Raw genomic sequence first — 57,671 nt, forward strand, 5'->3', positions numbered from 1 at the left:
ATTGCACAGCACCTCGGCGATGCCGCTCATGCCGATGCCGCCGATCCCGACGAAGTGGATGGGTCCAATCTCGCGCGGCAGTCTCATGGGGCGTCTCGTCTCAAGGGGGCTCCGCCGCGCCCTTCGGAGGGCGAGCGGCCGCGAATCACTGGCCCTTCTTGCAAGACATGGCTGACCGGGACAAGCCCGCTTCGACCGCAAAAATTGCCGAATTCAGGGTCAATCGCCTGACTTTGGGCGATTTTCCCGTTCCGATCACCAAAACCCTGGGAACTCCGGCCCCCGCCTTCCGACCTTTCACGGTTCCTTAAGTGCAACCTCAGCTCGGACCCGCGCAGTCTGATACCTGCAGTTTTTGCGCGTTCACTCCGCGCACAGCCGTGGCATGGCGGTATCCAGCCGCGGCCACACGCGCCGCGTGCAATGCCGATGGAGTGACCTCACGATGTGCGCGCTGTGTGAAACCGAATCTCCCCTCCTGTCCCGTCGCCGGCTGCTCGGCAGGGGCGCCGGCTTGCTGGCCGCAGCCACGCTCGGGCTCGGCACCGGCACCGCCTGGGCCAAGGATAAGAAAGAGACCGCGCCTGCGCCCAACGCCATCTCGGCCGACGAGGCGTTGAAGCGGATCATGGACGGCAATGCGCGCTACGCCGCCGGCAATCTGGACAACAAGGATTTCTCGGCCGGACGCGCCGCGCGCGCCACCGCGCAATATCCGATCGCGGCGATCGTGAGCTGCGCGGATTCCCGCGTCGCGCCTGAGCTGGTGTTCGATCAGGCTCCGGGCGAGCTGTTCGTGGTCCGCGTCGCCGGCAATTTCGTCAATGACGACGGTCTGGCCAGCCTCGAATATGGCGTGAAGTTCCTCGGCATTCCGCTCGTGCTCGTTCTCGGCCATAGCGGCTGCGGCGCCGTCGACGCCACCATCAAGGTGTTGAAGGACGGCACCAAGCTGCCGGGCCATCTGCCGGAGCTGGTGAACGCGCTGAAGCCGGGCGTGGAGGCCGCGATCGCCAAGAAGCCGCAGGATCTGCTGGCGGAAGCGACGAAGGAGAACGTCCGCCACAACGTCCAGCGCCTGGCGAAGGCCAAGCCGATCGTCAGCAAGATGGTTGGCGACGGCAGGGTGAAGATCCTCGGCGGCGTCTACGATATCGAGTCCGGCCGCGTCGTCACGCTCTGACGCTGGCAGACGACAGCGCGCGGTCGGCACGCTCGCCGGCCGCAGCGAGCCAGCAGATCTGATGACAGAACCAGGCCTCGACGGACTCCACGAACCCCGGCGTCAGCGACAATCGCTGGCGCCGCTCGTCGAAGCGCAGCAGACGTCGCTGTTCCATCGCCGCGAGCAGGTTGCGGATATGCGAGCGTGACACACCGAGCGAGGCTGCGAGCTCCGCGGTGGACACATCGACTGCGGTCCGGCCAGCAGCCGAGTGGGCGACGAGCGTCAGCGCCAGATGAATGCCGCTGTCGTGCTCGTCCGTCCAGGCGAGATCCGGAAAGCTCGTCAGCGGCCGGTTGGCGCGGCACAGCCAGGTCGCGCATTGCCGGATCATCTCGGAGAAGAAGGTATCGTCGCCGTGCAGGCGCCGGCTCAACTGCTCGCCCCGCGTCAGCTGGGCGTGGCAGTCGAGGTGAAGGGCGAGCCAGCCCCGGAGGCCATCGAGGATGACAGGCCCGGGTATCAAATAGCGGATGCGGGCATCGTCGGGATCGCGCTCCACCTTCACCAGCGACAGACCGCGCAGCATCGCCACGAAAACCGCCGTCTGCCGCGGCCCGGGCAGCCGGGCCTGCAACCGAGTCAAGGTCGGACGCTCGGTGGCGTCGCGGGCCGACACATGCATCATGACGATATGCGCCGCGATCTCGGTCGGGGCGCGCTGTCCGAACAGCTTGATCATTAGGCGCTGGCCGCGCAGCGGCGCGACCATCTGGTCGCAGAAGCTGACGAAGACCGGGACGAAGCACGGATGATCCCGCAGGCGCATCGGGTCGTGCTGCGGCTGCGCAAGTCCGCTCATGCCCGGCCTGCGCGCGCCCCGCTCACGGCGTAGCTGTCTTGATGACGAGATCGGCGAGACGCTCGGCGGCATCGAGCCGCCCGACGCCGCGCGCCGCCGCCGCCATCGCCGCCAGCCGGGCGGGCTCGGCGGCGAGCGCCGATATCTCCGAGGCCAGCCGGTCGGACGTGAAGTCGGTCTGCACGATCCGGATCGCGGCGTTGGCGTTCGACAGCACGCCGGCATTGGCGAACTGGTCCTGGTCGATGGCGCCGGGCAGCGGCACCAGGATCGAGGGCCGGCCGATCGCGGCGAGCTCGGCGACGGTGCCGGCGCCGGAGCGCGAGATCACGAGATGATTGGCGGCGAGCCGCGCCGGCAAGTCGGTGAAGAACGGCTGCAATTCGGCATTGATCTTGAGCCGGTCGTAGACCGCGCGCACCCGCGCCATGTCTTCCTGGCGGACCTGCTGGGTCAACACGAGCCGACTCCATAAAGCGGGCTCGAGCCGCTTGATCGCGCCGGGCACGACATCACTCATGACGCGCGCGCCCTGGCTGCCGCCGACCACGAGCAGCCGCAGCGGACCGGTGGTCTCTGGCGCGACATAGGGCACAGCCGCCGCCTCGAGGATGGCGGGTCGCATCGGCGTGCCGACCGTCGTGGTCTTGGCGGCAAGTGCCGGATCGCGGTCGAGCACGCCGGGCAGCGAGGTCGCGATCGCCTTCACATGCGAGGACAGGAAGCGGTTCGCGCGGCCGAGCACAGCGTTTGCGTCATGAATCAGGCTCGGCACGCCGGCGAGCCGTGCAGCCAAGAGCGGCGGCACGGTGGGATAGCCGCCGAAGCCGATCACCGCGGCGGGCTTCAACCGCCGCATCAGATTGAATGCAGCCAGGGTGCCGCTGCCGAGCAGCAGCGCGGTGCGTGCCAGCGCCACCGGCGAACGGCTGCGCACCGTCTCGCTCGGCACCACGTCGATCATGTCCTTGGTGAACAGGCCGCTGTAGCGCAACGCGCGGGCGTCGGTGACGAGGCGGACGCGATAGCCGCGCTTGATCAGCTCGACACCGAGTGCTTCGGCAGGAAACAGATGGCCGCCGGTGCCGCCGGCGGCCAGCAGAATGAGGGGCGCAGTTGATGTCATGCGGGCTTGTTTACAGGCAATGTGTCGTCATTGCGAGCCGGCCCGGCGTTCAGGCGTAGGTGCGCAGCGTTCCGGCCGCATCGGTGACCTCGGCCTCGATCCGCGGCCGCTGCCGCGTCAGCGCCAGCATCATGCCGACGCCATAGGCGAGCGACACGATCGAGGAGCCGCCATAGGAGATGAACGGCAGGGTCATGCCCTTGGCGGGGATCAGCTGCAAATTGACCGAGATGTTGATGGCCGCCTGGATGCCGAACAGGATCGCGAGCCCCGACGCCGCGAACCGCGAGAAGCCGTCCTCGCTGGCATAGGCGCGCGACAGGGTGCGGATGACGATGAAGCCGAACAGCGCGACCAGTGCCAGGCAGAGAATAATGCCGAACTCCTCGGCGGCGACCGCGAACACGAAGTCGGTGTGGCTATCCGGGAGACTGCGCTTGGCGATGCCCTCGCCCGGCCCGAGGCCGAACCAGCCGCCGTTGGAGAACGCTTCCATCGCGGTGTCGACCTGGAAGGTGTCGCCGGAAGCCGGATTCATGAAGCGCTTGATGCGCCCGGCGACGTGCGGGACCAGCAGATAGGCGCCGAACAGGCCGGCCGCCGCGGCGCCGGCGAGGCCCGCGACCCAGATCATGCGCATGCCGGCGATGAAGAACAGCGAGCCCCATACCATCAGGATCAGCATGGTCTGGCCGAAATCCGGCTCCATCACCAGGAGCGACACCAGCATCAACAGCAGCACCAGCGCCATCGTGGTCGCCGGCATGTCGGGACGCCGCGCCGACTCCGAGAACAGCCAGGCGGAGACGACGACGAAAGCCGGCTTGGCCGCTTCCGAGGCCTGGATGTTGACGCCGACGAGCGTGATCCAGCGACGCGAGCCCTTGACCTCGGGGCCGATCGCCAATGTCAGCACGATCAGCACGATGGCGATCGCGAACACCACCAGCGCGCTGCGCCGGATCTGCCGCGGCGACAGGAACGACACGCCGATCAGCACGATGAAGGACGGCAGCAGGAACAGGACGTGGCGGTTGAAGAAATGGAACGGGTCGAGCCCGATGCGTGTGGCGACCGGCGGACTGGCGGCCAGCGACAGGATCACCCCGCAGAGCATCAACGCCAGGATCGAGCCCAGCAACGGCTTGTCGACCGTCCACCACCAGTCGGACAGCGGATTGCGTTCTTCACGGGAGAGCATCGGGCCACCACCTGAGCCGAGGAATCAGCCCATTGGCGCCTAGGATGGTTATCGAAGGGTTAAGGTAGTCCCATCAATTGGAGCAGCCGGCTAATCCAGCAAACACTCGTCATTCCCCGCGAAAGCGGGGGATCCAGTACGCCGAGACAGCGCGGTGAAAGCACATCGGCCTCTGGAATACTGGGTCACCCGCTTTCGCGGGTGACGACAGGGGAGATTGGCGGGAGAGCGATCACACCACCGGCGTCACGCCCGGCAGCGCCTGCACGAGCTCGCGAAAACGCGTGCCGCGGATTTCGAAATTGCGGAACTGGTCGAACGAGGCGCAGGCCGGCGACAACAGGACGACCGCCTCTTTCAATCCCGACGCCTCCGCGTCCGCAGCGGCCTTAGCGACGGCGACTTCCAGCGTCCCGGACGTTTCGTGCAGCACCTTCTCCCCGAGCGTGCCGGCGAACTCCGCGGCCGCCTCGCCGATCAGATAGGCCTTGCGGATGCGCGGAAAGAAGCCGGTCAGGCTGGTGATGCCGCCCGCCTTCGGCTTGCCGCCGGCGATCCAGAAGATGTCGGCGAAGGACGACAGCGCATGCGCTGTCGCGTCCGCGTTGGTGCCCTTGGAGTCGTTGACGAACAGCACGTTGGCGCGCCGGCCGACCTGCTCCATGCGATGGGCGAGGCCGGGGAAGCTGCGCAGGCCCTGCTGCAGCACGTCCTGCTTCACGCCGATCGCAAGCGCGGCGGCCGCGGCGCAGCCCGCGTTCTGCGCGTTGTGCTGCCCGCGCAACGAGCCGATGCCGCCGAGCCGCGCGACCTCGCTGCGCGCGCCGCCGGCGCTGCGCACGATCGTCTCATGCTCGGTGTACAAGCCATCGGCCAGCGGGTTCTTCACCGAGATGCGCACGACGCGCTTGCCGGCCTGATCGAGGCGGTCGGCAATCGCCCGGCAAAAGCCGTCGTCGACGCCGACGATGGCCGTGCCCTGCGACTGCACTCCCGCCACCAGCCGCTCCTTCACCGCCGCGTAGTTCTCGATCGTCCCGTGGCGGTCGATATGGTCCTCGCTCACATTGATCAGGATGCCCACGCTCGGATCGAGCGAAGGCGTCAGGTCGATCTGGTAGGACGACATCTCGATCACATGCACGCGGCCCATCCGCGGCGGCTCCAACGACAGGATTGCGGTGCCGATATTGCCGCCCATCTGGGTGTCGTAGCCGGCCACCCGCATCAGATGCGCGATCAGCGCGGTCGTGGTGGACTTGCCGTTGGTCCCGGTGATCGCGACGAACGGCGCATCCGGCGCGTGGCGCCTGCGCTCGCGGCAGAACAGCTCGATATCGCCGATCACCTCGACGCCCGCCTCGCGCGCCCTCAGCACGCTCCAATGCGGCACGGGATGAGTCAGCGGCACGCCCGGCGCCAGCACAAGGGCGGCGAAGTTAGCCCAGGACACCGTGCGCAGATCGGCAGTGATGAACCCGGCTTTCGCCGCTTCGGTCATCCGGTCGGCGCCGTCATCGGCCGCGATCACTTCGGCGCCGCCCGCGCGCAGCGCGTGGCACGACGCCAACCCCGAGCCGCCGAGCCCGAACACGGCGACGGTCTTGCCGGCGAAAGAGGTGACGGGGATCATGTCAGCGCAGCTTCAGCGTCGAGAGGCCGACCAGGGCCAGCATCACCGAGATGATCCAGAACCGGATCACGATCTGCGGCTCGGTCCAGCCGAGCTGCTCGAAGTGATGATGAATCGGCGCCATCTTGAAGATGCGCTTTCCCGTCAGCTTGAACGAAGCCACCTGCACGATGACCGACACCGCTTCGAGCACGAACAGGCCGCCGATGACAGCCAGCACGATCTCGTGCTTCACCGCGACCGCGATCGAGCCGAGCATGCCGCCGAGCGCCAGCGAGCCGGTGTCACCCATGAAGATCGAGGCCGGCGGCGCGTTGAACCAAAGAAAACCTAAGCCTGCGCCGAGCACCGCGCCGCACAGCACCGCGAGCTCGCCGGTGCCGGCAACGTAGTGGATCTGCAGATAGTCGGAGAACACGGCGTTGCCGGCGAGATAGGCGATCAAGCCGAAGCTTGCGGACGCGATCATCACCGGAACGATCGCGAGGCCGTCGAGGCCGTCGGTCAGGTTGACGGCGTTGCCGGCGCCGACGATGACGAAGGCGCCGAAAATGACGTACATCCAGCCGAACTTGAAGACGAGGTCCTTGAAGAACGGAATCGCGAGCCCGGTGGAGGACGGATCGCGTCCGAGCCGCACCAGCGCATAGCAGGCGACCAGCGCGATCGCCGCCTCGATCAGGAGCCGCGCGCGTCCTGCAAAGCCGGAATGCGACTGCTTGGTCACCTTGAGATAATCGTCATAGAAGCCGACGAAGCCGAAGCCGAGCGTCACGGCCAGCACGATCCAGACGTAAGGGTTGAGCGGATTGGCCCACAGCACGGTGGAGACGACGAGGCCCGAGAGGATCATCAGGCCGCCCATCGTCGGCGTGCCCTTCTTGCTGATGATGTGCGATTGCGGTCCGTCGGTGCGGATCGGCTGGCCCTTGCCTTGGCGCAGGCGAAGATGATCGATGATCCAGGGACCGAACAGGAACACGAACAGCGCGCCCGTGACCACGGCGCCGCCAGTGCGGAAGGTGATGTAACGGAAGACGTTCAGCACCCCGCGAAATACCGACAGGCTCGGAAACGTATTCGTCAGCTCGATCAACCAGTAGAACATCCAACCCGCCTATGCCGTCTCACCGGGACCGGGCGTGCGACAGGACGTCCCGCGCACGAATCCAGCCTGCCTCTTTTAACCATGATCGGGGCCGGGTGCGAATCGTGGCCCGGCGGAACGATCCGTCCGGCATGACTGCTTCGACCACCAGTGGAAAAACATCGTTCTGCCGCGCCGCGATATCGCCCGATTGTTACGCGCGGCTCTGCAGGGCGGCGGCGAGCTTCGACACGAACTTGTTGACCCAGAAGATCTTCTTGCTGCCCTTGATGACGACGGCGTCGCCGGGCACCAGCAGCGCCGCGAGCGCTCCGGCATCCAGCGTCACCGGATCCTCATGCCAGCCGAGCCGCTTCGCCTCAGGCAGGTTGTCGAACAAATGACGCATCAACGGGCCGACGCAGTACACACCGTCGATTCCGGCAAGATGGCCGGCCATCTGGGCATGGTAGGCCGGCGCGTCGTCGCCGAGTTCGAGCATGTCGCCGATGATCGCGATCCGCCGCCCGCGCACCGGGCGCGCCTGCAGGCTGTCGAGCGCAGCGGCCATGCTCGCCGGGTTGCCGTTGAAGCTGTCGTCGATCAGCACGATGTCGCCGACGCTCTGCTCGACGCCGCGGCCGGTCATGATGCCGACATGGCCGAGCGCCGGCGCCAGCTGCGCTGGGTCGAGTCCGGCCGCGGCAACCGACGCGAGCGCCGCCAGCGCATTGTGCAGGCGATGCGGCGCGCCGGGCGTCAGCGCAAACGTGACCTGGCGACCGGCGATGTCGGCCGTCACGTCCCAGCTCTCGCCGCGCGAACTGTGCGACAGCTCGCGAACCTCGGCACCGCCGCCGAAGCGGATCGCCTTGCCGGTCCATTCGGGTGCCGCGAGATCAGCGGGAAGGACAAGGATGCCATCCGCGGGCAAGCCAATTGCGATCGAGACCTTCTCCTGCCGGATGGCTTCGAGGCTGCCGAGCTTCTCCAGATGCACCGGCTGCACGTTGACGACGAGTGCGACCGTCGGCTGGGACAGCTCGGTCAGCCGCGCGATCTCCCCCTTCTGGTTCATGCCCATCTCGACCACCCAGACCGAGGCCGAGGGATCGGCATTGCACAAGGTCAGCGGCACGCCCCAGAAATTGTTGAAGCTCGACGGACTGGCGGAGGCTCCGGGATAGGCGGCGATGAACTCCTTGGTGGAGGTCTTGCCGGCGCTGCCGGTGAGCCCGATCACCGGTCCATGAAAACGCGCCCGTGCCGCGCGGGCGAGCGCCCACAAGCCGTCGATCAAGGTATCCGGCACGACGAGCTGCGGAGCGGTGATGCCGTCGATCCTGTGCGGCACGATCATCGCGACGGCGCCAGCCTGCTCGGCATTCGCCGCAAACTCCCAGCCGTCGCGGCTCGACGCAAAGCTCGACACGAAGCCGCCGCTCGGCGTGCCGCTGAGCGCGACGAACAGACTGCCCGGCTTCACGGCGCGGCTGTCCTGCGTGACGAAATCGATCGGAGTGTCCGGATAGTCGCCGGTGAGGCCGAGCGCGCGCGCCGCCTCGGCCACGGTCCACAGCACCTTCGTCATCATGTCCTCGCTGCCAATGCGGCCGCGACCGCTTCATGATCGCTGAAATGCAGGGTGGTGCTGCCGATGATCTGGCCGACCTCATGTCCCTTGCCGGCGATGATCAGAGCATCGCCCGGCTGCAGCTCGCCGATCGCGACCCGGATCGCCTCGGCGCGGTCGCCGATCTCGCGCGCGCCGGGTGTGGCGGCCAGGATCGCGGCACGGATAGCGGCCGGGTCCTCGCTGCGCGGATTGTCGTCAGTGACGATGACGCTGTCAGCCCCGGCGGCGGCGATCTCGCCCATCAGCGGCCGCTTGCCGGTGTCACGGTCGCCGCCGGCGCCGAACACCACGACGAGCTTGCGCGGGGCATAGGGCCGCAACGCATGCAGCGCCTTGGCGAGCGCATCCGGCTTGTGGGCGTAGTCGATGAAGATGGGCGCGCCATTGTGCTCTCCGACCAGCTCGAGCCGCCCCTTGGCGCCTTCGAGCGTCTCCAGCGCCTCGAACACGGCTTGCGGATCGCACCCGGTCCCGATCGCGAGGCCAGCCGCGACCAATGCGTTCTCGATCTGGAAGGCGCCGACCAGCGGCAGCCGGACGAAATACATCCGTCCGCAATGCTGAATCTCGAGCTGCTGCGCAAAGCCGTCGATCGCGGCCGCCACGAGCCGGATGCCCGGCCCTGCGCCGTCGCCGCTCGTCCCCACGGTCATCAAGCGAAGGCCGCGCGCCTCCGCCGCAGCGATGACCTCCGGCGAGCAGTCATGATCGGCCGAGATCACTGCAGCCCCTCCGGGCGGCACGAGGTCGCGAAACAGCCGCAGCTTGGCGTTGAGGTAATGCGCGATGTCGGGGTGGTAGTCCATGTGGTCGCGCGACAGGTTGGTGAACCCGCCGGCCGAGACCTTCACGCCATCCAGCCTGAACTGATCGAGCCCGTGCGATGAGGCTTCGAACGCCAGATGCGTGACGCCATCCCCGGTGATCTCGTCGAGCTGCCGATGCAACGCGATCGGATCCGGCGTGGTCAGCGAGCCGTAGACGGTGCGCTTGTCCGACACCAGGCCGACCGTACCGATGCTGGCCGAACTGTGGCCGAGCCGCTGCCAGATCTGGCGGGTGAAGGCGGCGACCGAGGTCTTGCCGCTGGTGCCGGTGACCGCGGCAATCGTCGCCGGCTGCCTGGGGAACATACGCGACGCGGCCAGCGCCAAGGCGCGGCGCGGATTCGGCAGCACGACGAAGGGAACCGAGAGCCCCCCCTCCGGTGCCGAAGCACCGGCCACCGCGGCTGCGCCGGCTGCGATTGCGGCCGCGATAAAGCGGGCACCATCCGTCTTGGTTCCCGACAGCGCGAAGAACAGATCGCCTGGCCGGACGACGCGACTGTCCACGGCCAGTCCGGAGACTTCGACGGCGGCGATCTGCGGGTCGAGCCGCGCCATATCGCCGAGGAGATCGTGAAGTTTCATCCCGGTCCCGTACCAGTCCTGGCTCCCGCCCGGGCGGCGGCAGCTCCATAGCCTTGCGATTCGCGGACGGCTTACTGCGTCAACCGCGATGCCGCAAGAATTTGGCGGTCGGACGGCGGCAGGTCGAAACGGGGCTCGATCCCGAGCAACGGCCCGATCCGGGAGATCACATTGCCCGCGGTCGGCACCGCGTTCCAGCCGGAGGTGATGAAGCCGTAGGTCTCCTTCAGAGCCTGCGGCTCATCCAGCATGATCAGGAGCTGGTATTTCGGCTTGTCGGCCGGAATCACGGCCGTGAACAGGGTCAGCACCTTCTTCTTGGCGTAGCGGCCGTTGATCACCTTCTCGGCGGTGCCGGTCTTGCCGCCGATGTAATAGCCCTTGACGTCGGCCTTGCGCGCGGTGCCGATCTCGGCGTTCAGACGCATCAGGTACCGCATCTTCTCCGAAGTCTCCGGCTTGATCACGCGCTTGGCGACCTGCATCGCCTCGGCCTCGGTACGCTTCATGAAGGTCGGCGGAATCAGGTAGCCGCCATTGACCAGCGCGCTGACGCCCATCACGCCTTGCAGCGGCGCCACCGCCATGCCGTGACCGAACGCGATCGTGACCGTGTTCAACTCGGCCCAGCGCTTGGGCAGGATCGGCGAGGCACTCTCCGGCAACTCGGTGCGCAGCCGGTCGAACTGTCCCATCTTGCGCAGGAACGCCTTGTGCCCTTCCACACCCTGCGTCAGCGCGATCCTGGCGGCGCCGACGTTGGAGGAGAAGGTGAACACCTCTTTCATCGTGAGGAAGCGGCCCTTCGGCTCGTCGTCATGGATCGCGAACTTGCCGTAGTGCAGCGGTCCGCGCGCATCCCACAGCGAGTTCAGATCATATTTCCCGGTATCGAGCGCCATCGCCAGGGTGAACGCCTTGAAGGTCGATCCCATCTCGTACACGCCGGTGGTCAGGCGGTTGATCCGGTCCGGATCGTGCGCTTCCTTCGGGTTGTTGGGATCGAAATCAGGCAGCGACACCATCGCGATGATCTCGCCGGTCCGGACGTTGACGACCAGACCGGAGGCCGCCTTGGTCTTGAACTTCTCCTTGGCCTTGAGCAGTTCGTCGCGCAGCGCGTGCTCGACGCGCAAATCGACCGAGAGCTCGACCGGCTTCTGCAGGCGGTCGGTGGCGAAGCCGGCGCGATGCAGGTCGGCGAGGCCCTGATTGTCGAGCCACTTCTCCATGCCGGCGATGCCCTGGTTGTCGATGTTCACCAGACCGATCAGGTGGGCCACCTCGTTGCCCGTGGGATACACGCGCTTGTTCTCGCGCAGGAAGCCGACGCCCGGCAGGCCGAGGCGATGGATGTCCTGCTGCTGCTTCGGCGTCATTTCGCGCTTGAGCCAGACGAAGCCCTTGCGCGACATCATGCGCTCGCGCACCTCGTTCGTATCGAGATCGGGCAAGGTCGCGGTGAGCAGCTCGATCGCCTCGTCCTTGTCGATGAGGCGGCGCGGCTCGGCGAACAGGCTCGGCGTCTTGACGTCGGTCGCCAGCACGGCGCCGTTGCGGTCGACGATATCGGGCCGCGCGGTCGCAATGGCGTCCTGCTGCGCGGACCGCCGTGCGCTCGGCCCGTCTGAGCCCGCCGCGAACATCACGAGCCGGCCGCCGATGATGGCATAGACGGCGGCGAAGGCGATGATCGCAAGGCCGATGCGCGCCCGCGCCTTGGCGGTACGATCGACGTCGCGCCCGTACAGCAGCGTACGCACGAGGCGCTGTCGCCACGGCTCCTGCGGCTTCACATGCGGCCGAGGCTGGTCGGTCATTGCTGATCCTCCGGACGAGAGACCGATCCGGTCACGGGGGGTTCTTCGTTGATGGCATCGATCGTATCGATCATCGAGCCGATCGGATCCGGATTGTCCGGACGCGCGAAGCGCGGCGGCCGCTCCGGGAGATTCTTCAGGGTGTCGTACTGCGTGGCATTGAGCGGCTTCAGCGGCAGATGCCGCTCGACAAGCCCCTGCAGCCGCAGCGGCGCATCGAGCTTGGCCCATTCCGAGCGCAGGATCGCGATCGCCTCGCGCTGCTCGCGGATCTCGGCACGCAATTGCAGCACGCGCTCGACGCGCGCGGTCGACTCCATCTTGATGCGATAGACATAGGCGGCCGCAAAGATCAGCGAGCAGATCACCACGAGATGCAGGAGGCGCATTGGTCAGCCTCCCCGCAGGACGTCGGCCAGGCGCGGCCAGGGCGATGACGAGGACGGCGCATGCGCCGGCGCTGTCGTGCGCTCGGCACCGCGCAGCTTCGCGGACCGCGCACGTGGATTGGACTCGGTTTCGGCCTCTCCGGCCACCACCGGCTTGCGGTTCAGCGGTTTGAAGCTCGGCGTCTCCTGCGCGATCTCCGGCAGATGACGCGAGCCGCCGCCAGTCTTGCTGCGCTCGGCGAGGAAGGTCTTGACGATGCGGTCCTCGAGCGAATGGAACGAGACGACGGCGAGACGGCCGCCCGGGGCGAGGATGCGCTCGGCCGCCGACAACGCCTCTTCGAGCTCGTCCAGCTCCTCGTTCACGAGAATACGCAGCGCCTGGAACGTGCGCGTCGCCGGATGGATGTCGCCCGGCTTGGATCTCACCACGCGTGCCACGATATCGGCGAGCTGCCGTGTCGTCGTGATCGCCTGCTCCTTGCGCGCCGCCACGATGGCACGAGCCACCCCGCGGGAGTGACGTTCTTCGCCCAGGATGTAGATGACATCAGCCAGATCACGCTCGGTGGCCTGCGCAATGACGTCGGCGGCGGTCGGTCCCGTCGCGCCCATGCGCATGTCGAGCGGACCGTCGAAGCGGAACGAGAAGCCGCGCGCGGCGGAGTCGAGCTGCATCGACGACACGCCGACATCCATCACGATGCCGTCGACGTGGTCGAGCCCCTGCGCGGCGCAGATGTCGGAGAGGGCAGAGAAGCGATTCTCGACCAATGTGAGCCGGCCGCCTGCTTCGGCGACGAGGTCGGCACCGCCCGCAATCGCAGTGCTGTCGCGGTCGATCGCGATGACCCGCGTTCCCGGTGTTGCCAGGATCAGACGTGTGTAGCCGCCGGCGCCGAAAGTCGCATCGACATAGGTTCCGCCATCGCGCGGCGCCAGCATCTCGACCGCCTCAGGGCCGAGCACCGGGATATGGCGCTGGTCAGCCGTGCTCACGCGGCCGCTCCACGCGGATGCCGCCGACCCGGACTGACTATGCTCGGCTGCGAGCCCATCGCGCCTTCGATCCTCGCGCCTCGTCACTTTGCCAAGCCATCGCCCGGAACGGTCGACAGCCAGCCGCTCCAATACCCGAGCCCCGGCACGCGAACTCCGCGCCGGGGCGAGCGCCGGGCCGTCAACGATCGCGCGCTGCCGGATGCCCCCGACAGCGCTCGATACGGTGATATCCCGTGCAGGACCTTGCATATGGCGGCTTGCCGTCCCGAAAGCCGGCTTGGCTCTTCACCACTTAGTAACGGCCTTTAGCGTTAATAAATCGTTGACGGTCTGTGGCGGATCTTGGGCACTCGCTGGAAAGGCGAGTCGTGGAGCGAGAGCGGCTGGCTGCTCCTCGACACCCCCGCCGCCTTCGCGCAACGGTCTGATCAATACGAGGGGCTCGCATGCGATTTCGATTGCGGCTGGGACATGTAAAAGAGTAGTGCCTGCCCATATTCAATTTGATTCATTGCCGTCGCCGCCTCCGCTTCGAGTGCTTCATGACCGATTCAACCGACAAGTCCGAATCGAAGCGGCCACGCGCAGTGCCGATTCCCAAGGGCGTCTCAGACCTGCCGGTTTTCACGCCGGATTCGTCGATCGCGTCCGACGTGATCCCGTCTGCAAATTTTGGTGAGCGCAAGGGTGGCCGCCAACCGGACATGGTCATCCTCCACTACACCGGCATGCCGGACGTCGAGGGCGCGATCACCAAGCTGTGCACCGCCGGCACCGAGGTCTCGGCGCACTACATCGTGCTCGAGGATGGCCGCATCGTCCAATGCGTGCCGGAGGCGCTGCGTGCCTGGCATGCGGGACTGTCCTCCTGGGGCGGCGAGGAGGACATCAATTCCTGCTCGATCGGCATCGAGATCGTCAACCGCGGTCACGACTGGGGTTATCCGGACTTTCCGCCGCGGCAGATCGCAGCGGTCATCGCGCTGTGCCGCGGCATCATGCTCCGCCGCAATGTGCCGGCGCATCGCGTGCTCGGCCATTCCGACGTCGCGCCGTCGCGCAAGAAGGATCCGGGCGAGAAGTTTCCGTGGCACTCCCTGGCCAATTCCGGCGTCGGCCATTGGGTGCAGCCCGCGGCGATCACCAAGGGTGAGACCCTGAAGCTCGGCAGCATCGGCGACGACGTCAAGGGCCTGCAGAAGGCGCTCGCCAGATACGGCTATGGCGTGCCGATCACCGGCAAGTTCGACGGCCTCACGATGGAGGTGGTCACGGCCTTCCAGCGGCACTTCCGTCCCGAGAAGGTCGACGGCATCGCCGACCGCTCCACGCTTTGGACGCTGCATGCGCTGCTGACGAGCCTACCGGCGGAAGAGCCTGCGCCGCGCGCCTGATCCATCAAGACGGCGCATCGAGTTCCCCGAGCCGGCGCGCGTAGAGCCGCTTGAGCGGGACGAGTTGTGTTGCGTCGCTCGCCTCGCGATACGCTGCGCGAGCTTCATTGCGCCGGTCGAGCCGCCGCAATAGATCCGCGCGGACCGCGGGCAACAAGTCGTATTGCTTCAATCCTCCACGCGCCACCAGCGAATCGACCAGCGCAAGCGCTCGCGCCGGGCCATCGACCATCGACACCGCAGCCGCGTGATTGAGCTCGATCACTGGCGATGGCGCGATCCGCAGCAGCACCTCGTACAGGCCGACGATCTGGCGCCAGTCCGTGTGCTCATAGCTCGGCGCCTGCGCATGGAGCGCGGCGATCGCCGCCTGCACCGTATGGGGCTGCGGCCGGCCTTTGACGCTCAAGGCCTGTTCGACCAGCGCCAGCCCTTCGGCAATCTGCGCGCGATTCCAGGTTGAGCGGTCCTGCTCCTCGAGCAGAACGATGTCGCCCGCGGCATCGGTTCGCCCGGCGCGGCGCGCATCGTGCAGCAGCATCAAGGCGAGCAGGCCCTTGATGTCGCGCGCCTCCGGCATCAGGTCGAGCAAGAGACGGCCAAGCCGGATCGCCTCGCAGGCGAGATCATGTCGGATCAACTCTGCGCCGGAGGTCGCGAGATAGCCCTCGGTGAAGACGAGATAGATGACCGTCAACACGTCGCGCAGGCGCTCATCCAGAGCATCGCGTCCGGGCACCTCGTAGGGGATGCCGGCGAGACGGATCTTCTGCTTGGCGCGCACGAGACGCTGCGCCATCGCATCCTCGCTGATCAGAAAGGCGCGGGCGACCTCGGCCGTGGTCAGCCCGCAGACCGTGCGCAGCGTCAGCGCCACCTGCACCTCCGGCGCGAACGCCGGATGGCAGCAGGTGAACATCAGCCGCAGCATATCGTCGTCGAGAGCGGCCAACGGCTCGGCGTCATCGCTGGCCGCGTCGCGCTCGATGGCATGGACGATCTCGGCTTCCTTGTCGCGGAAGTTGCGCCGGCGCCTGATGCGGTCGATCGCCTTGTTGCGCGCGACATTGACCAGCCACGCCCGCGGATTGGCGGGGATCTCGGATCCCCGCCAGGCAAGAAGCGCCGCCGCGAACGCGTCCTGCAGCGCGTCCTCGGCCAGATCGAAATCGCCGACGAGCCTGATCAGGGTCGCGAGCGCCCGACCGGACTCGTCGCGGAACACTTGTTCGATCGCATCGGGCGTCATCGCATCGGCCGCAGCGCTGGGCTCAATGATTGTACTGCCACACCGGACGCACCTCGATCGAGCCGAAGCGGGCGCCGGGAATCCGGGCGGCGATGCCGATCGCCTCGTCGATGTTCTGCGCCTCGATCATGTAGTAGCCGCCGAGCTGCTCGCGTGTTTCAGCGAACGGACCGTCCGTGGTCAGGATCTTGCCGTCCCGCACCCGGACCGTCGTCGACGTCGTGGTCGGCTGCAGCCGGTCACCGCCCTTGAAATTGCCGCTGGCGATGATCGACTGGGTGAAGGTCTGGTATTCGGCCAGCATCTTGCCTTCCGCCTCCTTCTCGATCTTCGCGTAATCGGCCTCGTTCTGATAGATCATCAGCAGATATTGCATCGGACTTGCTCCTCGGTTGCGGCTGTTGCGCCAACATCCAGTCGAACGGTGCGCGGGCGGGACGACACTCCCGACATAATATTTTGCGCCGGCGCGGCGAGGCTTGACGCGCTGGTCGATAAGCCCCATTCAGGCCACGTCAGTCGGCCGGACGGCCGCTCCGGCAGGTGCCGAAAGGCCGCCGGGGAGGAAAGTCCGGGCTCCATCGACATGCGGTGCCGGATAACGTCCGGCGGGGGCGACCCCAGGGACAGTGCCACAGAGAACGAACCGCTTCCTCCTGCAAGGGAGGCAGCAAGGGTGAAAAGGTGCGGTAAGAGCGCACCGCGGGGCCGGCAACGGAACCGGCATGGTAAACCCCACCGGGAGCAAAACCGAATAGGGACGGCCACGCGGAGACAATCGCGTCAGCGATGACGTCCGCGGGAGCGATGTCAGGCTCGCCGTCCGGGTAGGTTGCCCGAGGTCTCGCGCAAGCGCGATCCCAGAGGAATGGCCGTCACGTATCGTCATGCGCAAGCATACGGTGCCCTACAGAACCCGGCTTACAGGCCGGCTGATATGTTCATGAGGGGCTCGACGCTCAAGCGTCGGGCCCCTCACCATTTTGATCATCCTGCGGCCGAGAGCTGGCCGAACTCGGTGGCCTGGCGCTCGAACAGGCTGCGATAGAGCCCGCCGGGCTTGCCGACGAGCATGGCATGGCTGCCCTGCTCGACGATGCGACCGCGGTCGAACACCAGGATGCGGTCGAGGCTGCGCACGGTCGCCAGCCGATGCGCGATCACGATCGCCGTCCTGCCCTTCATCAGCCGTTCCATCGCCTCCTGGATCAGTGCCTCCGATTCCGAATCGAGGCTCGACGTCGCCTCGTCCAGGATCAGCACGCGCGCATCCGCCAGGAACGCGCGCGCCAGCGCGACCCGCTGCCGCTCGCCGCCCGACAGTTTCACGCCGCGCTCGCCGACCAAGGTGCCGTAGCCCTTGGGCAGGCGCGTGATGAACTCGTGCGCATTGGCGAGCCGCGCCGCCTGCTCGATCTCCGCCTGGCTGGCGCCGGGGCGGCCATAGGCGATGTTCTCGGCGAGCGAGCGGTGGAACAGGATCGGCTCCTGCTGCACGATCGCGATCTGGCTGCGCAGCGAGTCCTGCTTCGCATGGGCGATGTCCTGCCCGTCGATCAGAATTCTCCCGCCGCTGACGTCGTAGAGCCGCTGCACCAGCTTGACGAACGTCGTCTTGCCGGAGCCGGAGCGCCCGACGAGGCCAATCCGCTCGCCCGGCCGGATGTCCACCGACAGCCGGTCGTAGAGCGGAACGCGATGGCCGCCATAGTGGAAGGTGACGCCATCGAACACGATGTGCCCGCCGCTCACCGTCATCGCCTTGGCATCGGCGGCATCGACGATGCCGATCGGCTCGCCATGGATCGCGACCAGCTCGTCCATGTCGTTGACCGCGCGCTGCAGGTTGTTGATGTGCATGCCGACGTCACGCAGATAGGCATGGATCACGTAGTAGCTCGTCAGCACGTAGGTGACGTCGCCGGGCGATGCCCGGCCCGCCATCCACAGCAGCACGGCGCCGCCGATCACCGACGAGCGCAGGCACAGCAGCACGCCGAGCTGCACGGCAGCGGTCGTGTTGTAGCGCAGCCAGGTACGGTTGACGCGCCGGGACCAGCGGCTGACGACGCGCATCAGCCGGCCGTCCTCGCGGGCCTCCGCCCCGAACGACTTCACCACCGCGTTGCAGCTCAGTGCATCCGCGAGCGTCCCGCCGACCTTGGTGTCCCAGGCATTGGAAATCCGCGCGGCCGGCGCGATGTAGCGGGTCGAGAACACGACCGTCATCGCGACGTACAGCAACGCACCGACAGCGATGACGCCGCCAAGCACGCCCCAATGCAGGCCGAGCAGCACCATCGAGCCGAGCAGCACCGACAGTGACGGCAGCAAGGCCAGCAGGATGGTGTCGTTGTAGAGATCGAGCGCCCACATGCCCCGGGTGATCTTGCGCACCGTGGAGCCGGCGAAGCTGTTGGCGTGCCAGTCGGTGGAGAAGCGCTGCACGCGCACGAAGGCGTCGCGCGCGACGTCCGACATGATGCGGAGCGTGAACGGCACGATCAGTTGCAGGCCCGACAGCCGCAGCACGATCGATGCGAAGCCGAGCGCGACGATGGCGGCGAACGCCACCAGCGCGCTATGCCGGGCGTCGGCATTGGCAGGACCGAGCGTCAGCGCATCGACGAGTTTGCCGGAGAACAGCGGCATGAACAGATCGGCGGCGGTGGCGCCGAGCAGGCACACCGCGATGCCGAGGGTCATGCGCGGCTGCTTCCGCCAATGGCGGGTCACGAACGGGATCACGACGCGAATCGCGGCGGGTCGCTTGTCGGCCTTCAGGCCGGAGACGTCGAGGGTCATGGCATCATCCGGTCGCGCTCGCGGGCGCAGGACCGGCTCCAAATGAAGCAGACGCGACGCGGCGCGGTCTGCGAATGAAGTATCAGGCGTTGGGAAGTGAGACGGTGGCGCTCAATACGAGCGACGGAACACCAGAACCGGCATCGACCGCGCGGATGTCGAGAGAATAGCGGTCGGCAATGCAGAGATCGGGAGCGCGAGCATCGACCGGGTGCATGCGGTCTGCAGATGCGATGTCGTCATGCAGATCTCCCCGGTTCGAGCGACAATTCGTGTTCCATACCATCGACGGTACGATTTGGCAACCCGCGGTCGTCCCGCGGGCGTCTCACGTCAATGTGCGTCGCCGCCGCCGGCCATCGGCGAGCTCGGCTTGTTGAGCAGCAGCACCATGAAACTGAGCGCGATGTAGAAGCAAGTCAGCATGAAGAACGCATCGCCATAGCCCATCACCACCGCCTGGCGGTGTACGATCTGCGACAGCTGCTTCATCGCCATCAGCGCCGAGTCGCCCATGCCCTGCAGCTTCTGCTGCAGCATGTTGAGCGTCTCGACCGCGGTGGCGTTACCCCAGGTGACGCGCTCATGCAGGCGGGAGATGTGCAGGTCGGTGCGGTCGTTCAGCACTTGGTTGATGATCGCAAGCCCCACCGCGCCGCCGAGATTGCGCATCAGGTTGAACAGGCCGGAGGCGTTCTTGACCCGGTCGGGCGCGAGCGTGCCGAGCGCGATGTTGTTGGTCGGAACCATCGCGCACATCATGCCCACGCCGCGCATCACCTGCGGCAGGAACAGCTCCCAGAAGTCGTAGTCGCGGGTAATGCCGGTCATCTGGTAGGAGCCGATCGCGAAGATGACGAGGCCGAAGGCGATGATCAGCCGCATGTCGATCTTCACCATCAGGCGGCCGACCACCGGCGCCATCAGGAACATCACCACGCCGGAGACGAACATGGTCTCGCCGATCATCAGCGCGCTGTAGCCGCGCACTTCGGCGAGGTAGCGCGGATAGATGTAGGTCAGGCCGTAGAGGCCGATGCCGATGCAGAATTGCAGGAGGCATCCCACGGCGAAATTGCGGTTGCCGAAGGCGAACAGATCGACGATCGGCTCGTCCGCCGTCAGCACGCGCCAGAAGAAGCCGATCGCGGACACCGCGCACACCGCGGCGAAGATCGCCACCGACGTGTCCTGCAGCCACTCATATTGCGGCCCCTCCTCCAGCACATATTCGAGCGAGCCGAGGAAGCCGGCCATGAACAACAGGCCCCACCAGTCGAAGCGCTCGAGCAGCTCGAAATGCGGCTCGTCGAAATCGACCAGCGCCAGCACGCCGATGGTGATCAGGATGCCCGGCGGGATGTTGACGAAGAACAGCCAGTGCCAGGACATCGCGTCGGTGATGTAGCCGCCGACGGTCGGGCCCACGGTCGGCGCGAGCGTGGCGACGAGGCCGATGATGGGACCGACGATGTGGAATTTGCTGCGCGGGAACACCGTATAGGCCGAGGCGAACACGGTCGGGATCATGCCTGCGCCGAGGAAGCCCTGCAGCGCGCGCCACAGGATCATCTGCTCGATCGACGAGGCGAAGCCGCACAGGAAGCTGGAGATGGTGAAGCCGGCGGCCGATATCGCGAACAACAGCCGCGTGCCGAGCGCGCGCGACAGGAAGCCGGACAGCGGGATCGCGATCACCTCGGCGATCAGGTAGGCGGTCTGCACCCACGACACTTCGCTGGAGCTCGCCGACAGTCCGGCCTGGATCTCGGTCAGCGAGGCCGACACGATCTGGATGTCCAGGATCGACATGAACATGCCGAACACCATGATCAGGAACGCGATCAGCCGGCGCGGCGCGATGCGATCCGACGGCGCGGCGGGCGCGCTCATGGTGGGGTCGGCTGTGGTGGCGGTGGCCATGGTCTCAGATGTCCGCGTAGGTCAGGGACCGCGCCGCTTGGACAGTGCACTCCCCTCCCCCTTGCGGGGAGGGGTCGGGGGTGGGGGTCCCCAACGGCGGTCTCGCCCGGAGACCCCCCACCCCAACCCTCCCCCGCAAGGGGGGAGGGAGCTCACTGCCGATGCCGAAGCATCTTGGTTCAACGCCGACTGCAGGATCAATCTTCCTGCAGCCATCCTCATTCGACGATCTAACTACTTCCCCTGCACCGTCGCCGGTGCATCGAGGTCGGCGTCGGTGTCGGCATCCTTGGCGCCGTCGGTGGTATCCACCGTCACGTAGACCGACATGCCGGCGCGCAGCAGGTTCTGGCGCGCGACGTCCTTCGGCACGCGGATGCGGACGGGCAGACGCTGCACGATCTTGGTGAAGTTGCCGGTGGCGTTGTCCGGCGGCAGCAAGGTGAACACCGAGCCCGCGGCCGGAGAGATGCTGTCGACCGCACCCTTGAAGCCGCGCGCGCCATAGGCATCAACCTTGATCGTGACCGGCTGGCCCGGACGGATACGCTTGAGCTGGGTTTCCTTGAAGTTGGCGTCGATGAAGACGTCGTCCAGCGGCACGACGTTGCCGAGCCGCTGGCCCACGGCGACGAAGTCGCCGGTATTGACCAGGCGGTTCGAGAACGTGCCGTCGACCGGCGCGCGGACGGTGGCGAATTCGAGATCGCGCTCGGCCTTGGCGAGCGAAGTCGTGAGCTCGGCGAGCTGCGCCTGCGCCTCGGCCTGCTGCGCCTTGGTCACCTCGACATTGTCGCGCGCCGCGTCGAATGCCGCACGCGCGGCGCGGACCGCGGCCATGCCCTGGTCGCGTGTGGCTTCCGACTGCTCGAAGGTCGCATGCGAGGCGAAGCCCTTGGTGCTCAGCGCCTGCTGGCGCTCATAGTCGAGCCCGGCGCGCTTCATCGCGGCCTCGGACGAGGTCAGGTTGGCCTGCGCCTGCTCGACTGCGCTCTGCTGCGCGGCGACCTGGCGGCCGATGCGGGCGATGGTCGCCTCCTGGGTGGCGATCTTGGCGCGTGCGGCATCGACCGCGATCTTGTAGTCGCCGTCGTCGATGCGGAAGATCACGTCGCCCTTGCGCACCACGGCATTGTCGCGCGGCACGATCTCCTGGATGTGGCCGGAGACGCGCGCGCCCAGCATGGTGTTGTTGGCGCGGACATAGGAATCGTCAGTCGACACCATGAAGCGGCCGACCATCCAATAATGCGTCCCATAGCCGGCGGCGGCGAGCGCCAGCAGCAGGCCGATGCCGGCGAGCACACGCTTGCGCTTGCCGGATTTGGGCGGCGCAGCCGGAGCCGCCTGGGGCTTCTCTCCGGCGGGAGCCGCGGCCGGCGGAGCCGCCGGCAGTTCGAGCGGGGCCTCGGGGGTAACGTCCGCTTTCGGCGCCTTCGACTCGATTGGGTTGCGCTGGGCGGCATCGCTGGCTTGCGGACGGGCCGCCTCGTGCTTGGCCTGGCCCGATGCCTCCTCGGCATCCGGACGGCGCACCCGCACAGCCTGTTCTCTCGCAGCAGCCATCAGCCACTCCCACCCATGACAGCGGGGCCGCGCGCCCCCAAAATTCCGACCGAACCGTTCGGTCAATCGACCTTTATCATTGACCGAACCGTTCGGTCAATTTATATCTTCGCTACCGCAACATATCTGCGCAGATGCTTTTGTGACGTTGGCACCGGCCAAATCTTCGGGAACAGCCTAAACCAATGATTGATCCGGCCGACAGCACTACCCAGGTGATGCAGGACGAGGATTCCTCGAAACGGCGTCAGATCCTCGAAGGCGCCCGCAAGGTCTTCATGGACATGGGTTTCGATGGCGCCAGCATGGGCGAGATCGCGCGTGTCGCCGGTGTCTCCAAGGGCACGCTCTACGTCTACTTCGCCGACAAATTCCGCCTGTTCGAGGCGATCGTCGCCGAAGAGACCGTGCATCGGGGCGCCTCGAACTTCGATTTCGATCCCTCCCGTGATGCCGAGACCGTGCTGTATGAATTCGGCACGGCCTGGATTGCCGTGGTATGCCGTCCCGGCGGCGGATCGGCGATCCGCACGGTCATGGCGATCGCCGAGCGCATGCCGGAGGTCGGGCGCCGCTATTACGACTGCGTCATCGAAGGCACGATCGGCCGGCTCGCGGCTTATCTGCAGGCCCGCGTCGAGGCGAAGGAGCTCGCAATCGATGACTGTCATCTCGCGGCCTCGCAATTCCAGCTGATGTGCCAGGCGACGCTGTTCCTGCCCTTCATCTTCCAGGGCGCCCCCGCCCCCTCGCCGGACGAGGTGCACAAGGTGGTGGCCAGCGCCGTGCGCATGTTCCTCGCGACCTACGGCATCAGGTCCTGAGACCTCGCCGGCCGCGATGAGAACCGCGGCACGATCGGTCACAGCCAAGTCCGTCATAGCCAAGTCCGTCACAGCCAAATCCGTCCGGGACATGCGCTCTCCTTCTCGCGGCAGGTGACGCCCGAGCTTTGCAATCAGATCACCCTCGCTTCGATCGGAGGGCGCAGGGAAGGCCGGGCGCTGGCCGCGCCCGTGGCCCGCCTGCGGAAAAAAATGCAGGCGGCAGGTACCACAGGTTTGGCCGAGACGACCCGGCCTTCCCCGCGCGATGGGTTGACGGCTTATACGCAGTCTCCCCGGTGTCCGGCCTTGTAGCCACCGTCATCCGCGCGATGCTTTCAGCATCGGCCGCGAACTTGACGCCAGCGTCGGGGCGTCAGGACCCTACGACTTCACCGTCCTGCCGGTCGCGTTCGTCCGCTCGCGATTTTCAGCGCGCTGCGCGCCGACAGGCCACCACTCCCCGCCCCCAACGCTCGTGACGACCGCGAAACGTCCCTCTTCGATCGAGGCGGGATGGGGAGAGAGAACCATAAAATTCGGAAAAATGGAAGTTGAATATTTTTGGCGCGGGGACTGGACAGGGCAAATCAGCTTGATGGGATTGATGAAATGAGCTTCTGCGCGCAGGTTCGCGGCAGGCCAGACTCGTCAGAGGCCGCGAGGGTAGGGCAGCGCGACATAGTGATTCAGCGCCCCGACGATCTCGCATACCATTGTCTGTCTCAGGAGGCGGTCGCCCCGTTTTCAGCCGGACCACCTTTTGCTCTTAGCGAATACGTGCGACTTACTGGTTTCTATCGCTCAACTTGCTCAAGCTTGCATCATATTCACCGATTAGAATCTCAATGCACTCCGGGCAGAGCGATAGTTCGTAGGACGTCTGATTATCTTGAAACCCAAATGCAAAGGAAGGGAACGTTGCCATCATTTGAGCAAGCGTCACCGAACACAGCTTTGATTGATTGTTGCTGGTTGCCACAATATCCGCATCTCCTTTGAATGATCTATTCCCAGTGACCCCGCGCTCAACGATCCAGCCCTTAGCTTCCAGAAGAGCTTTAATTTGCACGGTGACGGAACTAGCCTTCTCGCTCTGAGGTTTGGAAAAGATAATTGCATGGCATGTTTTGACACCGGAGGGAAGGCTAGCTGTCAGCGCCTCTTTCATTTGCTCCAAATATGCTGGCATCATCGCACGCGGGATTGAGAGGAACGGCCTGTTATCACGATCAGGCCGGACGTTCTCAACTTGTAGTGCCTTCTCTGTAGGGGATACCTTCCACATCAAGACCATAAAGGATATGACGACAATCAACGGCGCCAGTATCAAGGTTAGACGTCCGGCGTCTCCCCGAAATCGAAGATGCATTGGCATACGATCGTTCGAGAGAGGCGCTCGGCGGAGAGCCTTCACTAGACCTTCTTGAAGGCTGTTTGACCACTTGGATACATAAAGAACTAAAGCTCCCAGAAACAGCGAAATACAGGCAACTATCCATCCGCGAATAGAAATTGTGTGCCCTTCTAGAAATCGGCGTCCTACCTCTTCCACCGGCATAAGGATCAAAGCTAACCCGACATAGTCTAAGAATGTAAACAGAGTCCGATCTTGTTCCTGACCATGGCTCATATACGAAATCTCCGAAGTCACCCGACTGTTCAGGGCGTCATCATACACGTTAGCCGTGTGGCCGCCTACGAAGCCATTTCGATTTATGTTCGTAATTCAGCGGACTGAGGGCAAAGCAGATGAGCGGTGGCCGGCTGCTTCTTACTTTTTCCCGCCCTTCGTCGCGTGCGGATGCGCATGCCCATCGCCATGCGCCGCCTCGATCGGCATCATCGCGACGTGGCCGTGGCGGACGCCGCGCTCGGCGATGACGTGGTCGGCGAAGGCCTTGACCTCCGCCCGCTCGCCCTTGAGCACGGTGACCTCGAGGCAGCTCTCCTGATCGATGTGGACGTGCAGGGTGGCCTGGGCGAGGCCGGAATGGTCGTGCGCCTCCTGCGTCAGCCGCTTGGGCAATTCGCGCGCGGCGTGATCGTAGACGTAGCTCAGGGTGGCGATGCACGGGCGGGTGTCGCTGGCGCCGGTGTCGGCGCTCTCCAGGCCGCTGCGCAAGAGGTCGCGAAACGCCTCCGAGCGATTGTCGTAGCCGCGCCGTTCCATGAAGGCGTCGACCTCCGCGAGCAGATCATCGTCGATGGTGATCGTCAGGCGCTGCATGCATCGTCTCCCGGCGGCAACACAGGCCTAGCAGTATGATGTTTGTCCGTTGACATCATACTGGTGTCACCTTAGCGTTCTTTAACACTCGACAGTGGGGCGATCCAAGCGCGCGTGCCGCCAGCCAATGAGGGCTCGCGGCCAACGATGATGCATGCACGTCCGATGGTGAGATCGAGGCGCGTGGCGACGATGCGGTGGCGTGGGGCGAGTGTGGGTGTACTGATGGCGGCACTGGCGCAGCAGGCGCAGGCCCATCCGGAGCGCGCCCCCGCCGAGTTGCCGACGGTCGATGTCGATGCGCCCAAGCGCACCACCAAGCCCAAGCCGCAGGTCCGGCGCGCGGCCCAACAGCCGAAACCGGGCGCACCACGCCCGCTTGTCGGAGCGGCGCCGACCGCGACGGCCGCAGCCGCCTCGGCGCTATCAGGCGCGCCCAGCGCCGGCACCGGCGCGGCGCGCCCGCAGGACATGGCGAGCGAGACGGTCGTCACCGGCGAGGAGATCAACGCGCGACCTGCGACGCGCCCCGGCGAGGTACTGGAGGCCGTGCCCGGGCTGATCGTCACGCAGCACTCCGGCGAAGGCAAAGCCAACCAGTATTTTCTGCGCGGCTATAATCTCGACCACGGCACCGACCTGGCGCTGTTCGTCGACGGCGTGCCGGTCAACATGCGCACCCATGCGCATGGCCAGGGCTATGCCGACCTCAACTGGCTGATGCCGGAGACGATCGGCCGTGTCGACGTGCGCAAGGGCCCTTATTTCGCAGATGAAGGTGATTTCGCCTCGGTCGGCAGCGTGCATATCGGCCTGGTCGACAGCGTGCCCAAGGCGATCGCGCAGATGACGGCGGGCAGCTTCGGCTATCGCCGCTTCTTCGGCATGGACTCCGTGCATGTCGGCGACGGCCACCTGCTGATCGCGGGCGAGGCGGGCCGCTATGACGGCCCATGGACCACGCCGGACGACGCCAAGAAGCTCAACGGACTGATGCGCTACTCGCAGGGCACCGCGACCGACGGCTTCTCGATCACCGGCATGGCCTATGCGAATCGCTGGACCTCGACGGACCAGGTGCCGGAGCGTGCGATCACGTCGGGCGAACTCGGCCGCTACGATGCGGTCGATCCGACCGACGGCGGCAAGACCAACCGCTTCGCGCTGTCGGGCCGCGTCGCCGGCACCGACGAGGCGGGCTCGTGGAAGGCGAATGCCTATCTGGTGAAGAGCCAGCTCGATCTCTACAACAATTTCACCTATGCGCTGCGCGACCCCGTCAATGGCGATCAGTTCCACCAGCATGACGACCGGCTGATGCTCGGCGCCAATGCCTCGCGGACGCTCAACGGCAGCTTTGCCGGCTTACCGATGGAGACGACCTTCGGCGTCCGGACGCGCTACGACGACATCGCGCTGGCGCTGAGCTACACCGCACAGCGCAACTATCTGACCACCGTTCGCGCCGACAAGGTCGGCGAAGGCAGCGTCGGGCTCTATGTCGAGAACACCGTGCGCTGGACCGACTGGCTGCGCACCACCGTCGGCTATCGCGGCGATTATTACCAGACGCATGTCTATTCGCTGACCAACGGCAACAACACCGGAGACGCGGCAGCCGGCCTCGGCAGTCCCAAGTTTCGCATGGTGGTCGGGCCGTTCAACCAGACGGAATTCTTCCTCGGCGCCGGCTATGGCATGCACAGCAATGATGCGCGCGGCGCGACGACGACCGAGGATCCGGCTAATGCGAACAACAAGCTCGCCTCGTCACCGCTGCTGGTGCGCACCAAGGGCGCCGAGGTCGGAATGCGTACCCGGATCATCCCCGGACTCGATTCCTCGCTGAGCGTCTTCATGCTCAACCAGGACTCCGAGATCCTGTTCTCGGGCGACGCCGGCGACACCTCGGCAAGCCGGCCGAGTCGGCGCTACGGCTTCGAGTTCACCAACCATTATCGCCCGGCGTCGTGGATCGACATCGATGCCGACCTCGCGATGACCCATGCGCGCTTCGTCGGCGAGGATACCGATCAGGCCGCGACCTATGCCCAGTTGATCGGTCTGGGCGCGCCGGCCGAGGTGTTGCGCGGCAACGCGCCCGGCAACTACATCCCCAATGCGCCGTCGATGATCGCCTCGGCGGGCATCACCCTCGGCGAGACGACCGGCTGGTTCGGCGGGGTGCGCTGGCGCTATCTGGGCGCAACGCCGCTGACCGAGGACAACTATTTCCGCTCCACCGCGACCAGCGTGTTCAACGGCCGCATCGGCTTCCGCGACGCCAATGGCTGGCGGATCCAGCTCGATGTGCTGAACCTGTTCAACACCAAGGCCAACCAGATCTCGTATGGATATGGCTCGCTGCTGCCGAGCGACGCGCTGTACCAGACTTGCTACCCCCGCGGGGGGACGTCGACCGTGCCCACGCAAGTCTGCCAAACCGGCGTGATGGACCGCGTGCTCCACCCGATCGAGCCGCTCACGTTCCGGGTGACGGTGGCGGGAACGTTTTAAAACTTGCTTGTCATACCGGCGGATCGTTTCCTCGGCTCAACATCGTTGCTTCGATCTTCAATAGAGGCACACGCCCGCCGCGCGAACAGTGCCCTCCCCTCCCCCTTGCGGGGAGGGGTCGGGGGTGGGGGTCCACGAACTCCGCTCCTCATGATGATTTCAAGACCTTGAAGAGCAGGACGCTTCTGGTTGCGCTCTCCGGTCGCTCATGGCTGATCGGGGCACTTACTGAGTTCAGCGCCCGGAGACCCCCACCCCCAACCCCTCCCCGCAAGGGGGAGGGGAGCTCACCGTCTTTTTGGCGAAGAGCTCGGCTCAATGAGTAGTGGAGTCTGGAAACCCCAAGCGACGCTGATGAGAGTCCCTGTCCACACCTCAGCGGCGGTGCGCTCCCTCTCCCCGTTCTTCACGGGGAGAGGGTCGGGGTGAGGGGCAGCGCCACGGGTGGTGTGAATAGTAAGCTACTCTCACCTTTGCCTGGCAAACAGATGCATCACCGAGGTCTCGAGTGTGAGAATCGAACTCATCAGTTGCTCTGCCCGTGTGGCTGCCCCTCACCCCAGCCCTCTCAGCGCGAACGAAGCTCGTCGCGGCCCCGTGAAGAACGGGGAAAGGGAGCGCAGCGTCCGCGCCGTTGGAGGGCAGCTCAACCAAGGCCTGACCGTACAACGCATCCCTCGTCACCCGCACAAAGGCGGACCATCAGCAACGATTGCGATCTCGAAATCCACATCGTCATCGCTGACCTCGTTGCAGCTCGCGCTCGGCGGCGGCACCCGCCACGGAATCGGCTTCGGCGGCATCAGCGCGAGACGCTGCGCATCGGCGACGGCGCGGCGGGCGATCTTCAGCGAGCGGCACACCAGGATCGGCTGCTCGCCGGTGCAGACCTCGAAGCCCGAGCCAATCGCCTTGATGCGATACAATGCCATCTCCACCACTCCCATCCGGCCAGCAACCAGAACCCCGCGCGCCTTGTTCCTGGCGAGTGTGGCAGGTCTAGTGTCGGCCAATGGCGGACGGCAAAATTGGTCAACGGACTCCTAATGCGCAACCCACGCTGCGGGCATTTGCGTTCCGGAGCGGAACAGGGCGTGCGCTCGAGTGCATCCTGCGGAAGAGAAATCCACAGACGCGCACAGGCGCGAGCGAGTGGCGAAGAGCGAATGGCGAATGGATGCAATGGCCTCGATTCGCTACTCGCCATTCGCTATTCGCCTCTTCTCAATAATCGCGGAACTCGTCTTCCTCGTTGATCAGCTGGCCGATCGACTTGGGCTGCTTGCGCGCCGGGATCGAGCTGGTCACGTCAGGGTCGCGCTGGCCGTAGCCATAGCGGCGCTGCTGGACGCGCGCGGCGACCGTCTCGCCGGATTGCGCAGCAGGCTGGCAGATCAGCCGGCGGCTGGCGCGGCGCATCAGGTCCACATGGATGTGGTCGTAGTGATAGACGTTGGAGCCGGGCGCGAGCACCGTGGTGAACTGCTGGCAGGCGCCACCCTGGACGTCACGCAGAAAGCCCTGCTCTTCCGGCACGCCGATCCAGCCGTCCTTGACGGTGATGCGGCGGCCGTCGGAGAGGATGAAGGCCGAGATGTCGAGCGCATTGCCGAAGGCGTGCTCGGAGATGTGCGCGCTCGGATTGCCGTTCATGCCGCGGCAGGAATAGGCCGAGATCTGCTTGATCTCGACGACGCGCTGGCCGAACCAGCGCTGCGCGGCCGGCTGCACCGACTCGGCGAGCCAGCGGTCCAGCGCGGAGACGATTGGACAGGCGAGCGTCGCGGTCGGCTTCACCGCCACCGGCCCGGTGGTGCCGACCGGATCGCGCGACGGCCCGAGCCGCGGCGGCGGCTCCTGCTGCTGCGGATAGGCGGTGCGCGGCGCGGGCTGGCCTCGATACGGCGCGGCGGGATACGACCTGTCGGCCGGCAGGTTGACGTCGTCCTCGCCTGCCGGCGGCTCGAGTTGCAGCGGCGCTCCCGGCGCGGCGCCGTAGCCCGGCTGGGCCGATGCAGCGTTCGGATAGCCTGCATTCGACGAGGGATAGGCCGGCTGAGGCTGGTAGGTCGACGGCGGATAGCTCGGCGGCTGTTTGTTGATCGGCCAGCGCGGCTGGCCGCCGATCGATCCCGGCGGGCGCAGGCTCTCGTCGGCGAAGCCATAGCTCGCGGTGGCCTCGCCGAGCGCGGCCACTTTCAAGGGATAGTCGGCGCCGCACATGCCGGGGCCTGAGATCGGATCGATGCGGACGATGTCCGCACTCTCCCTCACCGCGCCTGATTTCAGGCAGGCGATCTCGGCCTCGGCCCGCCACGGCTCGCGTTCCTGGAAAAATCCACGGCCGCAACCCGCAAGCGAGACAAGGACGATGGAGCCGACGAGATACAAACGAACTCCGCGCGTCATCTGCAGAGGTTTGCGGCAATTTGCTTAAGGACCTGTCAATGCCGTCCATTTACGGGACGCAAACCATGGAGACGCGACGACGGTCTTTTTACGGGGAAGTGACAGCCGCGCTGTCTTTTTTGCCGATGCCGATCGGGTATGTGTGGCGCGCTTTACGAAACGGCTGCGTCACGCGCACGCTGCATCGGGAGCGCCATCAGGAGAGAGCGCAGGTCAGCTGCGCGAGGAATGCGAAACGGGAGCCGTCCCATGAGCCTTGCCGATCGGCTGAGCATGGTGGTCACGTATGTCGTGTTTGCATTTGTCGGCGCGATCGTCGTCGGCTTGGTCTGATCGCCGCGCTTCGATCTCGATCAATTGATCCGTGACATCGGGTTGCCGTGCAAGCGTCAGGCTGCGCGCTTGGTGTCCGTCGTCCGAGGGACGACTGTGACCTTTGTCACAGATCAAAGCCGGGAGGCTCGCCTAAGAGGGTCCTCAGGTTCACGACGCGGACCTGAGGGAGCACTCCATGAAGACCGTCTTTCTGGCCGCAGCAGCCATTCTGATCGCGAGCAGCGCCGCGCAGGCCGGCAGCTCGATCGCCTTCGATTTCGACGGCCGCAAGATCCGCGTGACCATGCCGCGCAACTGCCAATCGCTGTCCTGCCTGCAGGTCTCCGGCGTCGATCTCAGCGGGCTGAAATCCAAGTTCGATGACGATGACACGCCGGCGAGCAAGGCGCCTGCGGCCGGCGCGGCCGCCGCACCGGCTCCGACGGCTGTCGCGCCTGCCGCCGCGCCCGTCGCGGCCCCGCAGGTCAATGCGCCCGCGGCCGTCGCCGCACCGACCGTTGCCGCAGCGGCCGCTCCTGTCGCGCCATCCTCGACGGTGCAGATGCCGGTGCCGCCGGCGCCCGTCGCCATGACCGCACCGGCGGTGCAGCCGGCGCCCGCCGCTGCTCCCGCGCCGACCACCGTTGCTGCCGCACCGGCCGTTGCTGCGCCCGCCCCCGCGCCGGCTGCCGATCCGAACTCGCCGCTCGGCCTGTGGGCCACCGAGGGCGGCAAGGGCAATGTCGTGATCGAGCCGTGCGGCCCCAACATCTGCGGCTTCGCCGAGAAGACGCGCGAGAAGATCCTGATCAACATGAAGCCGAAGGACAGCAAATGGGTCGGCCGCATCCATGATCCCGATGGCGGCGGCAACTACGACTCCACCGTCGTGCTGAAGAACCCGACCACCCTGCGAGTCCAGGGCTGCGCGTTCGGCGGCCTGTTCTGCGGCGGCCAGACCTGGAAACGCATCAGCTGACGCCGTCCCCCCGCCGTCAGCGGATGGGAGACCCCGCCGGGATCAGTCCCTCCGGCGGGGTCTTTTGTCTGATGGCTCTCACGCCACCTTGGCGGGGATCGCCGCGGCGGCGGGCAGCACCGCCCGCAGCGGCAGCGACAGCCGCACGCGCAGGCCGCGCGGCGTGTTCGGCATCAGCGCGATGCCACCGTCGTGCTTCTTCATGATCTCCTGCGCGATCGACAGGCCCAAGCCGAAGCCGCCGGCCGAGCGCGCCTGGTCGAGCTTGACGAACGGCTCCAGCGCGCGCGCCTGCAGCGCCTGCGGAATGCCCGGGCCGTCATCGGCGACCTCGATGGCGATGACGCCCTCCAACGTGGCATCGAGGCTGACGATCACCTCGCTGCCGTGCTTGACGGCGTTCTCGACCACGTTGGTCACCGCGCGCGACAGCGCCCGCGGCCGGCCCTCGCAGACCAGCCGCTGCGGGCCGCGATAGCTGACGGCGTGGCCGACATCGGCGAAATCGCAGCAGATGGTTTCCAACAGGCTCGACAGCTCGATGCGCGCCGGCTGCTCGGCCTTGGTGTCGTCGCGCAGGTAGTCGAGCGTCTCGTCGAGCATGCGGCTGACCTGGTCGATGTCGCGCAGCATCGCGCTGCGCATGTCGCCCTGCCCGATCCGCTCCGAGCGCAGCCGCAGCCGGGTCAGCGGCGTGCGCAGATCGTGGCTGATCGCCGCCAGCATCCGCGTGCGGTCGTCGAGCAGCGCGCGGATGCGGGCCTGCATCTCGTTCAACGCGTCGGCGACCTGGACGATCTCCTTCGGCCCGCGCCGGCCGAGCGGCTCCTGCGCGCCCGGCGAGCGGCCGAACGCTGACGCCGCGCGCGCCATGTCCGAGAGCGGCCGGATGATCGCCCGCGCCGCATAGATCGACAGCAGCACGCCGAGGATCAGGATGAGGAACAGGAATACGGCGGTCGGCTTGACCACGATCGACCAGAATTCCAGCCGCGGCACGTCGTCGAACACCAGCGCGTGCTCACTATCGACCTGAACGATGATCTGGGTCGGCGGCGCCGCGCCATAGCCGACGCCGTGCAGCAAGGTGACGTCGCGCAGCACACCGAGCTGGCGGCGCGCGAGCTTCGACGTCAGCGGCACGCTGCGTTCCGGCTTCGGCAACAAGGTGAGCGCGGTCAGCGGCACCAGCTCGACCTGGATACCCGAGCTGCGCAGGCTCGACAGGCTGCTCTCGACGGCGACGGGATCCTTGGCGGCGCGGACGAAATGCACGGCCTCGCCGACGCGGGCGACGCCATAGGCCGGCGATTCCTGCTCGTCCGGCGGATCGAAGAACAGCAGCACCGCCGCGATCATCAGTACCATGCCGAACAGCACCGAGAGCGACGCCAAGGTCACGATCTGCGTGGTGAGGCCGAGGCGCGGACACGTCTTGTTGTCAGGCTTCATCGAGGGTCTCGACTCTTGGCGTGAAGACGTAGCCGCCGAGGCGCACGGTCTTGATCATGCTCCAGCTCTTCGCGCCGGGCTCGATCTTCTGGCGGATGCGGCTGATGTGGACGTCCATGCTGCGCTCCACCGGACCGGCCTGGCCGCCATGCGCCAGCTCGATCAGCTGCTCGCGCGACAGCACGCGCCCGGCATTGCGGCAGAACGCCAGCAGGATGTCGAACTCGGCGCTGGTCAGGGTGATCTTGACGCGATCCGGATCGAACAGCGTGCGGGTCGCGGGCTCGATGCGCCAGCCGTCGAAACTCATCGGGGCCTGGCGCGCGGCGATCACGGCAGGATGGAGTTGCGAGCGGCGCAGCAGCGCGCGGATGCGCGCCACCAGCTCGCGCGGATTGAACGGCTTGACCACGTAGTCGTCGGCGCCGAGCTCGAGCCCGAGGATGCGATCGATGTCCTCGCCCTTGGCGGTCACCATGATGATCGGCACCGTCGAGATCTGGCGCAGGCGGCGGCAGATGCTCATGCCGTCTTCGTCCGGCAGCATCAGATCGAGCATGATGAGATCGACCTGCTCGCGCTGCAGGACGTCGTTCATCGCCGCCGCCGAGGCCACGAAGCGCGGCGCGAAGCCGTGCTCCTGCAGCAGCTCGGTGAGCAATGCTGCGATCTCGCGGTCGTCCTCGACGCAGAGGATGCGCGCGGCTGCCGGTATGTTTGCGTCTGCGGCCACGGCGGTATTGTGTGACGACATCATGTGCGGAACATGGTCGATTTTGGCCGAAAAGAACAGCCTGAAGCCGCGCCTGATCGTGGCGAAATCAAGCTGTATTGTTAAGGCGGAAACATTTCTTCACGCGACTTAACCCTGCGCAACGGCCACCGCGCCTAAGGCTTAGCCGATCAGACAATCAATCAACAGGGAAGTCCTGCGGCGAGGCTGATGCGGCCGGCGCGGCCTCCTTCCGAACCGCGATGCGCAGCCCCGTGAAGCCAGTCCTGCTCGCTCTTTGTTTCGCAACCCCGCTGCTCGCCGGCTGCGCCGTGGGTCCCGACTACATCACGCCGGACTTCGGCATGCCGGCGCGCTGGAGCAGCGACCGCACCCGGCCGGCGCCGGCGCTGAAGCTCGGGCAGTGGTGGCGCAATCTCGGCGATCCCCTGCTCGATCAGCTGATCGGCGAAGCCGTCGCCGGCAATCTCGATGTCGCCGCCGCAAAGGCCCGCATCCGCGAGGCGCGCGCCACCCAGCGCCAGGCGGTGGGCGCGCTGTTCCCCGCGGTGAGCGGCACCGGCTCGGCGACCGAGAGCCGCAGCGCCGGATCGACCACCAACGGGATTGCGATCGCGCCCACCACATTCAGCCAGTTCCAGGCCGGCTTCGATTCGAGCTGGGAGCTCGATCTGTTCGGCGCCAACCGCCGCGCCGTCGAGGCGGCCGGCTATGGCGTCGATGCCGCCGAGGACGATCTGCGCGCGACCTTGCTGACGCTGATCGGCGACGTCTGCTCCAACTACATCGATGCGCGCGCCTATCAGGCGCGGGTGGCGCTGGCGCGGCGGACCGCCGCCTCGCAGCGCGAGACCGCGGCGCTGACCCAGCGCAAGCAGGACGCCGGCTCGGCCTCGGCCGTCGACACCGCCAAGGCCGCAGCGCTTGCCGCCAGCACGGAAGCGACCATCCCGACCTATGAGAGCAGCTATCAGCAGGCGGTGCACCGGCTCGGCGTGCTGCTGGGACGTGATCCCAGCGCGCTCGGCCAGCGCCTGTCTCGCACCCTGCCGATCCCCTCGCCGCGCCTACCGCTGCCGAAGGGCATTCCGGCCGACGTGCTGGTGATGCGTCCTGACGTCCGCAAGGCCGAGCGACAGCTCGCGCAGTTCACCGCGAAGATCGGCCAGGCCACCGCCGCGCTTTATCCGGATGTCAGCCTCACAGGCACGGTCTCGACGACCGCGCTCAAGCTCGGTGATCTCGGCAAGACCTCGACCATCGGCTGGTCGGTCGGGCCGAGCGTCTCGGTGCCGATCTTCAATGCCGGCAAGCTGCAGGCCGCGGTCGAGATCGCCGAAGCCCAGCGCGACGAATACCACGTCGCGTGGCGCAGCGCCGTGCTGAGCGCGCTCGAAGATGTCGAGAACGCGATCGTCGGCCTCGGCCAGGAGCGTATCCGTATTCGCAGCCTGACGGAATCGGCGCGGCGCTATGGCGAGGCCGCGCGGCTGTCGCGCTCGCTCTATCAGACCGGATCCAGCACTTTCCTCGACGTGCTCGACGCCGAGCGCTCGCAGTTCACCGCCGAGGACAGCCTGCTCGCCAGCCGCGCCACGTTGGCAAAGAACTATGTGGCCCTGGCGAAGGCGCTCGGCGGTGGCTGGAGCGGCCCAATTGATAGCTCGGTGCCGGAGGTCGTCGACAGCGGCACCGGAGCGCATCTCGCGCAGGCCGTCGCTCCCAGATGATCCAACCTTGATCCACCAGCCTCCGAAGTCGCCTGATGAACGCACCACTGCCCCACCTGTCCCACCCGGTCGCGATCGAGGAACACGCCGTGCCGCCGTCCAAGCCGAAGCGAGGCCGGCGCTGGCCGCTGGCCGTCGCCGGCCTGGTGGTGCTTGCGGGGCTCGGGCTGGTCGTCAATCGCTATACGCGTGATCCAAACGCCAACCTCGCCACCGCGCCCGTCACGGTCGGCGACATCGAGCAGACCGTGCTCGCCACCGGCACGCTGAAGCCGGTGAAGCTGGTCGCGGTCGGCGCCCAGGCCTCGGGCCGGCTGGTCACGCTCAACGTCACGCTGGGCCAGAAGGTCAGAGCGGGCGATCTGATCGCGGAGATCGATTCGCTCACGCAGCAGAATACGCTGCGCACCAACGAGGCCGCCTTGCGCAACGTTCGCGCCCAGCGCGACGAGAAGCAGGCCACGCTGGCGCTCGCCGAGGCGAACCTGGCCCGCCAGCAGACGACGTTGGCGCAGAAGGCGTCGTCGCGCGCGGACTACGACAACGCCGAAGCCACCGTGAAGCAGACCCAGGCGCAGATCGCGCAGCTCGAGGCACAGATCATCGAGGCCGAGGTCGCGATCGAGACCGCGCGCGTCAATCTCGGCTACACCAGGATCACCGCGCCGATCGACGGCACCGTGCTGTCGATCGCCACCCCGCAGGGCCAGACCGTCAACGCCGTACAGTCGGCGCCGACCATCGTCGTGCTCGGCCAGGTCGAGACCATGACCGTGCGCGTCGAGATCTCCGAGGCCGACGTCGTCAGGGTGAGGCCGGGCCAGAACATCTACTTCACCATCCTCGGCGACCCCGACCGCCGCTATACGGCCACGCTCGGGACCATCGAGCCGGCGCCGGAATCCGTCAAGACCGACTCCAGCTTCTCCTCGACCACGACGACGTCGTCGTCGAGCAGCAGCACGTCGTCCTCCTCCAGCTCGACCGCGATCTACTACAACGGCGTCTTCGACGTCGCCAACCCCGACGGACGGCTGATGACCTACATGACCGCCGAGGTCCACATCCTGCTCGGCGAAGCCCGCAACGTGCTGACCATCCCGTCATCGGCGCTCGGCAACCCCAATGCCGACGGCAGCTATTCCGTGCGCGTGCTCGACGGCTCGGGCAAGCTCGAGAAGCGCAGCGTGCGGGTCGGCCTCAACAACAAGATCCGGGCCGAAGTGCAGTCAGGCCTGCGCGAAGGCGAGCGCGTCGTGACGTCCTCCCCCGACGAGGGTCCGAAGCGAACCGTCATGCCGCCGCCGCCATCCGCCGGAGGCCCATGATGGCCGAGATCCTGATCGACCTGCGCAACGTCGGGCGGCGCTATTCGTCCGGCGAAGGCACCGTGCACGCGCTGCGCGGCGTCGACATCGGAATCGCGCGCGGCGAGATGGTCGCCATCATCGGCCAGTCGGGCTCCGGCAAATCCACCTTGATGAACATCCTGGGCTGTCTCGACCGCCCGACCTCCGGCAGCTACAGGATCGCCGGGCGCGAGATGGGCTCGCTCGATCCGGACGAGCTCGCAGCGCTGCGGCGCGAGCATTTCGGTTTCATCTTCCAGCGCTATCATTTGCTCGGTGAGCTGACCGCCGCCGAGAATGCCGAGGTGCCTGCGGTCTATGCCGGCTTAAGTCCGGTGCAGCGGCGCGGCAAGGCCGAAGCTCTGCTGCAGCGGCTCGGCATGGGCAGCCGTACGGGTCACAGGCCGGGGCAACTCTCGGGCGGCCAGCAGCAGCGGGTGTCGATCGCACGCGCGCTGGTCAACGATCCCGATGTCATCCTCGCCGACGAGCCGACCGGTGCGCTCGACCGCGCCAGCGGCGAGGAGGTGCTGCGCATTCTCGACGAGATCAGTGCGTCCGGCCGCACCGTCATCATCGTCACGCATGATGCCGGCGTCGCCCAGCGCGCCCGGCGCATCATCGAGATCCAGGACGGCAGTGTCATCTCGGATCGGCTCAATCCGCGGCCGTCGCCGCCGCCAGGCATTGCGGCCGACGATCACCCCGCCTCCTCCTCGTCGTGGTGGCGCAGTCAGCTCGACCGCTTTCGTGAGGCCACGCGGATGGCGCTGCTCGCGATGAATGCGCACCGGATGCGCGCCTTCCTCACCATGCTCGGCATCATCATCGGCGTCGCCTCGGTGGTGCTGGTGCTGGCGCTGGGCAGCGGCTCGCAGGCCAGGGTGCTGAAGGACATCAACCGGCTCGGCACCAACACGCTGGAGTTCTTTCCGGGCAAGGATTTCGGCGACACCAAGGCCAGCAAGATCAGAACGCTGGTGCTCGCGGACGCCAAGGTGATGGCCCAGCAGCCCTATGTCGATGCGATCTCGCCGACGGTGTCGACCACGAGCACGCTTCGCTTCGGCGCGATTGAGGTCAGCGCCCAGGTCTCGGGCGTCGGCGAGCAGTATTTCCGCGTCAAGAACACCGAGCTCGCCGAAGGCAGCTATCTCGATGCGGATACTGTCCGCTCCTATGCGCAGGATGCCGTCATCGACGACAATGCGCGCAAGGCGCTGTTCCCCGACGCCGATGTCAGCCCGCTCGGCAGCGTGGTCCTGATCGGCAAGGTGCCGTGCCGGGTCGTCGGCGTCACCAAGCAGCAGCAGGCCGGCTTCGGCTCCAGCTCGACGCCGATCGTGTACCTCCCCTACACCACCGTGCAGGCCCGCTTCATCGGCAACCAGGTGCTGCGCAGCATCAGCGTCCGCGTCGACGAGGCGACGCCGATGGCGGACGCCGAGCGCGCCGCGACGGCGCTGTTGACGTCGCGGCACAACGCCAAGGACTTCTTCGTCCTCAACACCGACGACATCCGCAAGACCGTCGAGAGCACGACGCAGGTGCTGACCCTGCTGGTCGCGGCCATCGCCGTGATCTCGCTTCTGGTCGGCGGCATCGGCGTGATGAACATCATGCTGGTGTCGGTATCCGAGCGCGTCGGCGAGATCGGCGTGCGCATGGCGGTCGGCGCCCGGCGCAGCGACATCCTGATGCAGTTCCTGATCGAGGCGGTGCTGGTGTGTTTGTTGGGCGGCGCGCTGGGATTGTCGCTCGCGGTGGGCTTCGGCACGGTCTTCAACGCGCTCGATGTCGGCTTCCAGCTGATCTACTCGCCGCTCGCCATGGTCGGATCCGCAATCATCTCGATGGCCATCGGCATCGGCTTCGGCTACATGCCCGCCCGCAACGCCTCCCGGCTGGATCCGGCCACGGCGCTGGCGCGGGAGTAGTTGGTAGAACATCCGTACCGAACAGCAGAGCGGGGCCAAGCACCGGGCGGCAACGGCAGTATGCTCCCTCTCCCCGTTCTTACGGGGAGAGGGCTGGGGTGAGGGGCAGCCACACGGGAAGTCCAACTTCAGCATTCCCGCTCCCCCGAAACATTTCGAGACGCAGTCAAGAGAATTGAGCTCAACTACTCGCACCACCCGTGCGGCTACCCCTCACCCCGACCCTCTCCCCGTGAAGAACGGGGAGAGGGAGCGCAGCGGCGCTCGGGGCGAGCGCGGCTCTCTTCTCTCCTGGCTTCAACAGCCTCTCTCTATCTGCTGGCGCGGCCTGCCCTACCGCTTCGCGGCCATCTGCGTGCTCGCTTGTGCCTCGGACGCAGGCGCGCCCTTGTCGACCCATTCCGGCGGGGCGCCGAGGCGGTTGGCGACCATGCCGATGAGGCCGGGGTCGCGGCCGTAGGCCTCGCAGGCGTCGTTCTTCGGCTTGCCGCCGAGCGCGGCCCCGATGCGCTCGATCGAGGGGATCTTGGGCGGCTTGCCGAACGGCGTCTCGCCGGTCACCAGCAGCTGGCCGAAATCGGCGCTGAACGAGCCGGCGAGATCATAGGCGTCGCCGGCCTGCGAGATCACCGGCGAGTTGGTGAACGAGTTCGCGCCGCGCGCCCACACCATGGCGGCCTGCTGTCGCCCGCGGCGATCGACCGCCTCGGCTTCGATGCTGAGGCTGCCGAGTCCGATCGGCAACCGCGGCACCGGCACGGGAACGCCGAGCGCGCCGGGCACGGCGGAGACGACCTTCGAGGCACCAGCGGCCACCGGATCCGTCGCGGCTGCCTGCGTGATGAAGGTGCGCGTCGTCAGATCGGCCCGCTCGTTCGGCGGAACCACCGTGAAACGCTCACTGAGGTTGAGGCAGAGCGCGCGATCGACGGCGTTCGTCACCAGCCTTTGCTGCGGCTCGCTGAGCACCGAGCCGACATCGCCCGCGAACGTTGTCGGCATGATGCGCACGGTCGTCGCAGCCAGCACATTGTCCTTGTTGATGTTGAGCACCGACTTGGCGAGCAGGCCGTTCGACTCCTCCAGTGAGCGGTAAGAGGCGAGCGAGCCGCTCCGGGTGATTGGCGCCGAGGCGCAACCGGCGAGACCGAGCGCCGCGCACAGCACGGCAAAGTGCGAGAGTGACTGAGAGCTGCGTGACCTGACCAAACGCTCGATTTCGACCATGCCGGGATCGCCTCACGCTGACCGATTTGCGCCGGCTGTGGCGCCGCCTGCTTGTCCTCCGACAATCCGGACAGCATGGGGCGGAAGCGTGGAGAGATGTCACCCAGCGCCGCCAACCAAGGAGACAGTGCGGCGGGATTGGTCGGGTTACGATCGCGGGTTTCAAAATCCGCTGGTGATTGCGGCGATGCCCACGACCGCCAGCACAGCGCCGAGCCAGGCCGCCGCCGAGGGCCGGAGACCGGTGCTCCACCAGAGCAGCGGCAGGATCATGACCGGCGTCGTCGACGACAGGCTGGACACGATCCCGACCGGCCGGCTCGTCAACGCGAACAGCACGAGCGTCATGCCGACGCCCATCCCGAGCACCCCGCTGAGCGCGGACCGGATGACAACGGATGCATTCGCCGGGCTGGAGCTCCGGACGGCAGGCATGGCGGACAGACTCAACAAGGCGACCAATCCGATCGCGGCGCGGATCGAGGTGGCCAACGCCGGATCCAGTCCCATCGCCATGACCGGCCTCGCGATCAGAATGGCGGCAGCCGCGAACAACGCGGCCCCGAGACCGAACAGGAGACCCGAACGCAGCGAGCCGTGGGTCTCGTCCGCGATCGCGCCGGGTTGTCTGAAGATGATAGCCACGCAAACCCCCGCCATGATGCAGCAGATCCCGGCGATCTTGACCACCGAGAGGGTCTCACCGAGCAGCAGATAGCCGAGCATGGCGGCGAACCCTGCCCAGCTTGCATAGACGACGGCGGTCAGGCGCGGCCCGAGCCGCGCCAGCGCAGCATAGAAGCAGGAATCCGCAACGACGACGCCGAGGAGGCTCGAGCCTGCCAGCATCAGCAATTGAGTGCCGGACGGTGACGTCCAATGCCCCCGCAGCATGACGGTGATCAGCACCGTGAGGAGCGCGGCCGCCAGACGAATGGCGTTGAACACCACCGGGCCGAGATGACGAACGGCCGACGGTGCAATGACGTTGCTGACGGCGATGCTGAGCGCAGCTGCCAATGCAGCCAGATCGGAGACCATGACAATCGGCACGCGCCCGGAGTCGGGATGGTCAGGCGATCATGGTCCGCGCTCGGCACCGGGTCAAGCCATGCTCACCCCAGCAGCTTGTCCAAGGTGATCGGCAGATCGCGCACGCGCTTGCCGGTGGCGTGATAGACGGCATTGGCGATCGCGGCGGGGACGCCGACGATGCCGATCTCGCCGACGCCCTTGATGCCCATCTTGTTGATGATGCGATCCTCCTCGTCGACGAAGATCACCTGGATATCGTGGACATCTGCGTTCACCGGCATGTGATATTCGGCGATGTTGGCGTTCATGATCCGGCCGAAGCGATGGTCGATCTGCGCCTCCTCGTGCAGGGCCATGCCGATGCCCATGACCATGCCACCCATGATCTGGCTCGACGCTGTCTTGGTGTTGAGGATGCGGCCGGCGGCAACGGCGTTGACGATGCGTGTCACCCTGATGACACCGAGCTCCTCGTCGACCTTCACCTCCGCAAAGACCGCCGAATGGGTGTTGTGGGCGTGCTTGTCGTCGTCCTCGAACTCCGAGCCGCGCTCCTTCTCAATGCGGTCCTTGCCGCCGTGGCGCATGACCTCCGACATCGCCACCGCCCGGGTGCGATCGGCGATCCCTACGATGGCGCCGTTGGCCAAGGTCACCTCGTCAGCCGTCAGCCCCTGCAGCGGCGAGTCCGGCATGGTCTGCGCGATCTGCAGCAGCTCGGCGCGGATGTCGTCGGCGGCATTGACGATGGCGTGCGAGATCGAGGCGGCGGTCCATGAGCCGCCCTCGACAGGCGCCTTCGGGAGGGTGGAGTCGCCGAGCTTGACGGTGATGCTGTCGAGCGGCACGCCGAGCATGTCGGCGGCGACCTGCGCCATGATGGTGTAGGTGCCGGTGCCGATATCCGAGGTGGCGCTGGCGACCTCGACGTGGCCGTTGGCGGTCATCACGATGCGCGACGCGAACGGCATCTGCATCGCTTCCCAGGCGCCGCTCGCCATGCCCCAGCCGACCAGCTCGCGGCCATCGCGCATCGAGCGCGGCTCCGCACTGCGCTTCGACCAGCCGAACGCGCCAGCGCCCTGCTGGTAGCACTCCTTCAGCCGTTTGCTGGAGAACGGCAGGTCCTTGTCCTGGTCACGATCGGTGTAGCAGCGCAGCCGCAGCTCCAGCGGATCCATCTTCAGCGCGACGGCGAGCTCGTCCATCGCGCATTCCAGGCCATATACGCCGCTCGCCGCACCGGGCGCGCGCATATCGCCTGGCGTCGGCACGTCGAGCTTGGCAAGCCGGTGCGTGGCGCGCGAATTCTCCGAGGTGTAGAGCACCTCGCCCCAGCCGATGTCGTTGCGCGAGAACGCCTCGTGCTGCGAGGTCATCGCGATCGCCTCGTGGGTCAGCGCGGCCAGCGTGCCATCCGCCTTGGCGCCGAGTGCGAGGCGCTCGATGGTGGCCGGGCGATAGCACAACGCGTACATCTGGGCGCGGCTAAGCACGACGCGCACCGCGCGCTTGAGCTTGAGCGCCGCCATTGCCGCGAGCGCGACCTGGAACTGCGGCCGCAGGCCCGAGCCGAAGGCGCCGCCGACGAACGGCGACATCACCTGGACATCGTCCTCCTTCAGCTCGAACACGCTGCAGACATAGCGCTGCACGTTCTGCACGCCCTGGGTCTTGTCGTAGACCACGAGCTTGCCGCCATCCTTCCAGAGTACGGTGGAGCCGTAGAGCTCCATCGGATTGTGATACTCGACAGGCACGCCATACTCGGCATCGTGGCGCACCGGCGCGGACGCCAGCGCCTTGGTCGCGTCGCCGCGCGGCTTGACAGGCTTGTCGACCTTGAAGGCCTGCTCGCGCCTGGCATGCAGATCGGTCGCGAAGTCCTCGGTGTGATACCGGATATCGACCAGCGTCGCGGCGAAGCGGGCCGTGTCCTCGTCTTCGGCGACGACCAGCGCGACCGGCTGGAAGTTGAAATGCACGCGGTCGTCGTAGAGTGGCCGATAGGGCGAGCCGTCCTCGGGCGCGACCTCGTCGCGATAGCCGTCGTCCTTGTCGGCCATCTTGACGCGGTTGGTATGCGTCAGCACATCGATCACGCCATCGACGGCGCGGGCGCGGCTGGCATCGATGCTGACGATGCGCCCCTTCGGGATTGTAGAGCTGACGACAACACCGAAAGCGAGATCGGGCGCGGTAAACTCGGCGGCGTATTTGGCCGAACCCGTGACCTTGGCGCGGCCGTCGACGCGGGAGGTGGCGGTGCCGATGTGAGCGGTCATGAGATCACCGGATGGTCTTGATGGATTGGATCTGCGGCGTGCCGTCAGCGGCCTGCGTCAGGGTCCTGACGATGGCGCGGCGGGCGAGCGGAAGCTTGAAGGCGTTGTGTCGATGCGGCTTTGCCTCCGCGAGCAGGATATCTGCCGTGCGCTCGAAGGCGGCCCGCTCGGGTGCCTGGCCACGCAGCGCCGCCTCCGCGGCCTCGTTGCGCCACGGCTTGTGCGCGACGCCGCCGAGCGCGAGCCGTGCGTCGCGAATGACGCCATCGTCCAGCTCGAGCGCCGCAGCGACGGAGACCAATGCAAAGGCGTAGGAGAGCCGGTCGCGGATCTTGAGATAGCTGTAGTTGGCGGAAAAGCCCTGCGCAGGCAGCTCGATGGCGGTGATGATCTCGTCCGCGCGCAGCGTGTTGTCGAGCTCGGGCTGGTCGCCGGGCAGCCGGTGGAAGTCGGCGAAGGCAATCGTGCGCTCGCCCTCGGCACCCGCGACGTGAACCGTGGCTTCCAGCGCGGCCAGCGCCACGCACATGTCGGACGGGTGCGTCGCGATGCAGGACGCGCTGGTGCCGAGGATCGCATGATTGCGGTTGAGGCCCTGGATGGCCGAGCAGCCGTCCCCTGGCGTGCGCTTGTTGCAGGCGGTGGCGACGTCATAGAAATACGCGCAGCGCGTCCGCTGCAACAGGTTGCCGCCGGTCGAAGCCATGTTGCGCAGCTGCGCCGAGGCGCCGGCGAGGATCGCGCTCGCCAGCAGCGGATAGCGGCTCTCGATGACCGGGTGATAGGCCAGCGTGCTGTTCGGCACGAGCGCGCCGATCTTGACGCCGCCGGCGCGGGTCTCTTCCACCGCGTTCAGCGGCAGGCGGCTGATGTCGATCAGGCGGCGCGGCTGCTCGACGTGATACTTCATCAGGTCGATCAGATTGGTGCCGCCGGCGATGAACTTCGCATCCGGCGTACCGGCCTTCAGCCTGACGGCCTCCGCGACATCGCCGGCGCGTGCGTAATCGAAATTGTTCATCGGCCGCCTCCCATCGCCTGCTCGATCGCGCCGACGATGTTCGGATAGGCGCCGCAGCGGCAGATGTTGCCGCTCATCAGCTCGCGGATCTCATCCTTGGTCTTCGCCCTGCCCTCGGCGATCAGGCCGACGCCGGAGCAGATCTGGCCCGGCGTGCAATAGCCGCATTGGAAGGCATCGTGGTCGATGAAGGCCTGCTGCAGCGGATGCAGCTCGTCGTCCTTGGCGAGGCCCTCGATCGTGGTGATCTCGGCACCGTCCTTCATGACGGCGAGCGTCAGGCAGGACAGTGTGCGGCGGCCATCGATCAGCACGGTGCAGGCGCCGCACTGGCCGTGATCGCAGCCCTTCTTGGTGCCGGTGAGATCGAGATGATTGCGCAGGAGGTCGAGCAAGGTCGTCCAGGGCGCGACCGACAGCGTGCGGCTTTCGCCGTTGATCCGCAGCGTGACGGACAGCGGGGCGGGTTTGGTGAGAGATGCGGCACTCTCGCGCGACGGGCTCATGCGGGGGTCTCCGTTGACGGACCCGCATCAACCCGCAATGGCGCGAATGGTTCTCAGCAATTTTCGCGGGGCGCGGACGGCAGGAAGGGCTGCGCGCCGCCGAGCCCCTCGGGCTCAGGCCGCCCGGCCGAGCCAGGCCCGCATCTTCTGCGCCAGGCTGCGCCGGCTACGTCCGTCCGTCACGTCGCTTGCGGCTGAGGCGCTGTCCTGCGGCTCGGCCTCGGCGTCGGGCTTCGTGACGTCCTCGCTCGGCCTGCTGCCTTCGGCAGCAGTCTCAGCCGGCGCAGGCACCAGCGATTTGATCGCGGCGGCCACGGCCTCGATGCGTTCGAGATCCGCCGGCACACGCTCGGGGGCTGCAGCCTCTGGCGCGGCCACCGGCTCGGTTTGCGGCGGCAATGCCGCCTCGGCTCCGACCGGTTCGGCGGGATCCCGCTCGGGGCTCGCATCGCGCACGGGTTCACTTGCGATCTCCGGGATCGCCTCCACCATCTCGACAGCCGGCGCGATCTCGTCGACGGGCTCGACCGCGTCTGGCGGCAATGCAGGCAATTCGGACGGCACCGGCTGCGGCGCCGCCCGGCTGCGGCGCTTCTTGGCTGCCGCCGGCTTTTCGGTCGCCGGCTTTTCGACGGGGGCTTTTTCGACCCCAGCCTTTCCAATCAAGACCGTTTCAATCAACGCCCTTTCAACCGCGGCTTTGGGCTCCTGCGCCGGCTTCGCCTTCACCTTGCGGATCAGGCCGGCGAGCGCGTACGGCCCGACCGTCTCCAGGAACGTCTTCTCGTGATCGCGCGACAGGCGTTCGACCGCGGCGTCGAGCGGCAGCCAGTCGACGGCGCGGACGTCGTCCATCAGCGGTTGCGTCTGCGTGCCGGTGGCCTCCATGCGCCAGTAGTGCACGACCTTGGAGCGTGTGCCGGTTTCATGGACGAGAGTGCCGAGGAACTCGTGCACGGTCACCTTGTGACCGGTCTCCTCCAGCACCTCGCGCTTGGCCGCGTCGCGCGGCGTCTCGCCATCGTCGAGCTTGCCCTTCGGCAGCACCCATTCGTCCCGCTTGCGCAGGCGCACGACAGCGATCCGCGGCGGTTGCTCCCGCCGCAGCACAATGCCGCCTGCCGCCATGATCGGCGCTCTCGCCATCGCCTCTCCCACACCACGGGGTTGCAGCCCGTTGATTCGCCAGTTCAACGCCAGGATATGGCGACGCGCAACGGCGAAATCGAGATTGCCGTCGTGCACGTGTCACATTCAATCCGCGGCGACGCGCCTGCGCCACAGTGGCTGGCCGGCGCGGATGCGCGTGCCCTCGGTGATCCCCGGAGCGAAGGTGAAGTCGCCGGGTGCGAGCAGGATGATGGTCGAGCCATGCTCGAACCAGCCGAGCTCGTCGCCCTTCTTCACCGGGTTGTTACAGACATAGCTCAGCGGCCGTTCGGTCTGCGCATTCAACACGCGATCGAGCGCGTGCAGGCGGATGCTCGCGACCAGGATCGCGGCGACCGGGACGATCGTGAACGGCTCGCCTGACGCAAGATGGGTGCGGATCACCGCGCGCTCGTTCTTGCAGAACAGCCGCTCGACGCGCTTCAGCGCAATCGGATTGACGTTCCAGACGTCGCCATGGATCAGGCTGACATGCTCGAGCGTCATGTCATCAGGCGCGTGGAAACGGTGATACATGCTCGATGTCAGCCGGATCGTGACGAAGCTGCCGTTGCGGTGAGTCTTGACGACGGCAGGATCGGCGACCAGCTCCTTCAGAGAGTAAGGCGCGCCCTTGATCTGATACATCTCGCCGTCGCGGATCAGGCCGTGCGCGCCGATGATGCCGTCCGAGGGCGTCGTCACGACAGCGGAATCAGGATCGAACGGCCTCAAGCCGGGCTTCAGCTCACGCGTGAAGCAGGCGTGCAGGCTCTTGAACTCGGTCTCCTTGGCCTCCGAGAGATCGAGGTCGGAGAACAGCTTCCACAGTGCGATGGAGGCGTCCTTCACCAGCGGATTCTCGATTCTGGAGAACCAGCCCATGAAGCGGGTCAGCGCGGCGCGCGGCACGCGGTTGGTGAGCAGGAAATTGAGGCCTTCCTGTTGGGTGAAGGAGGCGATCAGGCTTTTGACTGTCATGAATCTGTCAGCAGGAGTGGTTAGCGCTTTTGGACATGATGGAAAACTCGATTCCTTATGTATCGCTCGCCGTTGGCGCTGCCGTGACAGCCGCCATCGCCCCGAAGGTCAAGGCCCGCATCGAATTGTCGCGCGCCAAGCACCGCTCGCTGGCCGGCCATTCCAAGATGTCCCGCCGGATCTCGAAGCTGATCCCGCGCTATGAGTTCGACATCGACGATTTCTTCCGCTCCGACGGCGCGCCCCAGGCGATCGCCACCCAGCGTCAGGACGGCTTCTTCCGGCTCGGCGCGCTGTTCCAGGAGAAATTCGCCAAGAGCCGGGCGCTGACCGCGGAGGCCGCGAGCCGCATCTCCGATTTGCAGTTCACCCAGGCCTACCGGGTGCCGTTCCAATACAGCAGGCTGGTCAAGGAGCAGCTCGGCGCCGGCTCGTTCATGCAGGCCTCGTCCGGCGTGACGATCACCGATCTCGACGGCAACCAGTTCTACGATCTCACCGGCTCCTACGGCGTCAACATCTTCGGCTACGATTTCTACAAGGAGTGCATCGCCGCCGCCGAGCGGCGCGCGCAGGCGCTCGGCCCGGTGCTCGGGCTCTATCATCCGGTCGTGGCTGACAATGTGAAGCGGCTGACCGAACTGTCGGGCATGGACGAGGTGTCGTTCCACATGTCCGGCACCGAGGCGGTCATGCAGGCGGTGCGGCTCGCCCGCTACCATACCGGCCGAAGCCATCTGGTGCGTTTCGCAGGCGCCTATCATGGCTGGTGGGGCGACGTGCAGCCCGGCGTCGGCAATCCGATCGCGCCGCATGAGACCTACACGCTGGCGGAGATGTCGGAGCGGACCCTGCACGTGCTGCGCACGCGGCGCGACATCGCCTGCGTGCTGGTCAATCCGCTGCAGGCGCTGCATCCGAACGGCAATGCGCCGGGCGATTCGGCGCTGGTCGATTCCTCGCGCAAGGGCCGTTACGACCGCGAGGCCTACACCGCGTGGCTGAAGCAGCTGCGCGAGGTGTGTACCGACTGCGGCATCGTCCTGCTGTTCGACGAGGTGTTTCTCGGCTTCCGACTCGCCCCGGGCGGCGCGCAGGAGTATTTCGGGGTCCAGGCCGATATGGTGACCTACGGCAAGAGCCTCGGCGGCGGCCTGCCGATCGGCGTTGTCTGCGGCAAGAAGGAGTATATGCGCCGCTTCCGCGACGATCGTCCCGCCGACATCTGCTTCGCCCGCGGCACCTTCAACTCGCATCCGTATGTCATGACGGCAATGGACGAGTTCCTGAGCCGGCTCGACAGCCCGAACTTCCGTGCTGTCTACAATGGCCTCGACGACACCTGGAACGGCCGCGCCGCGCAGCTCAATGCGGAGCTGACCGCCAAGGACCTGCCGGTGCGCGTCTCCAACATGCAGTCGATCTGGCTGGTCGAATACACCGTGCCGTCGCGCTACAATTGGATGCTGCAATACTATCTGCGCGCCGAAGGCCTGGCGCTGAGCTGGGTCGGCACCGGCCGCTTCATCTTCAGCCTGAACTACACCGACGCCGATTTCGCCGAAGTGACCAAGCGCATCGTCGCGGCCGCCGAGAAGATGAAGCAGGACAGCTGGTGGTGGAACGACGGCACCCTCACCAACAAGGCGATCAAGCGCCAGATCCTGAAGGAAATGCTGGGCGCGGTCATCAAGCGCTGAGGTCTGCGCCTCCCCCGCTTGCGGGGAAGTGCGCTCGTCTGTCTCACCGGCGTCATGGCCGGGCTTGTCCCGGCCATCCACGTCGTTCAGCAGCCTGGGAAAGACGTGGATGCCCGGGACAAGCCCGGGCATGACGGAGCAACTCACTGCCAGGGTTGCTCGTCGCGAGAGATCCAAACGCTCATATGCGATTGCCCTGCCCGCAAGCGGGAGAGGGAGCGCACGTCCCGCGTCGCGCACGTCTCCGTTCAACATCAGCCCTTCCCCACAAACACCGATGCCCGGGACTGGCCCGGGCATCATGCAGCTCAGATCGTCCATCCGTCTCAGGCGTGCTGCTCTTCGAGGCCTTCGTTCATCAGGTGAAGGCCCGGATCGATCAGCTCGCCGCGCAGCAGCGCCAGCGGGGCGGAGCGGTACTGCATGAAGTCGTTGAACGGGTCGGTGATGATCTTGGTCATCCACACGAGGCCGGTCTCGACGTCGCGGATGAAGAACAGCTGGATGGTGCGGAACATCAGGCCGCCGATGCCGATCACCAGCCACAGCTTGGCGGTCTCGCGGACGAAGTCCATCGCGGTCACCCAGGGCGACAGCAGGCCGAACAGCGTCGGCTGCAGATAGAGCACCACGGGAGCGGCGGCCCAGATCGACATCAGCACGACCTTGCGCTGCAGATTGTAGCCGACCTTGATCTCTTCCTTGTGCTCGTGGGTCGCCTGGTTGACGTGATCATAGCCCTTCGGCTCGAAGAAGAAGTGGCCCGCCTGGCGCGAGGTCATCGACACCAGCCAGCCGATCAGCGCCGACATCAAGGGATCGAACACCATCATGACATAGGCGATCATGAAGCTGAGCGCGCTGACGAAGTGCAGGCTCTGATTGATGCGGCTGTGGTGATAGTAGCGATGGTCGTCCCAGCGCTGGATCCGCAGCTGCTCCAGAAAGTTCTTGATCATGGTTGCTCCGAAGAATGAGTTGCAGGTCGTGTACAGGGATTCGATGTAGATCTCGTGACATCATCAAGATGTCACACGATCGGACGCAGGAGAACGTCGGAAACTATGGGAAAGGCCGCAAGCTGCGGTAGGAGGCTGCCGCGCCTCAGGCTGCGGCAGCGAGATCCATCTTGCGGAAGCGGACCAGCGAGAAGTGGCCGAGCGGCGGAATCAGGCGGCGCTCGACCAGCTCCATACGCTGCGCGCTGGCGAGCCAGCGCATGTAGCGCGACCAGCCGAACTCGGCGGTGCGGAAGCCGAGCCGGCGCACCACCGGCTGCAGCGCCTGCTCGATGACGCGGCGCAGGCCGTCATCGGCGCTGACGCGAGTCAGGATGATCAGCTCGCCGCCGGGACGCAGCACGCGGGCGAACTCGTCGAGCGCGACCTCCGGGTTCGGCACGGCGGTGACGACATATTGCGCCATCACGACGTCGAAGGAATCATCGGGGAAATCCAGGTTCTCGGCGTCCATCACCGCGAGGCCTTCGACGTTCTTCAGCCGCTGGTCTGCGACGCGGCGCATCGCCTTGCCGAGCATCGCCTCGGAGATGTCGGTGCCGAACACGCGGACATGCGGAGCATAGAGCGGCAGCGAGATGCCGGTGCCGACGCCGACCTCGAGCACGCGGCCGCCCATCTTGTTGGTGGCCGAAATCGCAGCCTTGCGGCCCTTCTCGAACACGCCGCCGAACACGAGATCGTAGATCGGCGCCCAACGATCATAGGCCTGCTCGACCTGCTCGCGATCGAAATCGAGCTCCCGCGCGCCGTCGAGCTTCATGGTTTCTGCCATCGTTACATCTCACTTGGTTTTGGAATTGATCGAGTGACGCGAAGTCTGCCGTCAGCCGCGCACGGCGCTCTGTCCGGCCAGCACCGGGGTGGGACGAAGGACGCGCGACGGCTGCAGCACGGCGAGATTACCGATGAACTGACGGGCGCTGTTCTCCCAGGAGCGGTCGAGCGCAAACGTCCGGCACGTGTCGCGGGACATCGTCAGCGCTTTCAGACACGCCGCGCGCAGATCCCGGTCGATCGCGCCGATCGGGTGATCGGCAATGACGTCGAGCGGGCCCGTCACCGGGAACGCCGCGACCGGCGTGCCGCAGGCGAGCGATTCCAGCTGCACCACGCCGAACGTGTCGGTCAGGCTCGGAAACACGAAGACATCGGCCGCCGCCATGTGCGCGGTCAGGTCCTTGCCCTTCTTCTCGCCGAGGAAATGCGCCGTCGGGAAGCGTCGCTCCAGATCCGCCTTCGCCGGACCGTCGCCGACCACGACCTTGGAGCCCGGCAGATCGAGCGACAGGAACGCCTCGAGATTCTTCTCGACCGCGACGCGGCCGACGGACAGGAAGATCGGCCGCGGCAGATCGAGCGCAGCCGGCTCATCGGGATTGAACAGCTTGGTATCGACACCGCGCGTCCAGAAGCCGAGCTTCTTGAAGCCGCGCCCTGCGAGCTCCTGCCGCAGCGAGTTGGTGGCGACCATGGTCATCGCGGCCGCATCGTGGAAGCGGCGCATCACCCAATAGCCGACCGCATCGGGAATGCCGGTGCGCACCGAGACATACTCAGGGAAGCGCGTCGTGTAGGACGTCGTGAACGGCAGGCCGTGGCGCAGGCAGTAGCGGCGCACCGCCCAGCCGATCGTGCCCTCGGTCGCGATGTGTATAGCATCCGGCGCGGCCGCCTCGATGCGGCGGGCGATCTCGCAGCCGTTGGTGACGGCGAGCCGCAGGCCCGGATAGGTCGGCACGCCGAACGACGGAAAGCCCTCCGGCGTGAGGAAGGTGATGTCGGCGCCGAGACCGGCAGCCGCCCGCGACAGCGAAGTGAGCGTGCGCACCACGCCATTGACCTGCGGGTGCCAGGCGTCGGTTGCGATTAAGATCCGCATAAGGCGATCCGGAAAGTTGCAGCGATTCTGAACAGCCGCAAATTCCGACATTGTTATTTCAGGCGTGTGACGTCATCGAACTGTCGAAGGTGTTTTTGCCTGCCGCCAGCCGTTTTCCCCGCGATCTGTGGCGTCGTCGCGCAGGCGCTGTCGTGAAACCGTCATGAAACAAACGGTTAAGCCGACGAAACCGTTTTGCCGGCAGCGCGCAAACGCACCGAAACTTTTCTCCCCTATGAGTTGCAGCATCAGGCGCCCGTTCAAGACGCCAACAACAATGATGACAGGCAGCTCATTTTCAACGGTGCCGATCGAGATCACGAACGGCACGCGTCAAATAATCAAACAGGGGACGTCCATGTTCGCCTCAGGCAAAATCCGTTCATCCTCCCATATCCTGTTCGGCGCGCTGGTTGCCGGCGCCATGATGGCCGCCACCCCGACGCAGGCCGCTTCGCCGGCGCCGCTCCCCTTCCCGTTTCTGCTGCCGCCGCCGGTCGCGACCTATGAACAGCCCGCGGCGCCGCAGATCATCAACCCGCGCGAGGACGAGGCGACGGCCTATGAGCTGCCGGCCCGCCTGCGCCGCCAGGTCGTGAGCTACGCGACCCGCGAGGCGCCCGGCACGATCGTGATCGATACGCCTAACAAGTACCTGTACTACATCACCGGCAACGGCCAGGCGATGCGCTACGGCATCGGCGTCGGCCGCGACGGCTTCACCTGGTCGGGCGTGCAGTCGGTGACCAGGAAGGCCGAATGGCCGGATTGGACGCCGCCGCCGGAGATGATCGCGCGCCAGCCTTATCTGCCGCGCCACATGGCCGGCGGCCCCGGCAATCCGCTCGGCGCCCGCGCGATGTATCTCGGCGGCACCGTCTATCGCATCCACGGCACCAACGCGCCCGAGACGATCGGCACTCATGTGTCATCCGGCTGCATCCGCCTGACCAACCAGGACGTCATCGACCTCTATTCCCGCGTCAATGTCGGCGCCAAGGTAATCGTGCTGCCGATGGAGCGCCGCGCCGATCTCGGCCGCGTCACGCGCTGAGCCCCTCTTTCTGATCCTCCCTGATTTCTGATCCTCCCTGACTGGACCGCCGTGGCGCAAAGCCCCGGCGGTCACTTCTTTGCGCGCCCTGCCCCGTTCACCTTCACGGCTGGTTGATGGCTGTCGACTTCGTTCGCTGCCCTGGCGCGCCTCCGTCCGGCCCTGTAAGCTCGGCAATCTTGTATTAACCGCGTTTTCGCCCGCGCCCGGCACGAGCCGGCATGCGGGCGGCTGGAGTCCGTGGAATCCGACATGAACCTTCCGACGCCCCGGCCGGATTGGCAGGGCAAGCCTCACCCGCTCGCCCCGAGAACGCAGCGTCCCCCGCGGCGCTCGCCGCCGCGGCTGCGGCTGATCCTGATCGGCGCGGCCGGCCTCGCGGCCGTCGTGCTCGTCGGCATCATCGCGTGGGAAGTGTTCCTGTTCTCGGGCAGCACGCCCACCCCGCAGATCGCCCAGTTGCCGCCGCTGCCGCCGGCCACGCGGAATTCGATCATGATGGCGCCGGTTTCGATCTCGCTCGGCGCGATCCGGGATGCCGCCGAGAAGGCGACCCCGCGCAATTTCTCCGGCAAGGCCGACAATCCCGTCAGCCAGATCCTGCAGAACGCCGACATCGGCTGGACGGTCAACCGCGGCGCCATCGCCGCGACCGGCAGCCAGGATACGCTGTCGCTGGCGACGCCGTTGTCAGGCCGGCTGAATGTCACGGGCTCGCTGTCCTCGAAGGCGACCGGCGCGATCGGCGATGCCCTCGGCGGCCTGCTCGGCTCCGACGCGGCCAAGCAGATCGGCGGCATCAACATCAAGAATCTGAACGCCACCGCCGACATCAAGGGCAACGTCCTGATCGCGATGCGGCCGCGTCTGGCGACCTCCTGGTATGTCGAGCCGAACTTCTCCGCCCAGGTCAATCTCGGCGACACCGCGCTCACGGTCGCCGGCGCCCGGGTCAACGTGCCGGCGCAGATGAAGCCGGTGATCGACAAGACCGTCAATGATCAGCTCGCCGCGCTCAGCGATCGGCTGCGCAAGGACCCGACGATGAAGCGCAACGCGCAGGCGCAGTGGGCCCGAGCCTGCCGCTCGGTGCCGCTCCAGGGCACCGCCCCCGGCCTGCCGGCCGTCTGGCTCGAGATCAAGCCGACGCGCGCGCTCGCGGCGCAGCCGGTCATCGACTCCAATATCGCCAGCATCACGATCGGCATCGAGGCGGAAACGAAGGTGACGGCGGCGGAGACCAAGCCGGTGTGTCCCTTCCCCGAGAAGCTCACGATCATTCCGCCGACGGCCGGCGGCATCAACATCGCGGTTCCGATCGACGTGCCCTTCACCGAGCTCAATAAGCTGGTCGACTCGCAGCTCGCGGGGAGGACTTTCCCCGAGGACGGCTCCGGCCCGGTCGCGGTCACCGTCAAGCATGCCACCGTCGTGCCCTCCGGCAACCGGCTGCTGATCTCGCTGCAGGTCAAGGGCAAGGAGAAAGAGAGCTTCTTCGGCCTCGGCGCCGATGCGACGGTGCATATCTGGGGGCGGCCGATGATCGACCAGGCGCAGCAGATCCTGCGTCTCTCCGACCTGCAGCTCGCCGTCGAATCGGATGCCGCCTTCGGCCTGCTCGGCGCCGCCGCGCGCGCCGCGGTGCCTCATCTGCAACGCGCCTTGATGGAACGATCCGTCATCGACCTCAAGCCGTTCGCCGACAACGTCCGCGACAAGATCGCCACGGCGATCGCCGAGCTGCAGAAGAACGAGAACGGCATTCGCGTCGATACCGACGTCAACAACCTAGCCCTGACCGACATCGCTTTCGATGCCACCACGCTGCGCGTGATCGCCACCGCCGAGGGCACCATGACGGTGCGCGTCAACTCGCTGCCGGCGCTGTAGACGAGCGCTTCCTTTGACCCGGCCGTTTCCGGGTCGAGTTCTCGCCATCTCCACCACTGTCATGCTTGGCGAAAGCGGGCGATGATAGTCGGGATTACATGATCCGTGTGCCAGGACTTCGCAAACGCTCGTCCAGTCCGAAGCGTTTCGCAACCGTCCCATGCGCCGGCTTGCTTTGCATGGCGCCACAAGGCGGCTAGAACTCTCCCATTAACAACAACAATCCAGGGAGAGACACATGAGACCTTCGGCGCAAGCCGCCGCTGCAGCCATCGCGCTCGCGGCCCTCTGCGGAACCGCATCTGCCCAGACGATCTCGGACGACGTCGTCAAGATCGGCGTGCTCACGGACATGTCGAGCCTCTATGCCGACGCCACCGGCAAGGGCTCGCTTGCGGCAGTGCAGATGGCCGTCGAGGATTACGGCGGCAAGGTCAAGGGCAAGAAGGTCGAGGTGGTCTCGGCCGATCACCAGAACAAGCCGGACGTCGGCGTCAACATCGCCCGCAACTGGTACGACAATGAGAAGGTCGATGCGATCTTCGACGTGCCGACCTCCTCGGTCGCGCTACCGATCTCGGCGCTGACGCGCGAGAAGAACAAGATCCACATCAATTCGGGCGGCGGCTCCTCCGACATCACCGGCACGCAGTGCTCGCCCAATACGGTGCACTGGACCTACGACACCTATGCGCTGTCCAACGTCGCCGGCAAGGCGATGGTAAAGCGCGGCGAGGACACCTGGTTCTTCATCACCGCCGACTACGCCTTCGGCCAGGCCTTGGAGCGCGATGCCGCCAACGTCGTCAAGGAGGCCGGCGGCAAGGTGCTCGGCGATGTCCGGCATCCGCTGAACTCGTCGGACTTCTCGTCCTTCGTGCTGCAGGCGCAGGCCTCCAAGGCCAAGGTCGTCGGCCTGGCGAACGCCGGCGGCGACACCCAGAACGCGCTGAAGCAGGCCGCCGAGTTCGGCCTGGCCCAGAGCGGCCAGAAGATGATCGCACTGCTGATGGAGATCACCGACGTGCATTCGCTGGGGATCAAGTCGACCTCCGGCCTGATCGTCACCGATGCGTTCTACTGGGACATGAACGACGAGACCCGCGCCTTCTCAAAACGCTTCAACGAGAGGGTCGGTCACATGCCGACCATGATCCAGGCGGGGCTCTACTCCGCGACCATGCATTACCTCAAGGCGATCGAGGCTGTTGGCACCGACGAGGCGCCGAAGGTGATGGAGCAGATGCGCGCCATGCCGGTGAACGACTTCTTCGCCAAGAACGGCAAGATCCGCATCGACGGCCGCATGGTCCACGACATGTATCTGTTCGAGGTCAAGAAGCCCGAGGAATCGAAGGGCGACTGGGACCTCTACAAGCTGATCGCCACCGTGCCCGGCGATGAAGCCTTCCGCCCGCTCGACAAGGGCGGCTGCCCGCTGGTGAAGTCGAACTGATCGAAGCCTCAACGAGGGTCCGCTCCCTCTTCCCGCTCTTGCGGGGAGAGGGTTGGGGTGAGGGGCAGCCACACGGGCAGGCTTAGTTATTAGCAGGCGTCCTTCTCAGCCGTAACGGCTCTCAGATGTCATCTGAGCTCCACGGCTCTATCGCCACAGTCATCGGCTGTGGATTCACACCACCCGTGCTGCCCCTCACCCCAGCCCTCTCCCCGTGAAGAACGGGGAGAGGGAGCGCACCGTCGCTTGGGTCGGCGGCCCTGCCTCGGTAGTCTGGTGCAGTCGAACCCACCGCAGCACCTCTCCCTCCGCCCCCGGCTTGACGTCCCCTCATGAAAGCCGCAACACGGTGCCAGACGGTGTCCAGGCCTTGCCGGGTGTTGCCCTTAGGAAACAATCCGTAACAAAAAATTTCGCAAATCGCCGCGATTCTAGGTCAATTGAAATCATGGCCCAGACACAACCCCACATCCTGGTCGTCGAGGACGACCGCGAGACGCGGACGCTGATCGCGAAATATCTGCGTAACAATGCCTGCAACGTCACCACCGCGACCGACGGCCGCGAGATGACCCGGATCATGGGTGACCACCGCATCGATCTGCTGATCCTCGACGTGATGCTGCCCGGCGAGGACGGCCTCACCCTTTGCCGCAAGCTGCGCGCGGAATCGCAGGTGCCGATCATCATGCTCACCGCACGCGGCGAGGATGTCGATCGCATTCTCGGCCTCGAGATGGGCGCCGACGACTATCTCCCGAAGCCGTTCAATCCGCGCGAGCTGCTCGCCCGCATCAATGCCGTGCTGCGCCGGCAAGCCGCGGCGATGACGGCGAGCGCCACCGAAGGCGCAAGCGCGCTGAGCTTCCTCGGCTGGAGGATCGACTTCCGCCTGCGCGAGCTGCGCAATCCCGAAGGCGCACGCGTCGCCATGACCAGCGCCGAGTTCGACCTGCTGCGCACGTTCTGCGAACGGCCGGGCCGCGTGCTGTCGCGCGACAGCCTGCTCGACCTGACGCAAGGCCGCAGCGCCGGCTCGTTCGAACGCTCGATCGACGTTCTCGTCAGCCGCATCCGCCGCAAGATCGAGCCTGATCCGCAGGAAGCGACGATGATCAAGACCGTGCGGTCCGGCGGCTATATGTTCACGCCCGTCGTCGAGGTGGTGACCGCGCCGCAGAGCCATTGACGGGCGGGGGTCGGTAGCGGTGATGACGTCGTTCGGCTTTCTCAACCTGAAGGGAATCCGCGGCCAGATCACGGCACTGGTGGCCATCTCGATCGTGGCGCTGCACGCCATCATCACGGCGACATTCCTGATCTATCGCGCCGAGCAGCCTCCAGGCGAGAACGAGGCCGGTCCTTTCCAGCTCGCCACCGTCATCCGTGTGCTCGGCCACGCTCCCGCCGACGAGCGCACGCGTCTGCTCGCCGACATCGCCCGGGCCTATCCCGAGTTCGACATCAGGCCGCAGTCCGCACCGCTGCCGCCGGAGTTGGCGATGCCGAGTCCGCCGCCGGGCAGAGACGGCCCGCCGCGCGGCGAGCCGGAGGGCGGGCGCGGGCCCGGCGGCTTTCGCGGTCTCGGCCCCGGCTACCGCGTCTTCATGCCGCCGCCCGGGTCGCCCGCACGCCGCGTGGTCTTCGCGCTGCCCGACGGTGATCTGATCTCGGCCAAGGCGCCCGACCGGCCGCACCGGCCGCCGTTCTGGGGCGCGCCG

Annotated in this window: 48 protein-coding genes and 1 other RNA gene (2 of these 49 cut by a window edge); 15 read left to right on the forward strand and 34 right to left on the reverse strand. The window is 66.4% G+C overall.

Annotated features, from left to right (window positions below; all coding sequences use genetic code 11):
- Positions 1-87 carry the 5' portion of a UDP-N-acetylmuramate--L-alanine ligase gene (gene murC / locus NLR35_RS25940; protein WP_257169370.1) on the reverse strand. Its footprint begins 1,317 nt before the window's first position, so 87 of the gene's 1,404 nt are visible here — the first part of the coding sequence; the start codon lies at positions 85-87; the stop codon falls past the left edge of the window.
- A 358-nt stretch (positions 88-445) separates the two neighbouring features.
- Between murC and NLR35_RS25945 the strand changes: the two genes are divergently transcribed.
- Positions 446-1,183 (forward strand): carbonic anhydrase, encoded by a 738-nt coding sequence (locus tag NLR35_RS25945; protein ID WP_257169371.1) that lies wholly within the window; start codon positions 446-448, stop codon positions 1,181-1,183.
- Here NLR35_RS25945 and NLR35_RS25950 read toward each other — a convergent pair.
- The 10 genes from NLR35_RS25950 to rsmH form a co-directional block, all read right to left on the reverse strand.
- On the reverse strand, positions 1,173-2,027 hold the full coding sequence (locus NLR35_RS25950) for a hypothetical protein (RefSeq protein ID WP_257169372.1): 855 nt from the start codon (positions 2,025-2,027) through the stop codon (positions 1,173-1,175). The two genes, NLR35_RS25945 and NLR35_RS25950, sit on opposite strands and share 11 nt — an antisense overlap.
- A 22-nt stretch (positions 2,028-2,049) precedes the next feature.
- On the reverse strand, positions 2,050-3,153 hold the full coding sequence (murG, locus tag NLR35_RS25955) for an undecaprenyldiphospho-muramoylpentapeptide beta-N-acetylglucosaminyltransferase (RefSeq protein ID WP_257169373.1): 1,104 nt from the start codon (positions 3,151-3,153) through the stop codon (positions 2,050-2,052).
- A 49-nt stretch (positions 3,154-3,202) separates the two neighbouring features.
- Entirely contained in the window at positions 3,203-4,354 is a 1,152-nt protein-coding gene (gene ftsW, locus NLR35_RS25960) for a putative lipid II flippase FtsW (RefSeq protein ID WP_257169374.1), read from the reverse strand.
- Positions 4,355-4,586: 232 nt separating this feature from the next.
- Positions 4,587-5,987, reverse strand: a complete 1,401-nt coding sequence (gene murD, locus NLR35_RS25965) for a UDP-N-acetylmuramoyl-L-alanine--D-glutamate ligase (protein WP_257169375.1) — start codon at positions 5,985-5,987, stop codon at positions 4,587-4,589.
- Position 5,988: 1 nt separating this feature from the next.
- The gene (gene mraY, locus NLR35_RS25970) at positions 5,989-7,095 is read right to left on the reverse strand and encodes a phospho-N-acetylmuramoyl-pentapeptide-transferase (RefSeq protein ID WP_257169376.1); all 1,107 of its coding nucleotides are present in this window, start codon (positions 7,093-7,095) and stop codon (positions 5,989-5,991) included.
- Between the two features lie 193 nt (positions 7,096-7,288).
- A complete protein-coding gene (gene murF, locus NLR35_RS25975; RefSeq protein WP_257169377.1) occupies positions 7,289-8,665 on the reverse strand; it encodes a UDP-N-acetylmuramoyl-tripeptide--D-alanyl-D-alanine ligase in 1,377 nt (458 codons plus the stop codon).
- Positions 8,665-10,122, reverse strand: coding sequence for a UDP-N-acetylmuramoyl-L-alanyl-D-glutamate--2,6-diaminopimelate ligase (locus NLR35_RS25980; RefSeq protein WP_257169378.1), 1,458 nt, complete (start codon positions 10,120-10,122; stop codon positions 8,665-8,667). Before NLR35_RS25980 ends, murF begins: the two co-directional genes overlap by 1 nt.
- A 71-nt stretch (positions 10,123-10,193) precedes the next feature.
- Entirely contained in the window at positions 10,194-11,942 is a 1,749-nt protein-coding gene (locus NLR35_RS25985) for a penicillin-binding protein 2 (RefSeq protein WP_257169379.1), read from the reverse strand.
- On the reverse strand, positions 11,939-12,331 hold the full coding sequence (locus NLR35_RS25990; RefSeq protein WP_257169380.1) for a hypothetical protein: 393 nt from the start codon (positions 12,329-12,331) through the stop codon (positions 11,939-11,941). The genes NLR35_RS25985 and NLR35_RS25990 overlap by 4 nt, the downstream gene beginning before the upstream one ends.
- Before the next feature lie 3 nt (positions 12,332-12,334).
- A complete protein-coding gene (rsmH, locus tag NLR35_RS25995; RefSeq protein ID WP_257169381.1) occupies positions 12,335-13,330 on the reverse strand; it encodes a 16S rRNA (cytosine(1402)-N(4))-methyltransferase RsmH in 996 nt (331 codons plus the stop codon).
- A 545-nt stretch (positions 13,331-13,875) separates the two neighbouring features.
- On the opposite strand from rsmH, the gene NLR35_RS26000 reads away from it, so the two are divergent.
- Entirely contained in the window at positions 13,876-14,727 is an 852-nt protein-coding gene (locus tag NLR35_RS26000) for an N-acetylmuramoyl-L-alanine amidase (protein ID WP_257169382.1), read from the forward strand.
- 4 nt (positions 14,728-14,731) lie between these two features.
- On the opposite strand, the gene NLR35_RS26005 is transcribed toward NLR35_RS26000, so the two are convergent.
- Positions 14,732-15,976: an RNA polymerase sigma factor gene (locus NLR35_RS26005; RefSeq protein ID WP_257169383.1), complete on the reverse strand. Its 1,245-nt coding sequence runs from the start codon at positions 15,974-15,976 to the stop codon at positions 14,732-14,734.
- A gap of 22 nt (positions 15,977-15,998) precedes the next feature.
- Positions 15,999-16,352 (reverse strand): YciI family protein, encoded by a 354-nt coding sequence (locus NLR35_RS26010; RefSeq protein WP_257169384.1) that lies wholly within the window; start codon positions 16,350-16,352, stop codon positions 15,999-16,001.
- 139 nt (positions 16,353-16,491) lie between these two features.
- Here NLR35_RS26010 and rnpB point away from each other — a divergent pair.
- Positions 16,492-16,916: RNase P RNA component class A (gene rnpB / locus NLR35_RS26015), an RNA gene on the forward strand.
- Between the two features lie 47 nt (positions 16,917-16,963).
- On the opposite strand, the gene NLR35_RS26020 is transcribed toward rnpB, so the two are convergent.
- From NLR35_RS26020 to NLR35_RS26035, 4 genes are all read right to left on the reverse strand, one after another.
- Positions 16,964-18,781, reverse strand: a complete 1,818-nt coding sequence (locus tag NLR35_RS26020; protein ID WP_257169385.1) for an ABC transporter ATP-binding protein — start codon at positions 18,779-18,781, stop codon at positions 16,964-16,966.
- Between the two features lie 82 nt (positions 18,782-18,863).
- Positions 18,864-18,998, reverse strand: a complete 135-nt coding sequence (locus NLR35_RS26025) for a hypothetical protein (RefSeq protein WP_257169386.1) — start codon at positions 18,996-18,998, stop codon at positions 18,864-18,866.
- Positions 18,999-19,114: 116 nt separating this feature from the next.
- Positions 19,115-20,704, reverse strand: coding sequence for a DHA2 family efflux MFS transporter permease subunit (locus NLR35_RS26030; protein ID WP_257169387.1), 1,590 nt, complete (start codon positions 20,702-20,704; stop codon positions 19,115-19,117).
- Positions 20,705-20,938: 234 nt separating this feature from the next.
- Positions 20,939-22,270 (reverse strand): HlyD family secretion protein, encoded by a 1,332-nt coding sequence (locus NLR35_RS26035; RefSeq protein WP_257169388.1) that lies wholly within the window; start codon positions 22,268-22,270, stop codon positions 20,939-20,941.
- Between the two features lie 185 nt (positions 22,271-22,455).
- On the opposite strand from NLR35_RS26035, the gene NLR35_RS26040 reads away from it, so the two are divergent.
- Positions 22,456-23,094, forward strand: coding sequence for a TetR/AcrR family transcriptional regulator (locus NLR35_RS26040; protein WP_257169389.1), 639 nt, complete (start codon positions 22,456-22,458; stop codon positions 23,092-23,094).
- A gap of 787 nt (positions 23,095-23,881) precedes the next feature.
- On the opposite strand, the gene NLR35_RS26045 is transcribed toward NLR35_RS26040, so the two are convergent.
- Positions 23,882-24,727 (reverse strand): hypothetical protein, encoded by an 846-nt coding sequence (locus tag NLR35_RS26045; RefSeq protein WP_257169390.1) that lies wholly within the window; start codon positions 24,725-24,727, stop codon positions 23,882-23,884.
- 141 nt (positions 24,728-24,868) lie between these two features.
- Positions 24,869-25,324 carry a nickel-responsive transcriptional regulator NikR gene (gene nikR, locus NLR35_RS26050; RefSeq protein WP_257169391.1) on the reverse strand — a complete coding sequence of 152 codons (456 nt, stop codon included), beginning with the start codon at positions 25,322-25,324 and terminating at the stop codon, positions 24,869-24,871.
- A 192-nt stretch (positions 25,325-25,516) separates the two neighbouring features.
- Here nikR and NLR35_RS26055 point away from each other — a divergent pair, with 192 nt between their 5' ends.
- Positions 25,517-27,841, forward strand: a complete 2,325-nt coding sequence (locus tag NLR35_RS26055; RefSeq protein WP_257169464.1) for a TonB-dependent receptor — start codon at positions 25,517-25,519, stop codon at positions 27,839-27,841.
- Positions 27,842-28,521: 680 nt separating this feature from the next.
- On the opposite strand, the gene NLR35_RS26060 is transcribed toward NLR35_RS26055, so the two are convergent.
- On the reverse strand, positions 28,522-28,773 hold the full coding sequence (locus tag NLR35_RS26060) for a hypothetical protein (RefSeq protein ID WP_257169392.1): 252 nt from the start codon (positions 28,771-28,773) through the stop codon (positions 28,522-28,524).
- A gap of 292 nt (positions 28,774-29,065) precedes the next feature.
- Positions 29,066-30,250 (reverse strand): extensin family protein, encoded by a 1,185-nt coding sequence (locus tag NLR35_RS26065; protein ID WP_257169393.1) that lies wholly within the window; start codon positions 30,248-30,250, stop codon positions 29,066-29,068.
- 511 nt (positions 30,251-30,761) lie between these two features.
- Between NLR35_RS26065 and NLR35_RS26070 the strand changes: the two genes are divergently transcribed.
- Positions 30,762-31,544 carry a DUF2147 domain-containing protein gene (locus NLR35_RS26070; RefSeq protein ID WP_257169394.1) on the forward strand — a complete coding sequence of 261 codons (783 nt, stop codon included), beginning with the start codon at positions 30,762-30,764 and terminating at the stop codon, positions 31,542-31,544.
- A gap of 78 nt (positions 31,545-31,622) precedes the next feature.
- On the opposite strand, the gene NLR35_RS26075 is transcribed toward NLR35_RS26070, so the two are convergent.
- On the reverse strand, positions 31,623-32,996 hold the full coding sequence (locus NLR35_RS26075; protein ID WP_257169395.1) for an ATP-binding protein: 1,374 nt from the start codon (positions 32,994-32,996) through the stop codon (positions 31,623-31,625).
- Positions 32,986-33,753, reverse strand: coding sequence for a response regulator (locus NLR35_RS26080; RefSeq protein WP_257169396.1), 768 nt, complete (start codon positions 33,751-33,753; stop codon positions 32,986-32,988). Before NLR35_RS26080 ends, NLR35_RS26075 begins: the two co-directional genes overlap by 11 nt.
- Before the next feature lie 218 nt (positions 33,754-33,971).
- Here NLR35_RS26080 and NLR35_RS26085 point away from each other — a divergent pair, with 218 nt between their 5' ends.
- From NLR35_RS26085 to NLR35_RS26095, 3 genes are read left to right on the forward strand one after another with little or no spacing between them, the layout of a single operon-like run.
- Positions 33,972-35,459: an efflux transporter outer membrane subunit gene (locus NLR35_RS26085; RefSeq protein ID WP_257169397.1), complete on the forward strand. Its 1,488-nt coding sequence runs from the start codon at positions 33,972-33,974 to the stop codon at positions 35,457-35,459.
- Positions 35,460-35,494: 35 nt separating this feature from the next.
- Complete coding sequence (locus NLR35_RS26090; protein WP_257169398.1) at positions 35,495-36,787, forward strand: efflux RND transporter periplasmic adaptor subunit; 1,293 nt, start codon at positions 35,495-35,497, stop codon at positions 36,785-36,787.
- The gene (locus NLR35_RS26095) at positions 36,787-38,745 is read left to right on the forward strand and encodes a MacB family efflux pump subunit (RefSeq protein ID WP_257169399.1); all 1,959 of its coding nucleotides are present in this window, start codon (positions 36,787-36,789) and stop codon (positions 38,743-38,745) included. Before NLR35_RS26090 ends, NLR35_RS26095 begins: the two co-directional genes overlap by 1 nt.
- Before the next feature lie 333 nt (positions 38,746-39,078).
- On the opposite strand, the gene NLR35_RS26100 is transcribed toward NLR35_RS26095, so the two are convergent.
- From NLR35_RS26100 to asd, 7 genes are all read right to left on the reverse strand, one after another.
- Positions 39,079-39,972, reverse strand: coding sequence for a DUF3313 domain-containing protein (locus NLR35_RS26100; RefSeq protein ID WP_257169400.1), 894 nt, complete (start codon positions 39,970-39,972; stop codon positions 39,079-39,081).
- Positions 39,973-40,134: 162 nt separating this feature from the next.
- Positions 40,135-41,013 carry a DMT family transporter gene (locus tag NLR35_RS26105; RefSeq protein WP_257169401.1) on the reverse strand — a complete coding sequence of 293 codons (879 nt, stop codon included), beginning with the start codon at positions 41,011-41,013 and terminating at the stop codon, positions 40,135-40,137.
- A gap of 74 nt (positions 41,014-41,087) precedes the next feature.
- Entirely contained in the window at positions 41,088-43,292 is a 2,205-nt protein-coding gene (locus NLR35_RS26110; protein ID WP_257169402.1) for a xanthine dehydrogenase family protein molybdopterin-binding subunit, read from the reverse strand.
- A 4-nt stretch (positions 43,293-43,296) separates the two neighbouring features.
- Positions 43,297-44,313, reverse strand: a complete 1,017-nt coding sequence (locus NLR35_RS26115) for a xanthine dehydrogenase family protein subunit M (protein WP_257169403.1) — start codon at positions 44,311-44,313, stop codon at positions 43,297-43,299.
- A complete protein-coding gene (locus tag NLR35_RS26120; RefSeq protein ID WP_257169404.1) occupies positions 44,310-44,819 on the reverse strand; it encodes a (2Fe-2S)-binding protein in 510 nt (169 codons plus the stop codon). The genes NLR35_RS26115 and NLR35_RS26120 overlap by 4 nt, the downstream gene beginning before the upstream one ends.
- A 114-nt stretch (positions 44,820-44,933) precedes the next feature.
- Entirely contained in the window at positions 44,934-45,965 is a 1,032-nt protein-coding gene (locus tag NLR35_RS26125) for an NUDIX domain-containing protein (RefSeq protein ID WP_257169405.1), read from the reverse strand.
- A 108-nt stretch (positions 45,966-46,073) separates the two neighbouring features.
- A complete protein-coding gene (asd, locus tag NLR35_RS26130; RefSeq protein WP_257169406.1) occupies positions 46,074-46,949 on the reverse strand; it encodes an archaetidylserine decarboxylase in 876 nt (291 codons plus the stop codon).
- Between the two features lie 35 nt (positions 46,950-46,984).
- Here asd and NLR35_RS26135 point away from each other — a divergent pair, with 35 nt between their 5' ends.
- A complete protein-coding gene (locus NLR35_RS26135; protein WP_374940863.1) occupies positions 46,985-48,649 on the forward strand; it encodes an aminotransferase class III-fold pyridoxal phosphate-dependent enzyme in 1,665 nt (554 codons plus the stop codon).
- A 326-nt stretch (positions 48,650-48,975) separates the two neighbouring features.
- On the opposite strand, the gene NLR35_RS26140 is transcribed toward NLR35_RS26135, so the two are convergent.
- From NLR35_RS26140 to NLR35_RS26155, 4 genes are all read right to left on the reverse strand, one after another.
- The gene (locus NLR35_RS26140; RefSeq protein ID WP_257169408.1) at positions 48,976-49,608 is read right to left on the reverse strand and encodes a hypothetical protein; all 633 of its coding nucleotides are present in this window, start codon (positions 49,606-49,608) and stop codon (positions 48,976-48,978) included.
- A 145-nt stretch (positions 49,609-49,753) separates the two neighbouring features.
- The gene (locus tag NLR35_RS26145; protein WP_257169409.1) at positions 49,754-50,443 is read right to left on the reverse strand and encodes a class I SAM-dependent methyltransferase; all 690 of its coding nucleotides are present in this window, start codon (positions 50,441-50,443) and stop codon (positions 49,754-49,756) included.
- Positions 50,444-50,494: 51 nt separating this feature from the next.
- Positions 50,495-51,550 carry a glycosyltransferase family 1 protein gene (locus NLR35_RS26150; RefSeq protein ID WP_257169410.1) on the reverse strand — a complete coding sequence of 352 codons (1,056 nt, stop codon included), beginning with the start codon at positions 51,548-51,550 and terminating at the stop codon, positions 50,495-50,497.
- 72 nt (positions 51,551-51,622) lie between these two features.
- The gene (locus tag NLR35_RS26155) at positions 51,623-51,880 is read right to left on the reverse strand and encodes a hypothetical protein (protein ID WP_257169411.1); all 258 of its coding nucleotides are present in this window, start codon (positions 51,878-51,880) and stop codon (positions 51,623-51,625) included.
- A 28-nt stretch (positions 51,881-51,908) separates the two neighbouring features.
- On the opposite strand from NLR35_RS26155, the gene NLR35_RS26160 reads away from it, so the two are divergent.
- From NLR35_RS26160 to NLR35_RS26180, 5 genes are all read left to right on the forward strand, one after another.
- Positions 51,909-52,604 (forward strand): L,D-transpeptidase, encoded by a 696-nt coding sequence (locus NLR35_RS26160; protein WP_257169412.1) that lies wholly within the window; start codon positions 51,909-51,911, stop codon positions 52,602-52,604.
- A gap of 252 nt (positions 52,605-52,856) precedes the next feature.
- Positions 52,857-54,494, forward strand: a complete 1,638-nt coding sequence (locus NLR35_RS26165) for a DUF4403 family protein (protein ID WP_257169413.1) — start codon at positions 52,857-52,859, stop codon at positions 54,492-54,494.
- Between the two features lie 238 nt (positions 54,495-54,732).
- Positions 54,733-55,950 carry an ABC transporter substrate-binding protein gene (locus NLR35_RS26170; protein WP_257169414.1) on the forward strand — a complete coding sequence of 406 codons (1,218 nt, stop codon included), beginning with the start codon at positions 54,733-54,735 and terminating at the stop codon, positions 55,948-55,950.
- 448 nt (positions 55,951-56,398) lie between these two features.
- Entirely contained in the window at positions 56,399-57,139 is a 741-nt protein-coding gene (locus NLR35_RS26175; RefSeq protein ID WP_257169415.1) for a response regulator, read from the forward strand.
- 22 nt (positions 57,140-57,161) lie between these two features.
- Positions 57,162-57,671: the 5' end (the start) of an ATP-binding protein gene (locus tag NLR35_RS26180; protein WP_257169465.1), read on the forward strand. The gene runs 867 nt beyond the window's last position; the window shows 510 of its 1,377 coding nt (coding positions 1-510); the start codon lies at positions 57,162-57,164; its stop codon lies off the right edge, out of view.

Origin of the sequence: Bradyrhizobium sp. SRS-191 (genome assembly GCF_024586915.1) — a bacterium.
Classification (GTDB): domain Bacteria; phylum Pseudomonadota; class Alphaproteobacteria; order Rhizobiales; family Xanthobacteraceae; genus Bradyrhizobium.

Bases quoted from the DNA above. Each gene is read 5' to 3' on its own strand.
- mraY (WP_257169376.1), bottom strand. From the start codon at position 7,095: ATGTTCTACTGGTTGATCGAGCTGACGAATACGTTTCCGAGCCTGTCG.
- NLR35_RS26070 (WP_257169394.1), top strand. From the start codon at position 30,762: ATGAAGACCGTCTTTCTGGCCGCAGCAGCCATTCTGATCGCGAGCAGC.
- NLR35_RS26000 (WP_257169382.1), top strand. From the start codon at position 13,876: ATGACCGATTCAACCGACAAGTCCGAATCGAAGCGGCCACGCGCAGTG.
- NLR35_RS26120 (WP_257169404.1), bottom strand. From the start codon at position 44,819: ATGAGCCCGTCGCGCGAGAGTGCCGCATCTCTCACCAAACCCGCCCCG.
- NLR35_RS25980 (WP_257169378.1), bottom strand. From the start codon at position 10,122: ATGAAACTTCACGATCTCCTCGGCGATATGGCGCGGCTCGACCCGCAG.
- NLR35_RS26100 (WP_257169400.1), bottom strand. From the start codon at position 39,972: ATGGTCGAAATCGAGCGTTTGGTCAGGTCACGCAGCTCTCAGTCACTC.
- NLR35_RS26085 (WP_257169397.1), top strand. From the start codon at position 33,972: ATGCGCAGCCCCGTGAAGCCAGTCCTGCTCGCTCTTTGTTTCGCAACC.
- murF (WP_257169377.1), bottom strand. From the start codon at position 8,665: ATGACGAAGGTGCTGTGGACCGTGGCCGAGGCGGCGCGCGCGCTCGGC.
- NLR35_RS26165 (WP_257169413.1), top strand. From the start codon at position 52,857: ATGAACCTTCCGACGCCCCGGCCGGATTGGCAGGGCAAGCCTCACCCG.
- NLR35_RS26145 (WP_257169409.1), bottom strand. From the start codon at position 50,443: ATGGCAGAAACCATGAAGCTCGACGGCGCGCGGGAGCTCGATTTCGAT.
- asd (WP_257169406.1), bottom strand. From the start codon at position 46,949: ATGACAGTCAAAAGCCTGATCGCCTCCTTCACCCAACAGGAAGGCCTC.
- NLR35_RS26160 (WP_257169412.1), top strand. From the start codon at position 51,909: ATGTTCGCCTCAGGCAAAATCCGTTCATCCTCCCATATCCTGTTCGGC.
- NLR35_RS26175 (WP_257169415.1), top strand. From the start codon at position 56,399: ATGGCCCAGACACAACCCCACATCCTGGTCGTCGAGGACGACCGCGAG.
- murG (WP_257169373.1), bottom strand. From the start codon at position 3,153: ATGACATCAACTGCGCCCCTCATTCTGCTGGCCGCCGGCGGCACCGGC.
- NLR35_RS26020 (WP_257169385.1), bottom strand. From the start codon at position 18,781: ATGACCCTCGACGTCTCCGGCCTGAAGGCCGACAAGCGACCCGCCGCG.
- murD (WP_257169375.1), bottom strand. From the start codon at position 5,987: ATGATCCCCGTCACCTCTTTCGCCGGCAAGACCGTCGCCGTGTTCGGG.
- nikR (WP_257169391.1), bottom strand. From the start codon at position 25,324: ATGCAGCGCCTGACGATCACCATCGACGATGATCTGCTCGCGGAGGTC.
- NLR35_RS26080 (WP_257169396.1), bottom strand. From the start codon at position 33,753: ATGATGTCGTCACACAATACCGCCGTGGCCGCAGACGCAAACATACCG.
- NLR35_RS26115 (WP_257169403.1), bottom strand. From the start codon at position 44,313: ATGAACAATTTCGATTACGCACGCGCCGGCGATGTCGCGGAGGCCGTC.
- NLR35_RS26110 (WP_257169402.1), bottom strand. From the start codon at position 43,292: ATGACCGCTCACATCGGCACCGCCACCTCCCGCGTCGACGGCCGCGCC.
- NLR35_RS25945 (WP_257169371.1), top strand. From the start codon at position 446: ATGTGCGCGCTGTGTGAAACCGAATCTCCCCTCCTGTCCCGTCGCCGG.
- NLR35_RS26125 (WP_257169405.1), bottom strand. From the start codon at position 45,965: ATGGCGAGAGCGCCGATCATGGCGGCAGGCGGCATTGTGCTGCGGCGG.
- NLR35_RS26045 (WP_257169390.1), bottom strand. From the start codon at position 24,727: ATGAGCCATGGTCAGGAACAAGATCGGACTCTGTTTACATTCTTAGAC.
- NLR35_RS26095 (WP_257169399.1), top strand. From the start codon at position 36,787: ATGGCCGAGATCCTGATCGACCTGCGCAACGTCGGGCGGCGCTATTCG.
- ftsW (WP_257169374.1), bottom strand. From the start codon at position 4,354: ATGCTCTCCCGTGAAGAACGCAATCCGCTGTCCGACTGGTGGTGGACG.
- NLR35_RS26105 (WP_257169401.1), bottom strand. From the start codon at position 41,013: ATGGTCTCCGATCTGGCTGCATTGGCAGCTGCGCTCAGCATCGCCGTC.
- NLR35_RS26040 (WP_257169389.1), top strand. From the start codon at position 22,456: ATGATTGATCCGGCCGACAGCACTACCCAGGTGATGCAGGACGAGGAT.
- NLR35_RS26030 (WP_257169387.1), bottom strand. From the start codon at position 20,704: ATGGCCACCGCCACCACAGCCGACCCCACCATGAGCGCGCCCGCCGCG.
- NLR35_RS25985 (WP_257169379.1), bottom strand. From the start codon at position 11,942: ATGACCGACCAGCCTCGGCCGCATGTGAAGCCGCAGGAGCCGTGGCGA.
- NLR35_RS26055 (WP_257169464.1), top strand. From the start codon at position 25,517: ATGCGGTGGCGTGGGGCGAGTGTGGGTGTACTGATGGCGGCACTGGCG.
- NLR35_RS26075 (WP_257169395.1), bottom strand. From the start codon at position 32,996: ATGAAGCCTGACAACAAGACGTGTCCGCGCCTCGGCCTCACCACGCAG.
- NLR35_RS26060 (WP_257169392.1), bottom strand. From the start codon at position 28,773: ATGGCATTGTATCGCATCAAGGCGATTGGCTCGGGCTTCGAGGTCTGC.
- NLR35_RS26005 (WP_257169383.1), bottom strand. From the start codon at position 15,976: ATGACGCCCGATGCGATCGAACAAGTGTTCCGCGACGAGTCCGGTCGG.
- NLR35_RS26150 (WP_257169410.1), bottom strand. From the start codon at position 51,550: ATGCGGATCTTAATCGCAACCGACGCCTGGCACCCGCAGGTCAATGGC.
- NLR35_RS26025 (WP_257169386.1), bottom strand. From the start codon at position 18,998: ATGCACCCGGTCGATGCTCGCGCTCCCGATCTCTGCATTGCCGACCGC.
- NLR35_RS25950 (WP_257169372.1), bottom strand. From the start codon at position 2,027: ATGAGCGGACTTGCGCAGCCGCAGCACGACCCGATGCGCCTGCGGGAT.
- NLR35_RS26090 (WP_257169398.1), top strand. From the start codon at position 35,495: ATGAACGCACCACTGCCCCACCTGTCCCACCCGGTCGCGATCGAGGAA.
- NLR35_RS26065 (WP_257169393.1), bottom strand. From the start codon at position 30,250: ATGACGCGCGGAGTTCGTTTGTATCTCGTCGGCTCCATCGTCCTTGTC.
- NLR35_RS26170 (WP_257169414.1), top strand. From the start codon at position 54,733: ATGAGACCTTCGGCGCAAGCCGCCGCTGCAGCCATCGCGCTCGCGGCC.
- NLR35_RS26010 (WP_257169384.1), bottom strand. From the start codon at position 16,352: ATGCAATATCTGCTGATGATCTATCAGAACGAGGCCGATTACGCGAAG.
- NLR35_RS26140 (WP_257169408.1), bottom strand. From the start codon at position 49,608: ATGATCAAGAACTTTCTGGAGCAGCTGCGGATCCAGCGCTGGGACGAC.
- NLR35_RS25990 (WP_257169380.1), bottom strand. From the start codon at position 12,331: ATGCGCCTCCTGCATCTCGTGGTGATCTGCTCGCTGATCTTTGCGGCC.
- NLR35_RS26035 (WP_257169388.1), bottom strand. From the start codon at position 22,270: ATGGCTGCTGCGAGAGAACAGGCTGTGCGGGTGCGCCGTCCGGATGCC.
- NLR35_RS26135 (WP_374940863.1), top strand. From the start codon at position 46,985: ATGATGGAAAACTCGATTCCTTATGTATCGCTCGCCGTTGGCGCTGCC.